Source organism: Terriglobia bacterium (assembly GCA_036496425.1).
GTDB lineage: Bacteria > Acidobacteriota > Terriglobia > 20CM-2-55-15 > 20CM-2-55-15 > 20CM-2-55-15.
This window is the reverse complement of sequence record DASXLG010000198.1, coordinates 1-47,024: the sequence shown is the minus strand read 5'-3', so window position 1 is coordinate 47,024 and position 47,024 is coordinate 1. Positions and strand designations below refer to the sequence as shown.

Here is a 47,024-nt window from a genome sequence, read left to right as displayed (position 1 = left end):
GGGCTCAGGACGACGGCGCGCGCCTCATTGCTGATCTGTTCCACCACATGTTTCAGCACGGCTGACTTGCCGACGCCGGATGCGCCCCTGATCTCGACGTAGCGGCCCATGTCCATCGCTGCTTGGACTTTCGCAACATATGCGGCACGGTCAAGGTGGACGGAACCTACCTGGCTGGATATATCCTGCAAAGCGCCCGAGGACGCTTCCTGAAGTGCGGCGCGGGCGTTGTGAAGCTGCTCTCTCCGGCAAACCCGTAGTGATATTCGTTTACCAGCGTTTCGCGAACCTGCGTCCTTGTCTTTTCGCCGCCTTTCGAGGCGCTTTCTAGAGTCAAACCGACGAGCGTCTGCCAAAAAGCGCCGGCTTTGCCGGCCTCCTCCGGAGCCAACAACACGCCGCAACGCACGCGTACAAGAATTTCCGTTGCTGACCCTTCCTGATTGAAATCGAACACAAGGATTTGGAAACGTCGCAGAATGCGCCAGACGGCTGCGTCGTCGTGCGGCGAGCCTGCCAGTTTCAGGTTCGCGCGGAAATTCTCAACGAACTTGCGCATGTCGCTGTTGGCAAGTCGTTTCTGGTTGAGACGCTTGAAAAACGTCTCTGCTGAACCAAGTTCCCGCACCCATGACAGCACTTCCTGGTAGCTGCGTTCGATCTTCGTTGACGTCCGTTCCGTTGCGACGGCAAGCTCGTAATGCTGCGTGTCAAATTCCGGCTTGGCCGCGGCCCTTGCGACTTGAGCGACAAGTGCCCGGAAGACAGAGTCGCTCGCGGTGAAATCGATGGTTCTCTTGACTTGTACTTCAAGCACGGCTGGATTGGCTTGTGCATCGGTCGCGTGGACGATCACGTCGTCAAGGGGGCGCTCGGAAGCCCGCTGGAATTCGATCCCGGTCACGGTTGTGCCTGGCAACCCTCGCGGCTCCCCCCCGGCAAGCATGGAAAGAAGATAATATGCGCCGACCTGCCCCTCGAAGAGCGGACCGGCCGGCCCTGTGGCAGCGGGACTCGCCTCAACGGAACTATGAATCTCCGAAGCTTGCGGCATTTCGCTCATTACTTCAACATCCTCTATACTTTTTCCCGCGCGCTTGGACGTTGCCGAGTCAAGACGTGCTTCGGTGCGGGCCTGTTCATTCCGTCGAATTACCGCGTGATTTCAGCTTACCGCCGCCACGCATATATTCTGTAATCTCGACCGCCCTAATGAATTCAGGCAGCGTACCTTGCATTTTGTGCGGACGTCAATGTCTGCGGCAGCCAGAGGGCGCGTGGTGGGAAGTAAAAAGCGAAGACCCTAAAGACATCCTCCCTCAAACGTTGGTTGGCGGACCTTCTTCGGTCCTTCTTGCGTTTAGTGTTTCAGGCGAACTGGAGTTAACGTGGGTTGAATGATTATTTCAATAAGATCCGCGATGTCTTTTCTCTGCGACACGCTCGAAAAGGTCAGAGAAGTCTCGGCAACTCATGCAGAATATTTATTCCTTCCGGCTGCAGTACTCCGCGCGCATTATACAGCGTGCAGCGCCCTCAACGCCTGCTTCACCACATCTGCAACCGTGTCCCTGCTAATCCCGCGCCGTTTGCAGTAATTCGAATCAATCCAGAGGGAAAGGTTCTTTCTTCCCTTGCTGGATGAAGTGGACCCCAAAAACTGGACAGGAACCTAAGGTGGATTTCCGCTGCTCTAAGGAGAGAGCATGGGAAGACAGCGGAAGCAGTACACCGGAGCGTTCAAGGCGAAGATCGCGGTGGAGGCGATCAAAGGTCAGCGGACGGTTCAGGAGTTGGCGACGGCTCACGGCGTTCATCCAAATCAAATTACAACTTGGAAGAAACACTTGCAGGAGGCGGCCGAGGATCTTTTTTCTGGAGCTCGCGAACGGCGCGACGTGGCAGATGAACAGGAGAAGGACGAACTCTACCGGCAGATCGGAAAGTTGCAGGTGCAATTTGGTTGCAAAAAAAGTCGGGGATCTTGCGGCGATAGAGGAGAAGCGGCAATGGATCGAACCAAATCACCAGGAATTGAGCATCGTCGAGCAGTGCGATTTGGCGGGGCTGGCGCGATCCAGCTTGTACTACAAATCCTTGGGCGAAAGCGCCGAGGATTTAGAGTTGATGCGGCGGATCGACGAGCAGTATACGAAGACGCGTTCTACGGCAGCCGGCGGATGACGTTCGAACTGGGCAAGCAGGGCGGGATGGTCAATCGCAAGCGAGTGCAACGGCTGATGCGACTCATGGGCTTGGAGGCGATCTATCCGAAGCCGCGGTATCGACAGCACATCCAGGACACCGGATCTATCCGTACCTGTTGCGTGGCGTGAAAATCGAACGGCCCAATCAGGTCTGGAGCACAGACATAACGTATATTCGGCTGCGTGGCGGCTTCGTCTACTTGGTGGCGGTCATCGACTGGTACAGCCGCTACGTGCTGTCCTGGGAAGTTTCGGTGACGGTTCACGCGTGAAATTATCTCACCTTCCTCTACGAATGCTTTTTACTTCCCACCACACGCCTTCCCGCGGCAGACTCTTGGTCAGTATTCCGTTGGAGCACAGCATGAGATGGATTGCGGTGATAGTCGCATTCTTAATGGCCGCTATAGCGGCGGTGGCACAGACGCCAGCGCCCTGGCCGAAGCCGTCATTTGAAGTGGCAAGCATTAAGCCCACCACCGCGCGAGGGCCGGTAAATACGTCCCCTGGCGGCGAGTATGTCGCTGCGGGCCAACCGCTGAAGGCATTGATTGCACTTTCACACCGAATAAGGGGTTTTCAGGTGCTCGGTGGACCGGCCTGGGTCGGCACAGACTTGTGGGAGATTCAAGCAAAAGCGCCCGAGGGCAGAGTTCCGGCCCGCTCCACGCAACGAGACCTGAACAAGCCGGATGTGATGGATCTCATGCTCCAGTCCCTCCTGGAAGACCGTTTCCAACTGAAGTTGCATCAAGAGACAAGACAGCTTCCAGTTTATGAACTTGTAGTGGCCAAGGGCGGCCCAAAGCTCACTCTTTCGGAGAATCAAGGCCCCATTCTTCCACGCGATCCATCAGCCCCAATTCGACGCCAGCCGAATGGCTTACCGGAAATGATAAGGGGCATGTACAGTATTGGCGGTTTTGGTACGGTTCCGGGTGGCAGGAAGTTCGAGGGAAAGGCCATCGCTTTATCCGCCTTGATAAACCAGCTGATCGGCATGATGAATAGACCCATCATTGATAAAACCAATCTTACGGGTCTGTATGACATCAAGCTGGAATGGATACCCGATAACCTGCAAGCCACACCAGGAGGCCCCCCGGCACCGGACAGCGAAGGGCCAACCCTGACGACAGCGATACAGGAACAATTGGGCTTGCGACTGGAATCCACCAAAGGTCCCGTTGAAGTAATCGTGATTGACTCCGTCCAGCGCCCCACGGAGAACTGAACATGCGCTTCACCCCCCTGTTTGTCACGGCCCTTCAAACTTTTTTGCTATTCAAAATCCGCGAGTGCTTCGACCAGGCGCCTGGCTCCGGTTTTTACTGAACTCAGCATACGTTTGCCTTCTGCCGTGATGCTGAAGACCAACTGGGGCTCGTCATAGCCTTCCATTTGCACCGGCCTCGACGAAATCAGCTGTCCGCGCTCCAGACGGTCGAGGGATATAAAGACCGCTCCGGTATCGACGACGTGGGAGGTCAGATCGCTGACCTTCTCGTCAATCCCCAGGCTGGTGCCCTCTCCATGAAACAGATAAACCGCCGTCAGGACGAGTTGATCGACATGCGCGAGCGCTACGAACTTCGTGACGTCGGGCACGAGCTTGGAACTGGTGAAATTATCCAGAGCCTCCTGCAAGGTACGCCGCTGTTTCACCAGCAACAGGAAACGGTCGCGCGCCGCAACGACTTCATCGCTCTTGGAGCGCGGAAAATATCTCCTCAGGATTTCATCGAACTCTCTACTCTTTTTCCAACCGAACATGTTTCTCCTTCCTGCCGCCTCTTAACTTTCTCAACTTGTCCCGCGCCCGGCTCAAAATCATGGCGATCTTCGAACGGGAGCCGCCCACCATGACCGCAATTTCCGCGTCGCTCATACCGCCTTCCGCGTGAAGCCTGACGATATCGGCGACACCTCGATCCAGATTGCCCATCAGATGCTCCACCTCGTGGACCGCATTCTGGTTCGCCTGCTCGCTGCGGGGCTCCCGGATTTCGAGCTGCTCGACTCCCCGGTTTTCCCTGCGGCTTTTCCGCGTCCGTCTCCAGTCATGACACGCATTGATCACGGTCCTGTAGAGGTAGCCCTTCGGGTCCCTCCAGACATCCGGCGGAAGCTTGGAATCGATGAGCTTTAAGTACAAGTTTTGAATCACATCCTGGGCATCTTCCGTGTTCCTGAGAGATTTCCGGGCCGCGCGAAACATGAAATCGTAGTGCTCGACGAACACGTCCTCGGTTGTTCGTCCGCCACGGCCATCCTTTGTTTCCTCTCCATCCATTCCGGTGCTCATCTGCCCTTCATCAGGTACAACGTTTCGGACCCCCCTGTTTGTCACAGGTGGCAAAGATTTTTTTCGAAAGCCGCAAGTGATTGTTAAATATACCTGGCGAGCCGACTTTGGAAGGCAGAAGGGCCAAGCACTTTGTCGCGGGACGACAAAGTCCTGGGACGCGTCCAAGCATTTTGTCGTCCCGCGACAATCTCCTGGGCCGCATCCAAGCACTTTGTCGTCCCGCGACAATCTCCTGGGCCGCGTCCAAGCACTTTGTCGTCCCGCGACAATCTCCTGGGCCGCGTCCAAGCACTTTGTCGTCTCACGACAATCTCCTGGGACGCGTCCAAGCACTTTGTCGTCTCGCGACAATCTCCTGGGCCGCGTCCAAGCACTTTGTCGTCCCGCGACAATCTCCTGGGACGCGTCCAAGCACTTTGTCGTCCCGCGACAATCTCCTTGGACACGTCCAAGCACTTTGTCGCCCCGCGACAATCTCCTGGGACACGTCCAAGCACTTTGTCGTCGCGCGACAATCTCCTGGGACGCGTCCAAGCACCAGTTCTATAACGAATCCTTCAGTATCCGTTCCAACTCCGCATCGGTAAGCGTGATGGGATTGAAATTCATGCTGCCCGCCCGGGAACCGGCAATCACAGCGGAAAACTGATCTTGCGAGAGTCCGAAGGCTGCCAGTGACGGCACGCCGAGGTCGGCGCGGAGGCGGCCCAGATCCGGGACATCCCGCAGCGCTGCAGTAATCTCGTCATAACGGGCCAGCGCGGGACTATCGGGCAACCGCTCGCGGAGCGCCTGGATGTTTGTCCGCATCGTTGCAGTGAGAAGGCACGCGCAACCCATGCCGTGCGGAACGGAAAAGCGGCCGCCAAGCGGAGCCACGAGACCATGTACGGCGCCGAGGCCGGCATTGGCGAGAACGATTCCGCCCCAGAAGCTGGCCAGGGTCATCGCTTCAACATCGGGGTTCCCTCGGGACAGACCGGTGAGCCCCTTCGCTGCCAGCACGATTCCCTGGAGCGCCAGCGCATCGGTGGTCGGCTGCGCGCCGATCGACACATAGGCTTCGATCAAATGGGTCAGTGCGTCCAGCCCGGCTGAAGCAGCCACGGGAAGCGGACAGCTTTCCGAAAGCTGCGGATCGATGAGCGCCACGCGTGGAACCATGTATTCGCTGCGCAGGCTGCGCTTCACCTTCAGGTCCGGAACGCGAAGAACGGCATTGCGAGTCGCTTCGGAACCGCTGCCGGCCGTCGTCGGAACCGCAATGAAAGGCAGCGACGGACGTTCGAGAACGCGGCCGCGCCCGACGCCTTCGAGATAATCCAACGCCTCACCGCCGTTCGCCGCGAGAGCTGCGGCGGCCTTCGCCGTGTCCAGGACACTTCCGCCGCCGATGGCGACCACCACATCGCAACCGGATTCGCGGCAAATCTTCGCGCCTTCGTCGGCGGTCGCAATTTCCGGTTCGCCGTGCACCACCCAGCGAACCGAATCGCCAAGTGCAACAGGCGCCGGCCTGGCTCCCGTCACAACGAATGCGCGCCTGCCGAAACGCGCAACGATCTCCGGCAGTTTGCAGACTTCGCCTTTGCCGAAATGAACCTCTTGCGGAACGCGAAGCGTGAACGCCATCAGGAATAGGGTTCAGGCAGAACGCTGATAAAACGTTCACTCACGCGAGGCGTTACAAGCAATCCTTCGATCTCCGCGCGCCATTTCGCATAGTGCGCCGTGGCCTGATGAGCTTTCACCCCGGCGTCATCCCGATACACCTCATAGAGGCGAAACAGCGTGGGACTGTCGACGGAACGAACAACATCAAACCGCAGATTGCCAGGCTCTTTCCTCGATTCTGCCGCGTTGAACGACACCAGTTTCAGAAACTCGTCGACGCGTTCGGTCTTTACCTCGAGACGAACAATAATCATGTGCATAGATTTTGCAGGATGGTATATTGCCGCGCATGATTTCCAGAAGAAAAATGCTCATGGCTCCACTTGCGATACCGCTGGCGGCACTGGGACAAACCGCGCCCTCCGGCAAAATGCTGCTCTCCATTCACCAGAATACGTCTCGATCGGCGGGATATCGAAAGTCTCTCGAGGGTTGGGCAAAGGCCGGCATCAAGTACGTTGAACTGACGGACACCATGCTCGACGGCTTTCTGAAAACGGACAGCCTCGCTACCGCCAAACAGGTTGTGACGGATCTCGGGCTGACAGCGGTCTCGTCGGCTGCGGTCCTCCCGGACTTATGGGTACCGGGACCCGCGCGAGCGGCTTCTCTGGAAACCTGGAAGAAACGCTGCGAGCAGTTCTCGACGATCGGCTTGCAGAAGATCTACTGCCCGTCTGTGACGAACCGGAAAGTGACCACCGAGGATTTTAAAGCGACCCCGGATTGCATCCGCGAAGCAGGCGAAATCGCGAAACAGTACAACCTCACGGCGATGATCGAGTTTGCCCGCACCTCCACGCACATCGCGACTCTCAGCACGTCGCTGAAGATGATCCGCGAAGCCAATCATCCCAACGTGCGGCCGATGCTGGACTTTTTCCACTTCTGGTCGGGGATGAGCAAGTTCGAAGACCTCGATACCATCCAGCCCGGCGAACTCGCCCACGTCCACTTTCAAGACATTCTGGATACGCCGCGCGAAATCATCGACAACAATGGAAGAGTCATCCCCGGAGACGGCAAGGCTCCCATCGTTGCAATACTCAAGAAGCTTTCGGAAAAGCAGTACCGTGGAGCTTTATCGGTCGAACTCTTCCTCGCAGAGCTGACGCAGGGCGATCCTTTTGACGTAGCGACGCAGATCAAACAGAAGTGTGAAAAGGTAATGCGGCAGGCCGGAGTTCTTTGATCAGCATGCGCCGTCTTATCTCGATCGGAATCGCAATTCTGGGTGCTTGCCTGTCGGCTCAAGCGCAGTGGCCGGACTTTCCCACTCCTGACGCTCCGCGCACTCCAGACGGCAAGGTTAATATGACCGGACCCGCCCCGCGCCTCGATGGAAAGCCAGATCTTTCGGGAATCTGGCAGGTCGAAGCGGAACCCCGCGGTCCCGGACTGTTCGGTTTAGGCGAATCCGCAAACTCAAAATACTTTCGAGATATTCTTTCGGACTTTCAACGCGGCCAGGAGCCGCTCACGCCGGAAGGCGCGGATATGTTGCGGCGGAACACGCAACCGGGAGTGATCGGCCCGAGCCTGAAGTGCATGCCCGATGGGGTACCTCATGCCGATCTGCTCCCCGAGCCGTTCAAGATCGTGCAGACCCCGCGCGAAGTCCTGATGCTGTACGAAGTGGAAACGATCTTCCGCCAGATCTTCATGGACGGCCGCAAACTTCCCGACGATCCCGCCTCTGCCTGGCTCGGCTATTCGATCGGCAAATGGGACGGGGACACTCTCATTGTAGACAGCATGGGCTTCAACGATCATACCTGGCTGGATGCCCGAGGCCACGGACACTCCGAGGACATGCGCGTCCAGGAGCGGTTTCACCGCCGCGATTTCGGTCACCTGGAAGTCACCGTGACGATTACCGATCCGAAAGTATTCACCAAACCATTCACCATCAGCTTTGTCGAACGACTCCTTCCCGATACCGATGTGTTCGAACACATCTGCGCCGAAAACGAAAAGGACGCCGCCCGTATAGGTAAATAGAAAAGAAGGAACACAAGAAGCACAAGAGGCACAAGAAAGAGTCGTTCTTCTTGTGCTTCTTGTGCTTCTTGTGTTCCTTTCTTTTTTTCTTGCATCGTATTGCAATATGCAATATACATATTGCTATCTGACATATGACACTTGGTGAAAAACTTCGCTACCTTCGGCAAATGGAGGGCACCCTTCGCGGCCTGGACCGTGAGATGACGCAGCAGGAAGTCGTTCGGGCGATCAAGCAGGAACGGCGGGGCTCGATCAGCCAGTCGTATCTGTCGCAGATCGAAAGCGGCAGCCGGCGGCATCTGACGAACGACACGAGGCTGCTGTTGTCGGCGTTCTTCAAGGTGCATCCGGGATATCTGGTCGATGATCCGGATGGCTTTCATACGGAGTTGATGTCGGACTTGCGGACCGAGGAGCAGAGCCTGGATCTCTGGCTGATCAACGGAGCGGAAACGTTCCGGGAGGATCCCGAATTGTGCGACGCGATGTTGAAGATCGCGCGTCACGACGATTCGAGGAAGTGCTTCATCCTGCTGGCGGAGATCCTGGACACGCCGGGGCTGGCGGACCGGCTGCTGCAGGTTCTGAAGGAGCAGACAACATGAACTGGGCGGATTTTTATCTTTTCTGTTTCATCGTTGGGTTTGCGTTGAGCGCGATTTCCGTCCTCGGTGGCTTCCTGCACCTGCCGCACGGGCATGGCCATCTGCATATCGGGCACGGCGGCGGAGCAGCTTCGAAGGGAATATCGGCCTTCAACCTCTCGACCATCACTGCATTTCTGGTGTGGTTTGGCGGAGTCGGATACCTGCTGACCAGATTCTCGGGGCTGTGGCTGTGGCTGGCCCTGATGATCGCGGTGGGCTCCGGACTGGCGGCAGGCGCGGTGGTATTTGTTTTTTTCGCGAAAGTACTGCTCGCCGATGAGAAGCCCCTGGATCCGGCGGACTACGACATGATCGGCGTTCTGGGCCGCGTCAGCTTCCGCATCCGCGAAAGCGGGATAGGGGAGATTGCATTTTCGCAGGCGGGCGCCCGCCGCAGTGCGGCAGCCCGAAGCGATGACGGCAGCGCAATCGAAAAAGATGCGGAAGTCATCGTTACCCGCTATGACAAAGGCGTCGCCTACGTCCGCCGCTGGGACGACTTAACTGATTCAAAGGAGAGTTTATGAACGTCACTGCAAACGTGATGGTTATCGGTGTTCTGATGGTGCTGGCCCTGGTATTTGTGATGTCCATGCTGGCGAAGCTTTATCGCAAAGCCGGACCGCATGAAGCGCTCGTTGTCTATGGCTTCGGCGGCACACGAATCATCAAAGGCCACGGAACCGTGATCCTTCCAATGCTCCAGATCTGCCGGGGCCTGTCGTTGGAACTGATGTCCTTTGATGTGGCGCCCCAGCAGGACCTCTATACGAAGCAAGGCGTCGCCGTCACCGTCGAAGCGGTGGCGCAAATCAAGGTGAAATCGGATCCGGAATCGATCCAGACCGCGGCCGAACAGTTTCTGACCAAGGGACCGGCCGAACGCGAAGGATTGATCCGCCTGGTCATGGAAGGACACCTCCGCGGAATCATCGGCCAGTTGACGGTTGAAGAGATCGTCAAACAGCCCGAGATGGTTGGCGAACGGATGCGGTCCACCTGTGCGGAGGACATGAACAAGATGGGCCTGGAAGTCATCTCGTTCACGATCAAGGAAGTCCGCGACAAAAACGAATACATTACAAACATGGGCCGGCCCGATATCGCACGCATCAAACGCGATGCCGACGTCGCGACAGCCGAAGCCGAGCGCGATACAGCAATCAAGCGCGCCGAAGCGCAACGCGCAGCCGCCGTGGCGAAAGCTCAGGCAGACCAGGAACGGGTATTGGCGGAAACGCTTTCGGCCGCGAAACAGGCCGAAGCGCAGCGCGACCTCGACGTCCAGAAAGCCGCATTCAAAGAAATGACCACGAAGCAGCAGGCGCAAGCCGACAAAGCCTACGAACTGCAGACGAACATCATGCAGCAGCGGATCACGGCGGAATCGGTGAAGATCCGGCAGATCGAAAAGGAACAGGAGATCAAGGTTCAGGAAGCCGAAATTCTCCGCCATGAAAAGGAACTGATTGCCCAGGTGTTGAAGGGGGCCGAGGTCGAGAGGCAACGGATCGAGACTCTGGCAGCGGCCGAGAAAATGCGTTTGACCATGGAAGCCGAAGGCCATGCCGCTGCGACGCGCCAGCAGGGTGAAGCGGACGCCGAAATCATCTTCAAGAAAGGTGAAGCCGAAGCGAAAGCGATGAACGTCAAGGCCGAGGCCTATCAGGAATACAACCAGGCGGCTGTTGTCGACAAGTTGATCACCGGTCTGCCCGAGATCGTGAGGGCGCTTGCCGCTCCGCTTTCGAACGTCGACAAGATCACCATTGTTTCCACTGGAAACGGAACTTCGGCCGGAATGAACAAAGTCACCGGCGATATGGTCAGCATGGCGGCGCAGATCCCCGCCCTCTTCGAAACGCTGTCCGGCATGCAGATGTCTGAACTCTTTTCGAAGATTCGCGGAATCGGCGAGGCGCCCAAGCCCGACGGCAACGCCCCAGGGAACGCTGCCGGCGCGGCGGCTGGACAAAGTTAATAAGCAAAGGAGCATGTCATGGCATTACTGGAACGCGTATCTGCATTGATCCGGGCGAATCTGAACGATCTGGTCGATCGCGCGGAAGATCCGCAAAAAATGCTGAAGCAGGTGATTCTCGATATGCAGAATCAAATGCTCCAGGTGAAGACTCAAGTCGCGATTGCAATCGCCGACGAACACCTGCTTCGCAAGAAGCAGAAGGAAAACGACGATAAGCATGGCGAATGGATGCGAAAGGCCGAGCTCGCCATCGACAAGAAGCAGGAAGATCTTGCGCGGGCCGCGCTCGAACGGGCAGTCGGCTATCGCGACCTGGCGCAGAACTTCGCAGAGGAAATCGAGCACCAGAAGGCCCAGGTCGACCACCTGCGGTCGGCAATGAAGAAGCTCGATCAGAAGCTCGGCGAAGCTCAGGCCAAGAGCGAACTGCTGATTGCGAAACACCGCCGCTCACGGGCGTTAACGAAAGCCAGTAAGGCGCGGCTTGCCGCTGCGGATGAAAGCAAGATGGGAACTTTCGATCGGATGAAGAACAAAGTCCACGGCGAAGAGGCCATGGGACAGGCCATGGCGGAAATCGCGAATGACAATCTCGAAGAACGGCTCGCCTCGCTCGGCAAGGACGACGAGATCGAGAAGCTGCTCGCGGACATCAAAGCGAAGCGCGGGGTGGCGTAGGTGCTGGCCTGATAAAGCCGCGCCTACACGTGCCGGACGAATTTGTAGTCTTCGATCGTTGCGGCGATGGTGGGGAGCAGGCCGGCCTGCTGGGGTAAGTCCACACGCAAAACAATTCCGCTGCAGACCAGGTCGCACGGGTCTGCGGCGGGCATTCGAAACACCATTTCGATTTTGCTGTCGGGTTGCACCCACTCGCCGGCGCGGAACAGAACGCCGGCGGAGCCCATGTCTTCGGTGTATCCCATCAGCCATCGCTTCGAGCCAAGGCGGCGGAACTCGACAGGTAACTTCAAAGCAAAGCGCAAATCCACGGCGTAAGGATGCATCTGGAGGCCGGCTTTGAAAATCGCCCGAAAGTTCTATCCGTTTACGGGGGAAACCAATTGATGGTTGATGGCGAACAGCGCAAGCTCCAGCCGGTTTGAAACGCCCACCTTGTCGAAGATGTTGCGCAGATGATGCTTCACGGTCTGTTCGCTGATGGAGAACTTCCCTGCAATTTCGCGGTTCGTAAAGCCGGAGACGATGGCGGCGACGACGTCCAACTCCCTCGCAGTCAGACCAAATGTCTTCTTCGGCGCTTTCGGTTGTTCCTCGGCGGGCATGTAGCTGCGAAGAATTTCGACCAGATCGGTGACCTTGTCCTGTCCCACCCAGAACTGCCCGCTCATGACGGTGCGAATGCCCGATAGCAGAACATCCGTCGGCGCATCCTTTAAAAGAATGCCGCGGGCCCCCAGTTGCAGGGCCTGCGCGATCTGTTCTTTCTCGATCGATGCCGTCAGCAGGATCGTCCGTACCGGTGCCGGTGTTCCGGCAAGTTCGCGCAGCGTCTCGAGACCGGTCAACTGCGGCATCACCAGGTCGAGGAGAAGAATGTCCGGATTCAGCTTCCTCGTCAGTTCGAGGGCCTGGCGGCCGTCGGTGGCTTCGCCGACGACCTTGAACTCGGATTCGTTTCTGAGAATGGCAAGCAGACCCTGGCGGAAAACAGGATGGTCGTCGGCGATCAGAACTCGGATGGCGTGCATACGTCATCGCTCAAAGCTTCGAGCGCGGGCGGCTTCTCTCCAAACAGAGTGTACAAATTCACGTTCCCCAGGGCGGCAGTGATAGAGTCCGAAATCCCGATGTGCCGGGACTTCATCGAGTCGAGAAACGCCCGGATCTCGCGGCGAATACTTTCTTTTTCACTGCAGACGCACGCGATCGGAAGAAAGCCGCGGCTTTTCGCATACTCCGTCGACATATCCTCCGTAACGTATACCAGCGGACGGATCAACCGCACACTTCCCTTCTGAGATTGAGATACAGGAGGCAATGAGGCAATGCGGCCATTGAACAGAATGTTCCGAAGCAACGATTCCGCGCAATCATCCGCGGTATGGCCGAGCGCGAGAGTCGAGCAGCCAAGTTCGGAAACGATCTTATAAAGGTTGTAGCGCCGGTTGCGGCTGCAGACGTTGCAGCCATGCTCGACGCTGTCGGCGATGAGCCGAAGCGTTGCGGCATCTTCACGAACGATCCACTCGACGCCAAGAGCCCGGATCTTCTCTTCCAGGGCAAGAATCGGAAGCTTGAACTTGCCCTGCTCCAGCGTCACTGCGATCACTTCATAAGGAAATGGCGCGCGCTTCCTGTATGCAACCAAGGCATGAAGCAGGGTGAGGCTGTCTTTTCCCCCGGAGACGCCGACGGCGACGCGATCGCCCGGGCGCAACATGGAGAACTTCCCCATCGCCCGTCCCATCGCATCCAGGACTTTGTCTTCGATATGCATCCTTCGAAAATTATACTGCACGAAAGACTTGACGCCCCGGTTTACCGGTATTCCGCCGCCACTCGCCGATATTTAGTGGCCGCTCGAAGGAGTTTCCGCTACATTTCGGTCATTACGTAGAGGTGAGCCATGGCCACAGAAGAAAAGCGACCGGTGCCGCCGAGGAGACGTGAGTTTCGTTCAAGCGAGCCGGTGGTCGGAATCATCATTCTCGCACTGATCGTGTTTTTCTTTGTAAATGGCCCCGGTTCACACGCATCGGAGCGGCACGGCAAAATCACGGATGCGAACTTTGATGAAACGGCGGTTCTCGGCGCCGTCGATCGTCAGAACGATTCGCAGAACTTTCGCAGCGGCGAAGCGAACGCCTTCCTCGGCGCGGTAAAGCTGGACCTGCGGGATGCGGTGATGCAAGGCAGCGAAGCCACAATCGACATCACCACTGTCATGGGCGCGGTCGAACTTCATGTTCCCGCGAACTGGACCGTCGTCAACCATGTCACTCCGGTGCTCGGCGGCGTCGACGACCATACGCGGGCCGGTGACAGCAGCAAGCGGCTGATCGTCGAGGGCACCGTACTTATGGGCGGGCTGCAGATCGGGAACTAGGTTCGGGAACGGAACGAACTACACCCCGCCCGCGCTGCCCTTGCGGTCGAAATCCAGATTCTCCGTGATTCTGGTTCCATCCTTGCGAAACGCGTCCGCGAGCAGGCGGATGCGGCGTTTCGCCTCGGTCAAATCGTAGTTGTTCAGATTGATATTCAGCAGATCCACAAACCACGGCAGCTTGACGTCATCCAGGACATAGGTTTCGGCAATTGCGCGCGCGATCGGCAGGGTCGTGTTCTTGGAATCGTCGTGCACGTCGCGATTGGTGGCCTTTCGCAGCTTCTCGTACTCTTCAGCCAGAAGGCGCTTACACAAGTCTGCCGTAAATTGATCGCCCGCCTTGACTCCGGTTTCGGGATCGTCCGCGGTGAACGTCGCATTCTTGTGGAGCCATTCCCAGAGAATACTGAGGCGAATCTCACCCGTAGCCATGTCTTCCATCAGATACAGCACGTCTTCATTTCCGAAGAAGTCCGCCGGCTTCAACGCCGCGGCCTGCAAGCCCTGGCCGAAGGCGTTACCGTACTGCACCGCAACGCTCAGCAGATCGCGCGCGCCGCGAACGGTGCGCGGCGCCGGCTCAAGCAGAATGAGACCGTCCGCGTCGGCACTGGTATAGGTGAGCGGCGGGAACTTGCGTCCCATCTGATTGGCTTCTCCGGCCTTTTCCCAGACCGGGCGGATGATGTGCACCATCTTCCAGTGCGCCACCCACTTTCCGCAGGCCCCTTCGCGCTGCTCGCGCTCCGCACCCGCGACGGCCTTCTTCATGGCGGCGGAGACGCCGGCCTCCGAGCCCACTGGAATATTCGGTTCCATGCCTCCCTGCCATAAAGCGAATTGGCCCAGTTTGTCCGGAGTGCTGCAGGCGCGGCGGACGCGATCTTCGTAGATCCGCATGTAGCCGTACGTCATGATGATTGCGTCGATATTGGGATTCACGAAGTCCTTATCCCAGGCCAGCGCATCCGACACGCTATTGATGTAGTCCCAGCGGCCGGTATTGAATCCGATGAAGTGTTTTCCCAGCGCCGCTCGAATTTCCATCAACTGGAATGTGGCTTCGATTTGCTCGACAAGGACATAGACCTTCACAGCGCCGTCGGGCAGTCCGAGATGCTGCTCGAGCGCAGACAGAATGTCGCTCCACAGTGCCGCTTCTTCGGCGGTCTGGATTTTCGGAAGGTAAAGCGCAAGCGAGCAGCCGTCCTGCCGGAGACGTTTGTGGTTGTTCACAAGAAACAGCGTCGCATCGACGATCGAGGCCGAAAATCCGCCGCCTTTTGTGGAGCGGATGTGTCGGTCCTCCAGGTGCAGGCCGCGCGCACGAAAGATCTTGGTGGTGAAATCGAGTTGCTTAACCCAGTCGCTGATAATCGGTTTTCCAAAGAAACCTTTGGCCCATTGGTTCATCTCCGCGGCAACCAGCTCTGCCGGTTTCATGAATGCGGCATCGCGATGGATTGCCAGCTTGAGGTTCCGCTGGTTGTCGAGCGACATCGTGTTGGTCTGCCCGAGCGCGTCTTCGCCGTCGAACATCCAGCCATCGGCGCCGGAAAGCAGAGCGTAAGCGATATTGCGGATGCTCTTGTCGAGCGGAGTGTTCGGCTTCGCGGCCGGGCCTGTACCCTGGGTCCACTGGCGTTGCAGGTCTTTTGGAATCTCGCTGCCGATGAAATTCCCGGCCCGCGCATCCTGCACCTTTATCTTCGTGCGCCCGATGGTGGCTGAGGGATCGAGGAACGCGATGCGCTCCTTGTTCCGAAATCGTGCCGCACGGCGGGCGGTGCGGGTGGCCAGAACGGATTTCCGTTCATCGTCGAATTTGGCCAGAGCGTCCAGAGCCACCAAAGCCTCCGGCGTAAAAACGTCGCTGTACTCGTGCTCGAGATTCGCCCTGATTTCGAACATCCGGCTTCCCATGTGTCACCTCGCAAAAATGTGAGGGGAATATTAGCATTGGTCGGAAACGAGGGCGTCTGCCTATTTCGATTTCTGGGGTATGATCTGCCTCGCGGGAGTTCAAGATGAATCGATGGGTACGGTTGTGGTCCGCCTTCGTCGGGATGGTGATGATCGGCAACCTTCAGTATGCCTGGACGCTGTTTGCCCAGCCGATGGTCAAGGCGCATGCGCAACAGCACTGGCACTTATCCGATGTCCAGTGGGGTTTTGGTCTGTTCATCGCCGCAGGCACCTGGACCATGCCGTTCCTGGCGTCGTTCATCGATAAAACCGGTCCGCGGATTCTGATGGTCTTCTCGGGGGTCGTTTGTGCCATCGGTTGGGGTTCGCTGGGACACGTCGAGACTCTGACTTCGTTTTACGCCTTCTACGCAATGGCGGGCATCGGCGTGGCCTGCGTTTACGCCTGTGGAGTGGCGATGGCGGTGAAATGGTTTCCGGACCGGCGCGGGATGGCTTCGGGCCTCATCACTGCCGGATATGGAATGGGCGCGGCGGCCTTCAATCCGCTGTTCGAACGGCTGATCCGGACCATCGGCTATTCCGACACGTTCTTCTGGACCGGTATTACGCACGGAGTCGTGATCGCGCTGGCCGGCATCGTGATGGTGAACCCTCCTTCGACGTATAAAGTCGCGGCGGCGGCCGTGAAGCCCAAAGTCCGGCGTCACGATCTCGAATTCACTTCGTCGGAGATGCTGCGCACGCCGCAGTTCTATTTTCTTTTCGTGGCGATGCTTTCGATCGGAATTGGCGGGCTGATGGTGACTGCGCAACTCAAGCCGGTAGCCACCGACTTCAAGATTAGCGCGGGAGCGGTGCTGGTGGCGCTGGTACTGACGCCGCTCGCCAATGGCTTCAGCCGCATCCTGTGGGGCTGGGTATCGGATCATCTCGGCCGTGAGCGCACCATGTTCACGGCGTTCCTGCTCCAGGCCTTCTTTCTGGTTGCCGCCACAACGCTGGGGCGCACCAGCGACGTGATGTTCGTCGTGCTGATGGTACTCGTGTTTCTCACCTGGGGAGAACTCTACGTGCTGTTCCCTGCCGTCTCGGGCGATTTCTACGGCAGCAAAAACTCCGCCCAGAATTACAGTTTTCTGTATAGCGCGAAGGGCTTTGCAGCCTTGCTCGGCAGCGGCATCGCCGCCACGCTGTTAGAAAAGACCGGCACCTGGAACTATGCCTTTTACGGCAGCGCCGCCCTCGCTCTTGTATCCGCCATGATGGCGCTGCTCGTCCGCAGGATTCCTCTGCCTCAAAAAAGCGCTCCACACGCCCTCAGCGTCCAGTCGACTACGGCGAGCTAGGGCTACGGCACCGAAAAACCCTCCCCTGTTTGTCTTCGCGTCCCATTCTGAGCCGCGAATGACCTACCTCACGCACGTCCCTCTCAAAGTTTTTGTTTGGATCTCCAGCGAATTTTTGTATAGTCGCCCCAACTTTACTGTTTGAACAAAATTGGGTCCGGCGCAGGACGCGCTTTCAAGTGGGTCTTCGTATCCACATGGGAGTCGCCTATGAAACGTCTATTTATGGCAGCAGCCCTGCTGTTTTGCCTTGGTATGTCGTCGACCAACATATTTGCGCAATTCGGTAATGCAACGGTTGAGGGATTCGTGCAGGATGCCAGCGGCGCCTACATTCCCGGCGTGATGGTGACGGCGGCAAACACACAAACCGGTGTTGCGATACCAGTCATCACCAATGAATCCGGGGCTTACACCATTCCCAGCCTTCTGCCGGGAACTTACAAGTTGACTGCAGAGCTGCCGGGCTTCAAGACGCGAGTCTTGAACGACCTTCAACTCGGCGCCAACACCACGGGGCGTTACAACTTCACGCTCGATGTGGGCGCGGCGGCGGAAACGGTTGAAGTCACCGCGCAGGCAACGGCGCTGATTGCCGAGTCATCTCCGACGATAGGCCAGGTTCTGACGCAGAAGACGGTCACTGACCTCCCCCTGGTGAGCACCAATGTGCTCAACCTCATCAACACGATGCCGGGCGTCCAGGGCGGTATCTATTCATCAACAGCAACCTTCGCCGGCATCCCCGCAGGTGAAAGCGGCGTCAACACGACGCGAGACGGCCTCAGCGTCCAGGAAGGACGCTACGCCTATGGAGTGGGTTCGACGACTCTCCTGAACCCGGACATGGTCGGCGAGTTCCGTGTCATCCTCGCGCCCGTCGACGCGGAAACAGGGCGCGGCAACGGACAGGTTCAGATCAGCACACGTTCGGGAACCAACCAGTTCCATGGCGCCGGCGTGTGGAATCTTACCAACTCCGCGCTCAATGCCAACACGTGGACGAACAACAAACAAGTCGTTCGGGGCGTGTGGACCCCGGGCCAGCCGAATTGGCAGAACGAGAACGAATACACGTTCGATCTTGGCGGACCGATCAAGAAAAATAAAACATTCTTCTTCTTCCTGTTCGACCAGCAATTGGAGCGCGACCGCACGCAGATGCGGCCTGTCGTGCTGACCGACTGCGCAAGGAACGGGATTTTCCGGTACTGGGACTCATACCAGAACGGAAACATTAACACCTTGCAAAGCGCCCTCGGTACCGCCAATCCGGTCTACGGTCCCTCCGTGGATTCTTTCGGCGCTCCTCTGATGCCGGCCATCAATCCTAACGGCACTCCATATACAGGACAGCTTCGATACTTCAGCGTCTTCGGCCCGCTGTTGAACACGCCGGCCAGGCCGGACTGCTCCGACGCCGTTGTCCAACCGGGCGTTTCGTGGGATCCCAACCGGAAGGCTATGGATCCGGCCGGATTCAGCAAGCGATATCTGCAATACATGCCGCATGCCAATGTTTTTGACGGCGGTGATGGTCTCAACACCGCGATATATCAATGGCAATATGCCCTGGATGGGACGGGAGACCTGAATACGGCTTACGGAGTCAGCTTCGTTGCCAACAACCATCAAGAGAACCTTAAGCTCGACCACAACTTCAATTCACGCAACAAAGTTGCGATCAACGGCAGTTATCAGACGATACCGAATGACTACATCCCGGTTTCGGGTCCAACCGTGCAGTGGCCCGGTGGATATCTTTCGAAGACGCTTCGGAAGCCTCGTGTTTTGACGGTCAACCTGACATCGACGCTGTCATCGGCGCTGCTCAATGAAGGCCGCTTCGGTTACCGGGCAAACTGGCATTATGTCTGGGCGCCCTGGGAAGTTCCCGATGTCAGTGCGCGGCAGGTCCCGCTCTCATTGATGCTGAACGGACAGGGAGGCATCCCGATCACCTACTCTCCCGCCGGTGTCAACGGACTGACCACGGTCAGTTTTACCTGCTCGACCGGTTGCGCCCAGCAAGGCAATTACACGCCGCTGTTCCAATGGGCGGACACGCTCAGTTGGACGAAGGGTAAGCACGCGTTCAAGGTAGGCGTGGACCTGCGTTATACCTATACCTACGGCTATGAAACGCCTGCGGCGCCCATCCCCAAAGCTTTGGGCGGCGCGGGAAATAATCCCAATACGAAATTCACGGCCAACGCGGCTATACCGAATTTCGCAGCCAACAACGCGACCAATGCGAACAGCCTGTTGTATTTCCTTTCAGGGTCCCTCAACAGCGCGCAAATGTACTACTACGTTTCCAGCCCGACTAATCCGCAGTGGCAGGACTTTTCGGTCCACGCCAGGAAGCTCAGCTACGTGAATCAGAACGACTGGGCCACGTTCGTGAAAGACGATTGGAAAGTGCGCCCGGACTTCACACTCAACATTGGCCTGCGGTACGAGCATTACGGAACCCCCTACTCCCATAATGGATTGACACCACAGCCGGTCGGCGGAGGGCTCGCCCTGCTCGGAGTGACGGGCCGAAGCTTCAGCGATTGGTTGAAGCCGGGCGTGGGCCCCGTGAATCTCGCCAATCAGACGCAAATCGAACTGGTAGGACCAAACAGTGCGAATCCAAGCCGTGGATTGTACAAGAACGATTGGAAGACTCTTGGGCCGGCCGTCGGCTTTTCCTGGCAGCCCCCCTGGGAGGGAAAGGGAAAGACCAACATTCGCGGCGGTTATCAAATCAGCTACGTCAAACCCGGAAATCTTGGCAACCTCGTCAACGATAATTTGCTGAATCCGGGCTTCAGCACTCTCGCTATGACCAGCGGGCCACTGGATGGCAGTTACTTCGATCTGACAAATCTCCCCAGCATGGTCCCCATAGCCCCAACGGTGCAGCCGCTGGCGCCGTTTCCGATTACGAAACCGACTCAGAACCTCTACGCTTTTCAAACCAACACACCGAATCCCTACATCCAGAACCTGACGCTTTCGGTCACTCGAGAAATTACACGGAAGCTGAGTCTCGATGTCCGTTACATCGGAACGCGCGGCCTGAAGCTGGACGGTATATGGGACCTCAACATTCCGAATGTGTTTTACAACGCTCCACTGTTCAATGCCTTCGAGACGGTGCGCAAGGGTGGAAACGATCCGCTGTTCGACCAGATTTTTATGGGGTTGAATCTCAATCCCGGCGTGGCGGGATGTGATCCTTCCAACCCGGCTGCCTTATGTGGCGCCGTCAATGGCACGACGCAGACGGGATCTCAGGCTCTTCGGTTGAGTTCAACATTCAGGACCGCCCTGGCCAACGGCGATTACAATAGCCTTGCCAGCGCCCTCAATGTTTTCAACGGCACCGGAACCGGAGCTAGCGGAACGGTCAATTTCGGTACTTCCGGGGAACGCGGCACCGTGCTCAAGCGCGCGAACCTGGGATTCAACGTGGCGGGGGGAAACAGTGGAAGCACTATCCCCTCGAATTATGTAGCCCCCGCCGGGTTATTCCCCGCAAATTGGATCAACGCCAATCCCCAGGTTAATAGCGCGTTTTATGAAACCAACACCGGCAAGTCCAATTACAACTCGCTGCAGGTTCAAACCAACATTCGGGCCGCGCAAGGCCTGACTTTTCAGGGCACCTATATCTGGTCGCGGTCGCTGGCGCTTTCCCCCAGCAGCTACACCAATCCTGCGAACAGAGACCCTGACTATAACCTTGCCCCGACTCACGTGACGCAGGATTTGCGCGCAAACTACACTTACGCACTGCCGATTGGAACGGGTCGCACGCTGTTGGGCAATACCGGCAAATGGATCGATCGCGTCGTCGGGGGATGGCAAACCAGCGGGCTTATCCAGGCCAGCAGCGGGAACCCCGTCAGCATCACTGCGAGCAATACGCTGTATGGCAACGGTGTGCCGGACGTCGTCGGGCCCTTTTCGGCAAAGCCCTTCGGGCACGTTCAGTGGAGCGGCAACGCCGGAAATGTCTTCGGCGGCAGGTACACCGCAAATACCGCCGATCCTCAATGCGCCCAGATCGCTGCAGTGCTCCAACCCTATTGCACGCTGCTGGCGGTCACGGATTCCACTACCGGCCACATCGTACTTCAGCAACCTCAGCCGGGACATCGAGGTACTCTCGGTCAAAAGACGCTGGAACTTCCTGGAACCTGGGACTTCGACGCGGCGCTGACGAAGGTCATCCGGCTCTCGGAGTCGAAGAGCTTCCAAATCCGCATGGATTCGACCGACGTCTTTAACCATCCCCTCATGGGAGCCCCGAACCTGTCCACCAACACCAGTACTTCACCCTTCGGGAGCATCCAGACGAAGAATAACAGCCATCGGATGTTTAAGGCGCAACTCCGGTTGAACTTCTGAAAAGCCGCAGATGACGCGGATGACGCAGATAGAGGGCAAACAGGCTCTGGGCCATCTGCGTCATCCGCGTCATCTGCGGCTGAAATCGTTTACCATCCTCGCCTGCCTGGCCTGGCTTTCAGTGCGCACGTCTGCCGGGAATTCGCTCACGGAGTACACCGATGTACAGCAGGTGTTGGCGTTTGTGAGCGAGCTTCTGCCGCCTGAGTTGAAGACTTCCGACGTATCCGCTCAACGCAAAGCCTGGCCGGAGTGGGTGATCGGGCACGACCGTGACATTCGTGCACGGCTCTTGCGCGGAGACGAGGACACCGTAGTCAACTGGCTGTTGTTCGGAACTTCATTTACCCGGCAGCCGGGAGTCCCGTTTGATGTGTCCGCAATTTCGGGGGACTTGCCGCGGCTCATCTCGAAGCGGACCAAAGACCTGATTTCTGTGCTTGGGTCGGCGGATCCGGATGAACGCAGTGCTTTTGCCCGCCGGCTGCTTCAGAGCCAGGGATACGGATTCAAGACCGCTGAGGAGCGCGCGCGGCTCGAACGGCACCTTCAAGCCGAGGTCGAACGCGTTGTGGCTGAGCGGCGGAAATACAAGCGTCGCGGGGAGGAATTCCGGGCGGGCGATGTCGCGGGCCAGGTCATGGTCGAATCTACGCTGTTTCGGGACCGGGGCCTGTCACTCGACACATCCATCCTGCCGGGCTATGCAATTGAACAAGCGCTGCGGATGATGAAGAATCAAGGACTACTTCCGCCGAATGACATTCACCGCGTGGCTGTAATCGGGCCTGGACTCGACTTCTCCGACAAGAATACCGGGTATGACTTTTATCCCGTTCAGACGCTGCAACCTTTCACGTCGATCGATTCGCTCGTGCGGCTTGGACTGGCGGCGGGGCCGTCCGGGATTGAACTCACCACCTTCGACATCAGTCCGCGGGTCAATGATCACATCCTTGCAATGCGGAATCGCGCCAATGCCGGAGCTTCGTATCTGCTCCGATTGCCGCTCGATCCCGGCCCGCATTGGACACCTGCCCTCCTCACCTATTGGAGAAACCTCGGAGATCGAATCGGCGCGGAAACGCCGCTCCCCCGGCCGTCAGAGAACGGCAAGGAACTCGAACTTCGTACGATTGCGGTGCGGCCCGAAGTCGCCGCCCGCGTCACGCCGGTCGATTTTAACGTGGTGACCGACAAATGGACGGGACCGCCCTTCGACCTTGTCATTGCGACCAATGTCTTTGTCTATTACGACAGGCTCGACCAGTCGCTCGCACTTGCAGGTATTAAAGCAATGTTGCGGCCGGGAGGCTTCTTCATTACAAACAACGCCATCGTGGAATTGCCGGTTTCGCGCTTGCGAGCGGTAGGTTTCATGACCGTGCAACATTCGCCCGAGAAAATCGATCACGTCTTCTGGTATCGCCGCAACGAACCGTGAGGATGCGCTCGCGCTATCCGGTGCCGAAGCGTTCCATGAAAGAATTCATGATGATCGCGTCATACGCTTTGAACATGCAGAGCGCAAGCAGGTCGGCGTGGCGAGCATCCTCGGGAATGACGCGCTTGCAGCGGGCGATGACGGCATCGTAGCAAGCCAGGAACAACACCTTTTCATAACCGTAGGCATCGGCGGCGCGGCGCATGCTCTTTTTGCTTTCCGAAAGTTCGGCCGCGAAGTCCCGCGTGAAATAGAACGTGCGGCCCTGCCGGTACCCGATCCCGGCCCGCTCCGCATACGGATATATCGTTTCGAACAGAACCACCTCGACTTTCACGAAAAATGAAGTCGATTCGCCCCTCGCCTCGCTCGTGGCAACCAGTTTCATCCTGCCCAGGCCGCGGTTGATCACATTGTCCAGCAGTTCGCTGCCGTCAATCCGCTTGCCGTTCAACTGCCGCCGCGCAGCGGCCGACATGTACTCGAGGAGTTTATCCGAGAGCACGACATCGGAGCCGCGCAGTTGAAGCATATGGTGGGTCAGACCAAATTTGATTCCCGCGGGATGCATGCAGATATTTTGTCACGAAAACGGTTCAGAGTGAGGATCTACCATTCGATAGACTCCAAAATCTATCCAAAGGTCAATAGTTTCTGTTAAGAGAGAAGACCTATTCTCTGGCGCGGAGGATGGAAAATGACGAACACGATAATCCAGAAATTCAAAGACTGGCAGGAACGGCGGCAAATACCCGCCGCGCCGCTGAGGGCTGAATTGTTCCGCGAAGTCCTTATCGTTGCTGCGGTGACGCTGTTTGCTCAAGGAACATTTCTCAAGTTGGCCGGCATTCCGTGGATCGGACATGGTCCCCGCGGCCTGCTGTTTATGACACTGCAGCCGGCAGCCTGGTTGTTGGGAGCGATGCTTTGCCATCGGGCGGCCAGAAACCCCAAATTGATGGGTGCTGCCCGGGCTTACCTTTTTGTCGGAGTCGTCGAGACCGTTACACTGGCAACGGTGGGATTTCCCTATGCCCAGTACGGCGCCGTTATGGTCCTGACTATTGTTCTTGCGGGCCTCTTCATCAGCAGGGAGTATGTGATCGCATGGACGCTGGCTGCCTGCGGCGTGCAGCTTTCGCAGATGGACTATGTGAATTGGAATTGGAATCAATACGCGGCATGGTGTGTCGTCTACCTGACGGCCGGCTGGCTGGTGACGCTGTTCGCCAAACATCTGGAATCGCTTTTCGAGTCCAATCGCATTGCAGAAGAACGGCAACGGAGCGCGATCGTTGCGGAACGCACACGGTTTGCCCGAGATATCCATGACACGCTGGCTCAGGGTCTCACCGGCATCATGATGCAGTTGAACGCCGCCGAACAGCGCATGGAAGAGAGTTCCGGATCGGTTCGCAGCTGTATCGAAAAGGCACGGCAACTCGCAACCGAAAGCCTGGAGGAAGCCCGGCGCTCGGTCTCGGCATTGCGCGCAGGCGCCCTTGGAAATGGAACACTGTTGGATGCCATTGCGCAGATCGGCAACAAGCTGCTTGCGGATTCGAGCGTCAAACTGGAAACGAGGCTCGAAGGTCAGCCGTATTCCCTAGCGGAATCCTGTGAAAACAATCTTCTACGGATCGCACAGGAAGCCCTTACGAATGCCGTGCGGCATGCGGAGGCTTCGAGTATTTTTATTTTCCTGGCATACCGTACCGGCTCGGTTCATCTGGAGATCGGCGACAGCGGCCGGGGCATGAGCGGCGGTGAGCCTGCGGGCTTTGGAGTGGACGGCATGCGCGAGCGGGCCCGCCAGATGGGCGGCGAAATCAAAATCCTGAGTGACCCGGGACGCGGCACTCGTATCCTGGTGACCGTTCCCAATGCCTGAAGCTATTCGCATTCTCATCACTGAAGATCACGCCGTCGTGCGCGACGGCCTGGCTTCGGTACTCGAGTTCGAACGCGACATGAAGGTCATCGCGCATGCCAGGAACGGCCGCGAAGCGATCGAGCGCTTTCGCGAGTTCAGACCGGATGTGACTCTGATGGACCTGGCCATGCCGGAAGTCGACGGCGTTCAAGCCATCTCCGCAATCCGGGGAGAGTTCCCCGAAGCCCGCATCCTTGTGTTAACCACTTATGACGGGGACGAAAACGTGTTTCGCGCCTTGGAAGCCGGAGCGAAGGGATACCTACTGAAAGACTGCTCGACTGCCGACCTGCTGACTGCCGTCCGGAAGATACATGCCGGCGGAACGCATGTATCCGAGCGCGCAGCAGCCCAACTGGCAGAACGGACGATGAAGGGCGCTGTTCTGTCGCCACGGGAACTTGAAGTCCTGAAACTGATCGCCGGCGGCAGGAGCAATAAGGAGATCGCATCGCTCCTCTTCATCAGTGAAGGCACCGTGAAAACACACGTCATCAGCATTCATGAAAAACTCGGCGTCAGCGGCCGCACCGAATCGGTTGTGGCGGCCATCAAACGGGGAATTCTGAGGATTTAAGCCCGAAAATCTACGGCAGGGCAAAGACGTAGACCGCGTTGTGTTTGGGGGTATGGAGTTCGGGAACCTCTTTTGACAATTCCGGAACCTTCGGGTTGTCGCCCGTCATGACGGCAACGTATTGTTTTTCTTTTACCGCATAAGTGATGGTGCTGACGGAAATGTTGCCGACCAGCTTCGTTTGCCAAAGTTCCTTTCCGGTTTCGGCGTCAAAAGCCTTGAACTTCTCACTGAGGTCTCCGTGGAAAATCAGTCCGCCCGCCGTCGCCAGCATCGCACCATTGCCGGGAGCCCGGCCGACGTCAAACTTCAGGATCTTGCCTGTCGTGAGATCGATTTTCGCGAGACCGGTGAGTTCATCAGGGTTGGAACCCGGCCTGGGGATGACGTTCAATTGTCCGCCGCGCGCCGCGGGTCCGCCGACGGTCAGGTCACGGCAGTTGTCGATATACGACGTGTAGAGCGAGTTCGTTGCCGGGCTGTACGCCGTGGGCCAGTAGCTGCGCGTGTTCCAGAAACAGATGATGTGGTTTTCACCGGGTTTCTTAAAGACGTTATCCCAGTTGATGGACGTCTTACCGGTCTTCACATCGATGCCGGAGAGGACAAACTTCGGATCGTCTGCCGGAAATGGCGTGGCCCAGAGGAATTTTCCGTCGTTGCGATCAAGCATGAAGATTCCGCCGGCTTCACCAATAGCGACGACAACATCGTGCTGCTGGCCGGACGTGACTGTGGGATTGATCCACTTCACGTACTTCGGATCGGGGGCGACGCGTGTGCGCAACAGGGTGCGCTCATGCGTGAAGTCGGAGTCCCAGTCGTCGCCGGGCAAATGCTGGTAGTACCAGGCCAGTTTCCCCGTCTCCGGATTCAGCGCGATGGTCGAATTGCTGTAAAGATCTGCAGGGGCGGACCGGGAAACGGCGTCAGGGTTGCCGTCGTGCCGTGCCGTGCGCTGGTCGGGCATCGGGTTGGCGACGCCCCAGTAGAGCATCTTGCGGACGGGATCGTAGGTGCCGGGCAATCCCCAGGTCGAAGCCTGCCGGTTTTTTACATCCGCGCCTCCCCAGCTTTCATCCCCGGGTTCGCCCGGCGCGGGAGTGGTGTAAAACCGCCACAGTTCCTTGCCGCTCATCGCGTCGTGCGCCGAGATGAAGCAGTTGTTGCGATTCCCGCTGCAGGAACCGCCGGAGATCACCTTGCCGTCGACCACGAGCGGCCCGGACGAATTGCCGCGCGTTTCAACCTTCGACTGCCAGCGCATCTCACCGGTGCGCGCGTCAATGCCGACAACATAACTGTCGGGCGCGGTGTATAAAATCAAATCCTGAAAGATCCCGAGAGTCTTGGAACGCCCGCCGTTCCCCGGCCGCTTGTATTCCCAGATCGTGGTGCCCGTTGCCGCGTCAAGTGCGCGCACGGCGCCCGACGGGAGAGTGAGGTACATCACGCCGTCGTGAACGAGCGGAATCGTTTCCGTTGTTCCAGCGGGCAGGTCGAAAGTAAAGCTGATCTTGAGCTGCCCGACATTCTGTTTGTTGATTTGCTTCAGCGGGCTGTAGCGCTGCGCATCGTAGGTGCGGCTGAACATCAGCCAATCATCCGGACTGGGGTTCTCCAGCATCTTCTGGGTTACCGGAGTGAATGGCCGCTGGGCCGCCGGTCGTGGCGTCTGCGCAAAAATAACCAAAGACACGAGAAACAACATCAAGACTAAGAAGAGCTTTGTTGGGTTCTTCATAATAACGGAGAAGTTATCCCCTTCCTCGAACGCTGTGAAGCAAAAAGGTGCGTGGAAAAGGCCACGGATGGACGGAACTGCGAGCCGTCGACTCCCTGACGCGGACGATAACGGACAATCGCAACCGCGCGACGGAGCGCACTGTTCTCAAAAAGCTCCCATAAAGGTTAGAATTGTCGCGTCTTTGACATAAGGCGCAGCGCGAGCTAACGGCGCCGATGCCTTTATCGAGAAGTAGAAAGGTGACCATGGGAAAAGCTTTGGAAGGTGTTCGGATCCTGGATATGACCCACGTGCAGTCGGGACCGACGTGCACCCAGATTCTTGCCTGGTTCGGCGCGGATGTGATCAAAGTCGAAAGGCCCGGCGAAGGCGATCCGACGCGCGGACAGTTGCGCGACAAGCCCGGCGTCGACAGTCTCTATTTCACGATGTTGAACGCCAACAAGCGTGGCATCACTTTGAATCCAAAGACGGAAGCGGGCAAAAAGATCTTCACCAGGCTGATCGAGAAATGCGACGTCATGGTCGAAAACTACGCTCCCGGCGCCATCGACCGCATGGGTTTTCCCTGGGAGAAGATCCAGCAGATCAATCCGCGGATGATTTATGCCTCCGTGAAAGGGTTCGGTCCGGGTCCCTACGAAGACTGCAAGGTCTACGAAAACGTGGCCCAGTGTACGGGCGGATCGGCCTCGACCACCGGTGAAATCGACCGCGTTCCGCTGGTGACCGGCGCGCAGATCGGCGATTCGGGAACCGGTATCCATCTGGCGACCGGCATTCTCGCCGCTTTACTCCATCGCGAGAAGAGTGGAAAAGGCCAGCGCGTTACCGTTGCCATGCAGGACGCCGTGCTCAATCTCTGCCGCGTCAAATTGCGCGACCAGCAGCGGCTCGCCGCCGGTCCATTGAAGGAATACCCGCAGTACCCCAACGGCACGTTCGGCGCGGCCGTGCCGCGCGCCGGCAATGCTTCGGGGGGCGGTCATCCGGGCTGGATTGTGAAGTGTAAAGGCTGGGAGAGCGATCCCGACGCTTACATCTATGTGATCACGCAGGCTCAGGCCTTCCCTGCTCTCGCGAAAGTCATCGGCCATGCCGATTGGCTCGAGGATCCGGAATTCAACACCCCGGAAGCGCGTCTTCCGAAACTCGATTTTGTCTTCTCCGAAATTGAAAAGTGGACGATGACGATGGCCAAAATGGAGGTCATGGACACCCTCAATCCGCTGAACGTGCCCTGCGGACCCGTGCTCTCGATGAAGGAATTGGCGGAAGAGAAATCGCTGCGGGCGACGGGCACCGTGGTTGAGGTGGATCATCCCAAACGCGGAAAGTATCTGACGGTCGGCAACCCGATCAAGCTGTCGGATTCGCCTTCGGACGTGCGGCGCTCTCCCCTGCTGGGCGAGCATACCGACGAAGTGCTCAAGTCCGTCCTCGAGATGAACGACGACGAGATCAGCGCGGCGCGCGCGCAGGGTGCGATCTAGTGAAATATAACGTACTCATCCTGGGAGCCTCTTATGGCTCCTTGTTCGGCACAAAATTGTTGATGGCGGGACACCAGGTGTCCCTGGTTTGCACTAAACCCACGGCCGACCTGATCAATCGCGAAGGTACGGTGGTGCGGTTCCCGATCAAGGGCCGCGAGTCGCTGCTCGATATCCGGTCGAAGAAACTGCCGGGAACGCTTTCCGCTAAAACTCCAGACGATATCGATCCGTCCAAGTTCGATCTCGTCGTACTGGGAATGCAGGAAGCGCAGTACGGATCACCGGGAGTCAAGGAATTGATGGGCCGTATCGCACAGGCGCGTGTGCCCTGCCTGGCGATCATGAACATGCCGCCGTTGCCGTACCTCAAGCGGATCCCCGGACTCTCGACGGATTCGCTGGTGGAATGCTACGCGGACCCGGCCGTGTGGGATGGTTTCGATCCGGCATTGACGACTCTTGCCAGCCCTGATCCCCAGGCATTTCGTCCGCCGGATCAGCCGAAGAACATTCTGCAGGTCGGCCTGCCGACGAACTTCAAAGCCGCACGATTCGATGGAGAAGCGCCGACGCAGATGCTGCGCAATCTCGAAGCGGATATCGAAGCGGCGAAGTTCGATCCGGGCGATGGGGGCGATGGGGCCAATGGCCCGATCGAGATTCCGGTGAAGCTCAAGGTGCACGATTCGATTTTCGTTCCGCTGGCAAAATGGCCGATGCTGATGGCCGGCAACTATCGGTGCATTCGCGCGGAGGACATGGTCTCCATCAAAGACGCGGTGCACTCGGAAATAGACAGGTCGAGGGAAGTCTACAACTGGGTCTGGAAGCTCTGTAACGGCCTGGGCGCGGACGACTCCGACATGGTGCCGTTCGAAAAGTACGCCAAGGCAGCCGAAGGCCTCGGCAAACCGTCTTCGGCCGCGCGCGCTCTTTTTGGAGGCGCGGCGCACATCGAGCGCGTCGATTGCCTCGTTAGGCGGATCGCCCGGCAGCAGGGGCTGCAGTTGGAGACACTGAACGAGATCGTGACGCTCGTCGACCAGCGGCTGAAGACGAATCGTAACCTTGCTTGATTACAAAGTCAGCGCTTCGCCAAGCTGTATTGACCAAGGGGGTCGACTGTCCCCCTGATACAGGGGGACAGCCGACGCGAAGCTCCGGCAGGGGGTCGTTCACACACCATATTGAAATCGTGTTTTGTGTGCGAAGCCGGCGCTACAGCACTCCCACGGCGGCCATCGCAACCTGCTCGTCCTGCGCCGACGTCACGCCGCTTACACCGACCGCTCCAATCACCTTTCCATCCGCAATGACCGGTACAGCGCCCTGCAGCGGCACAATGCCTTCCACCGAGAGAAATGCGGTCTTTCCTCCTGTGATCATCTCCTCGAGCACTCTTGACGGCCGCTTGAAGAGCGCCGCAGCGCGGGCCTTGCCCTGCGAGACCGCAATGCTTCCGTTCTGCGTGTCGTCGAGTTTCTGAAACATGATGAGAGCGCCGTTCGCGTCGACGATCGTGATGGCGACGTTCCAGCCGCTTTTGCGTGCTTCCGCTTCTCCGGCGGCCATCATCGCTTTCGCAGCTTCCAATGTGATGTACTTCGTTGTTCCTAACATGACAGTTTCCTCCAACGGTGTGCGACAATCATTTAAATGCGAGCATGGATTATCGACCGCTTTGAAGGCATTAACAAGATGCAGCTCACCGAAGTTGCCGATCCGGTTCCCGCTCCGGGCGAGGTCCTGCTCCGGGTTCGGTATGCGGCGCTGAATCCTGCCGACCGCTACCTTGCGGAAGGACAATATCCGGCCAAACCATCGTTGCCGCACATCCTGGGCCGCGATGGGACCGGTACTGTTGCAGGTATCACGGATGGAGTGAAAGACCATCCCATGGGTGCGACGCGCGCGATCCTGCGCGGCGAAACGGGTGTGACGAGGTGGGGAACGTTCGCAGAACTCGTCGCCGTTCCGGCCGAATCCGTGATCGAAATTCCGGAAGGCTGGACCGACGTCCAGGCCGGATGCGCACCACTTGTCTACGTAACGGCGTTCCAGGCTCTGACGATGTGGGAAAACCTGCCGAAGCAGGCGGTGGTGCTGATCAGCGGCGCTTCCGGCGGCGTCGGTGTGGCCAGCGCTCAGCTTGGAATTGCGATGGGACATACGGTCATAGGCCTCTCCCGTGGCGTGGAGAAGCGGGCGACGCTCGAGTCCATGGGAATGCAGCTGGCGCTCGACCCGGCCGACGCTCAATGGCGGAAGAAGCTCGCCGATTTCCTTGGCAAGCGCAAGGTCGATCTCGCGGTCGACAGCGTTGGCGGCACGCTGTTCCAACAACTGGTCGCCACACTTGGTGATCACGGGAGAATCAGCGTTGTCGGACGGCTGGCGGGTGAAGTACCGCAATTCAATACGGCCAGTCTGTTTTTCCGGCGGCTGCGTATTGGTGGCGTTGCAGTCGGCGCCTACACGAACGAAGAGAGCCGGCACGCATGGACGGCGTGCGTTGACTTGCTCAACAAGACCGAAGCCCGCCCCCTGGTTGATGAGATTTTTCCGTTCGAGAAGCTGCCGGCAGCTTTTGAAAAGCTCGCCAAGGGCCCGATGGGAAAAGTATTGATCTCGGCGCTGTAGGTGCGGCTACAGGTTTGATTTATCCGTTACCTTCGCGGACAACCGGCCTTCGTGGAGCCGTACTTCGATTTCCGAGTTGATCTCCACCGATTCCGCAGATCGCACAACGCGGCTGTCCGGCGTTAAGCAGATCGCATAGCCGCGCTCCAGCACGGCAAGCGGACTCAGGGCATCCAGCGTGTGCGCAGCACCGGCGAATGCCTGGCGCCATTTCTTCAATCGCTGATGGATCGCCGCCGACAGCCGCTGCTCCGAGAGCTCGACACGGTGGGCACGGGCGTGCAGAAATGAGCCGGGACGCCCAGCCTGTTCCAGACGAAACGCAAGATCATCGACACGCTGCGACAAGCGCCGGATCCGAGTCTCAGCGACCACAAAGCCGCGGCTTCCCACCTTGGAAGCGAGAAAGTTTCGCAGCCTGCTCAAGCGATACTTCACAATCGATTCCAGCTTGCCTTCCAGTTGCCGGACGCGCTCCACAATCTCCGCCTTCGACTTGATCACGATCTCAGCCGCCGCGCTCGGTGTGGGAGCGCGGAGATCGGCAACAAAGTCGCAAATCGTGAAATCCACTTCGTGCCCCACAGCCGAAATCACCGGCTTCCGGGATCGGACGATCGCACGGGCGATGCGCTCTTCGTTGAAGGGCCAGAGGTCTTCCATAGATCCTCCGCCGCGGGCCACGATGATGATGTCCACATCCGTCGACCGGCTCAGGTAGTCGATTCCTTCCATGACCTGAATCGAAGCACCGTCTCCCTGCACTTCGGCGGGAAAAATCAGAACGTCGACCGCGTTATGCCGGCGCTTCAATACTGCGAGAATGTCCCGCAGCGCCGCGCTCTTGGGCGACGTGACGATGCCGAGCTTACGTGGAAACGCGGGAAGCGGACGCTTCCGTTCGGGCTTGAACAGCCCTTCATTCCCGAGCTTCTCCTTGAGCTGCTCGAAAGCGAGCTGCAACGCGCCGAGCCCCGCCGGCTCCAGCACTTCAACAATCAATTGGTAGTCACCACGCCCCTCATAAGTGCTGACGCGGCCGCGCGCACGAAAGAGCTTCCCGTTTTCAGGGCGGAACCGCAGCAATCGTGCAGCATTACGGAAACAGACTGCAGGTAATTGAGCGCGGTCGTCTTTCAGCGTGAAGTAAAGGTGACCTGCCGTGGACGTCTTGCAGTTGGAAAGTTCGCCCTCGACCCAGACATCGGTGAAGCGCCGTTCCAACAAGTCCCGGATCTCGGAACTGAGTTCGGAAACCGAATAGATCTTTCTCTGGAATTCGGTGTTTCGCATTTCGGGAGTATAGTCTATCCCCGTCATGGATCAACCGCTCAAGTGGCTGCCGGAGGACGGCGGACTGCCTGTTCCGCCTGGATTTATTGTGTACCGATCAACTCCCGAAGCGAACGTGCGCTCGGCTTACGAAGAATTAAAAATTCGCGAGAAGACACACTTTGTCGCCGTTCGCGGACCCACGCACGCCGTATTGAACGTTATCGGCCCGGACCCGCTCGTTCACACACTACGCCGGCTATGTTCCGAGTCTCCCGATGCGCCGGTCCTGGTCCAGCGGATGGTTCACTCGATGTGGTGCGGAAAAGCACAATGGCACGGAAGCAGCCTGACGATCACCGCAAACGAAGGCATGATGCTCCTGGACCCGGATACGTATTCGAATGGTGTTGCCGTTCTCGCTCCCAAACAACGAAAGATGATTCGTCATGTGGACGGCACGGCCAGAATTATCGAACGCGAGCAACCGCTAGAACTAATCCCGGGCGAACTGCTGACGAAGATCACTACACTCGCGGAGAAAACAGGCACAGATATCGGCTGGGCGATTGACGACCTGGAGAAGATATGGCTCCTGGCCGGGGGAAAAACATCAGCTACAAATGGGATCTAGGCTACGGTGATTTCTTTAGTGAGGTACACATCCTGGATCGCATTCAACAAGCCCACGCCTTCCTGCATCGGCCGTTGGAACGCTTTGCGCCCCGAGATCAATCCGGTGCCGCCCGCGCGCTTATTGATGACCGCCGTTTTGACGGCCTCCTTCATGTCGCTTTCGCCTGATGCCGCGCCGCCAGAGTTAATCAGGCCTGCACGGCCCATGTAGCAGTTCGCGACCTGGTATCTCGTGAGGTCGATCGGGTGATCCGTCGTCAATTCCGAATAGACTCTTTTGTCCGTTTTGCCGAAGTTCAGTGCAGTGAATCCGCCATTATTTTCCGGCATCTTCTGTTTGATGATGTCGGCCTGGATCGTCACTCCAAGGTGATTGGCCTGGCCGGTGAGATCCGCAGAGACGTGATAATCCTTCTCTTTTGTCTTGAAAGCCGGATTCCGGAGGTAGCACCACAGCACCGTGTACATGCCGAGATCGTGCGCCTGGTTGAACATCTCCGTGACTTCCTGCAGCTGCCGCTTCGATTCTTCCGAACCAAAATAAATCGTGGCGCCGACTCCGGTGCAGCCCATATCGAAGGCCTGCTTGATGTTGGCAAACAGGATCTGGTCGTAGCTGTTCGGATACGACAGAAATTCGTTGTGATTGAACTTCAGGAGGAACGGAATCCTGTGGGCATACTTGCGCGCCACTGAACCGAGAACACCCAGCGTCGAAGCAACGGCATTGCAGCCGCCTTCGATCGCAAGCTTCACAATGTTTTCCGAATCGAAGTAGATGGGATTCGGCGCAAACGATGCGCCCGCGGAGTGTTCAATACCCTGGTCGACTGGAAGGATGGACACATAGCCGGTATTGGCCAGCCGCCCGGAACCGAAGAGCTGTTGCAGGCTGACGAGCACTCGCGTGGGCCGGTCCGAGCCCACGAAGATGCGGTCGATGAAATCCGGTCCCGGCAGATGCAGTTTGTCTTTCGATATGGTTTTGCATTGATGCGAAAGCAGCCCCTGGGCATCCGGCCCGAGTATTTCCTGAATTCTGCCGATCATGATTCCTCCTTACCTGCGATGCAACAAACCGAAAATCAAACTGAGCACCACGCTGACGAGAATCGACGTGCCCAGCGGAAAATAAAATGAAAAATTGTCACGCTGATAGTGGATATCGAGTGGAAGACGCCCGAGCCGGAACGGCAGCCGCGGACCGAGCATAAAAGCCACCCCCAGCAGCGCCAGCACGCCGCCCGTCACCACGAGCAACCGGCCTAATTGCTCCATGGCATCATTATAGGTGATCCTAAACGATTTCCAGTTGATTGAAAAAGTAGCCGATCTCGAAAGCCGCCGTGTCCGGGCCGTCGGAGCCGTGGATGGCGTTCCGCTCAATATCCGTGCCGAATTGTTTGCGAATGGTACCGGATTCGGCTTTACCGGGATCGGTCGCGCCCATCACCTTGCGCAGCTTCTCGATGGCGTTGTCCGCCTCGAGCACCATCGCGACAATCGGCCCTTCCGTCATGAATTTCACGAGGCTGCCGAAAAACGGCCTCTCTTTGTGGACGTGATAGAACCCCTTGGCCTGGGCTTCGCTGAGCTGAAGCATTTTCACGGCGCGGACGCGGAAGCCCGCCTTTTCGAGTTCGCTGATGACGGCGCCGGCTTTTCCGGCCTTGACGGTATCTGGTTTCAAGATCGTAAATGTTTTCTGCATAGTTAAATTATTTAAGACTCGCCTGCATCGCGTCGCCGATATCCGCCGGACTTTTGACGACGCGAATTCCCGCGGCTTCCATGGCCGCCATTTTCTCCTTCGCGGTGCCCTTGCCGCCCGCCACGATGGCGCCGGCATGGCCCATCCGGCGGCCCGGAGGCGCCGTCTGGCCGCAGATGAAGCCGACCACCGGCTTCTTGACATTTGCTTTGATATAAGCGGCGGCGTCTTCCTCGGCGTTCCCGCCGATTTCACCGATCATCACGATCCCCTTGGTTTCCGGATCTTCATTGAAGAGCTTGATCGCATCGATGAAGTTGGTTCCGATGATGGGATCGCCGCCGATGCCGATGCAGGTCGATTGGCCGATTTTCCGCTTCGTCAGTTGTCCGACCGCCTCATAGGTCAAGGTCCCACTGCGTGAGACGACACCGACGGGACCTTCGAGATGGATATGACCCGGCATAATTCCAATCTTGCACTTGCCCGGCGAAATGATTCCCGGACAGTTCGGTCCGATGAGGCGCGTCTTCTTTCCTGTGAGGAAGGTGCTGGCGCGAATCATGTCGAAGGTCGGAATGCCTTCGGTGATGCACACCACGAGTTCGATTCCGGCTGCCGCCGCTTCCATGATCGCGTCCGCTGCGAACGGCGGAGGCACGAAAATGACGGAAGCATTCGCGCCGGTCTTGCGGCGTGCTTCCTCGACGGTGTTGAAAACGTCGAGGCCTTCATGTTTCGTTCCGCCTTTGCCGGGGGTGACGCCGCCCACAACCTGGGTGCCGTATTTGATCGCCTGAAGCGCATGGAACGTTCCCTCGCGCCCGGTAAAACCCTGCACAATCAACCGCGTGTTTTTATCTACCAGTACACTCATTTTCTTGTAGCCGCCACGACCTTTTCAGCCGCGTCCTTCATTCCATCCGCAACAATAAAATTCAAACCGGAGGTCCGGAGAATCTCCTGACCCTGTTCGACATTGGTTCCTTCGAGCCGAACCACGATGGGCACTTTGACTCCGATGGCCTTGGCCGCGTCGACCACGCCCGCCGCGACGACATCGCAGCGCATGATACCGCCGAAGATATTAATCAGGACGGCCTTCACATTCTTGTCGGACAGAAGAATCCGGAAGGCATTCTTCACTTGTTCGGCCGAGGCGCCGCCTCCGACATCGAGGAAGTTGGCGGGGCTGCCGCCGGCCAGTTTGATGATGTCCATGGTGCCCATCGCGAGACCGGCGCCATTCACCATGCACGCAACTGTGCCGTCGAGCTTGATGTAGTTCAGGCCGAATTTGCTGGCCTCGATTTCAAGCGGATCTTCTTCATTCAGATCGCGGAGCTCTTTGATGTCCTTGTGACGATAGAGGGCGTTGTCATCGAAATTCATTTTCGCATCGAGCGCATAGACCTTGTTGTCACCGGTCACCAGGAAGGGATTGATTTCGGCAAGCGATGCGTCCGTGTCTTCAAACGCCTTGTAAAGCGCGATCATGAACTGGACGGCGTCGTTGATCAGCTCCGGCGCCATACCGAGGCCGAATGCCAGCCGGCGGGCCTGGAATGCCTGCAACCCGAGGCCGGGCTCGATGTACTCGCGCAAGATGAGCTCAGGGGTCTTTGCCGCAACTTCTTCGATGTCCATGCCGCCGGATGCGGACGCCATGAAGACGGGCTTCCCGGTCTGCCGGTCGATCACGATGCCGAGATAGAGTTCCTTCCGGATGTCCAGGCCCTCTTCGATCAGGACCTTCTGAACGCGGCGGCCTTCCGGGCCCGTCTGCGCCGTGACCAGGTTCATTCCGATCATGCGGCCGGCGACTTCAACCGCTTCATCCGCGGATTTCACAACCTTTACGCCGCCACCCTTGCCGCGGCCGCCGGCATGAATCTGGGCCTTTACAACGACCGTTCCACCGATACGCTCGGCAATTTCCCGCGCTTCTTCCTTTGTATAGGCAACTTCTCCGCGGGGAATCCGCACGTTGTATCGGGCGAGAATCTGCTTCGCCTGGTACTCATGTATCTTCATCTTTTCCTCAACAATGATAAATCCTTCAATGAGTGCAAACCTGAGACTTTACAAGGTGCCCGGAGAGTGTGTCAATCGGGGTAGTATGATTGTCCGCCAAGGAGTTATTTATGGCCACGATTGTCGGCGCAGTCGCCAGTTCACACACGCCAACCATTGGGTTTGCACTCGACACAAAAAAACAGTCGGATCCGAATTGGGCGCCGATCTTCGAAGGTTACGAGCCTGTACGGCAGTGGCTTGCCGCGAAGAAGCCGGATGTTCTCTTCTTCATATTCAACGACCACATGACGTCGTTTTTCTTCGACCACTACTCCCACTTCGCTCTCGGCGTCGGGGATTCGTATCCGGTCGCGGACGAAGGCGGGGGAGCCCGAAGACTTCCTCCGGTAAAAGGCCATCCGAAGCTCGCCGCGCACATCGCATCCGGGCTTGTGGCCGATGAATTCGATTTGTCGTTCTTTCAGGGCAAGGGGCTCGATCATGGCTGCTTCTCGCCGTTATCGGTGCTCTGGCCCCACGAGCCGGAGTGGCCGGGCGCCATCGTTCCGCTTCAGATCGGTGTGCTGCTGACGCCGACTCCAACGGCGCGCCGCTGTTACAAACTCGGCAAGTCGTTGCGGAAAGCGATCTTGACGTATCCGGAGAATCTGAAGGTCGCAATCGTGGCGACCGGCGGGCTGTCGCATCAGGTACACGGTGAGCGCGCCGGCTTCAACAATACCGAATGGGACATGAAGTTCATGGACCTGCTCGAAAAGGATCCCGAGAGCCTCACCAACATTACCGCGGCCGAATACGCGCGTCTCGGCGGGTGGGAAGGCGGCGAAATCATCATGTGGCTGGTGATGCGCGGCGCGATGGGACCTAAAGTCCGCAAGCTCCATCAATCATATTACCTGCCTTCGATGACGGCGATCGGCACGGCGATCTACGAGGAAGACAACAGCGACGTGCTCGACGAGACGCCTTCGGCATACCTCGAACGGATCCACCACGAAACGAAAGGCGTTGAAACGATCGAAGGAACCTACCCGTTCACGCTCGAGACCAGCGTTCGCGCCTACCGGCTCAATCGTTTTCTCCACGACCTGATCATTCCTGAACACCGCCGCAAGTTTCTTGCGGATCCGGAAGCCACGTTCGAAGAGGCCGGACTGGCGGAAAAAGAGCGCGCGATGGTGCGAAACCGCGAGTGGCGGGAGATGATCCATTACGGCGTCATCTTTTTCATGCTCGAAAAACTTGGCGCTGTCGTTGGAACATCGAACCTGCACATCTATGCCGCAATGCGGGGTCAGTCACTGGAAGATTTCCAGAAGACGCGCAATGCGCAGGTCCTCTACTCCGTCGCGGGCCGGGACGAAGGCAGGACCAACTGGGATCAGAAGCGCTGAAGTTGCTCCGTATCTGAGGGGAACACAAGAGCCGGCTGGCTCCTGTGTTCCCCTTTATTTACTTCTGCTCGTAGGCAGGAGCCGGTGGAGCGTTGCCACGCGGAGCGTTTTGCGTGAGAGTGCGGCCGTCCGGCAGAGTAACCGACATGAAGATTCCGCCCGGATCTCCATTCTTGAAAGGATGCGCGCTGAATTTGATCTTATCGCCGGGTTTGATCGTCGTGGACTTCCAGCCGGCGCGAACCAGATAGGTCGGCGGATTCATTTCGAGGTTCCAGATTTCGTTATCGCCCTTGGCATTTTTGACCTCGAGTTCAATCCAGGAATGGGGATTCGCCCACTTGAACTCCTTGACGAGCCCTTCCAGCGATACGGTTTTGGTCTGATCGATTCCGGCGGCGGAATGGTGCGCATAGGCCGAGGCGGCGACGCAGCAAGTGGCGATCACCAGTAGGATTCCAATCCGCAAACTCTTCATTTCTCTGCCTCCTGTATTTTGTAATTCCCTAACGGATGTTGTCGGACGAGTGCACGGTCGGCATGTGCTCGTTCAGATCGGGCAGGCACTCGACTTCTGCGATGTCGCGATCATCGGCTCGGTCCCAATGTTTCGTCATTTTCCAGTCGCCGACCCACATCTTCGGATCGCTCAACGTGAATTCAATTTCAAGCGTCTTTCCGCCTTTGATCATTTTGTAACGTTCGACAATGTGAAGCTCATCGCTGGCCGGAATTCCGAGCTTGTCGTGAAGCCAATGATGGTCCGGCACGAAGTTGGTCGTATCGACAACGAGCGTGTCGCCTTCCCAGTGTCCGATGGATTCGCCGTTGAAGCTGCGCACGGCGATGTCGGGATCGGTGTGCTGCCGTCCGTCGAGGTAGACCACGCGCATGCTGTTCATCAGCTCACTGATCATATAGATGGCCGTCGGCAGCTGGATCATGGCGACCGGCCAAACGCGCGTCATCATGATCGGCATGCCGGCCGGCCAGCACAGGCCGATGTCGTTTTTGTAGAGCTTGCCTTCTTTCGTCGCCAGAGCCGCGCCATCGAAATCCTTTTGAGCCAGCGGCGTGAGCTTGAAGCCTGCGGGAGGATCGAAGCGTTCGGTTTCACCCCCGGTCCGGGCGTTTCCGTTGTGCAGCCAGGCCCCCGTCAGATCGAAGGGAGGCTTCGGCCGCGGCTTGGCGATGTTCGCAGGCGCCAGCGCGGCGAGCGATCCTGGAGGCTGGAACTGCGCCAGCAGATCCGATGCGGCAATCAACATGCTTAAAACAACCAGCGCCGCCATTCCAGTTCGACCGTTTCGTGCCTTGATCATCGTAATCCTCCAAGGTGTTTCCGGGAATCGTAGTTGCGTGAGACATTTAAGTCAACATTACTCGGGAGGGTTTGTGACGGAGAGGGAAAAGGACAGTGCCAGAAAGCTGCTGACCGGCTCGCGGATCTTTGCCGCGAATTCGCGGGACGGGTTTATGGCTCAATACCCGGCGCTGGCGTCGGTTTCGGTGGATGAGTGGGATTCTCTTCTCGCCGTCGCCGGTTCGGGAACCGCACTTCTGATGATGCCCAAGCGCTATGACGCCGAAGAACAGAAGCAACTGACGGCCGAGGTTCTCCTCAGCCTCCAGGAATGGGACGTGGATGCGGTTCAACGGCTGGCCGAATTCATCAACTTCGTCACATCGAGAGCGGCGGGGGCGACGGACATGGCGGATCTGATCGGCGAATGGATCGTGAGGAACGTGCAGTTATCCGAAGGCGAACAGTCGGCGCCGCACGTGCTGGGTGTCATGATGATCAATACGTTTGGGCCATGGTGGGAGCAGTGAAGGTGGAGAATTTCCAGCCGCAGATGCCGCAGATGCCGCAGATGCCGCAGATGCCGCTGCTGACTTGCAAACAAAAATCTGCGTCATCCGCCTAATCTGCGGCTAACCCGACTCACCCGTGCGTCATAACCGATGACGTCAACCATGCGAGGTCCGGCTGAGGGCCTGACGCAACGGCTCATCCACGACGCGCGCGCTGAAGAAGTTCGGATAGACCTGCGCGGGAGCCGTCATCTCATCGAGCGCCGCCAGATCTTCCTTCGCAATCCTCAGATCCGCGGCGCCGAGGTTCTCCTCCAGTTGCGAGAACTTGTTCGCTCCAAGCAGGATCGAACTCACGAACGGCTTGCCGAGAACCCAGGCCAGCGCCACCTGCGCCGGACTGGAGTTGTGAGCCTTGCCGATGGACCGCAGGCGATCGACAATCTGGTAGCCCTTCTCCTTGTCGTACGGAAGCATGTCGAAAGCCGTCAGCCGGCCGCCGTCGCCCTTCGGATTCTCCCTGGTGTATTTCCCGCTGAGAAAGCCGCCCGCAAGCGGACTCCATACAAAAACGCCGATCCCGGAATCCTGAACAAACGCAGCCAGTTCGTGTTCCAGATCGCGGCCGACGAGCGAGTAATACAGTTCCGCTGCCTTGAACTCCGCCCAGCCGTGTTGACGTTGGATCCCGAGCCCTTTTCCCGCGATCCAGGCATTCCAATTGGAGAAACCGACATACCGGACCTTGCCGGATCTCACGAGGCTATCGAGCGCATCCACCGTCTCCTCGACCGGGGTGTAAGGATCAAGCCGATGCACGAGGTACACATCAATGTAATCCGTATTCAACCGCTTCAGGCTGCCTTCGGCGGACTCGAGAATATGATGGCGCGACAACCCCTGATGAACCAGGGCGTCGCCGCTTCGAAAGCCCACTTTCGTGGAGATCACGACGTCTTTGCGGCGGGCGCCGAGGGCTTTACCGAGAAACTCTTCCGACTGGCCTGCCGTATAGACATCCGCCGTATTGAAATGATTGATACCCGCATCGAGCGCCTTCGCCACAAGCTCACTCGCCAGAGGCTGGTCGACCTTAGATATAGCTTCGAACATCGTGCCCTTGCCCGAGCCGAAAGTCATGGCCCCGAACGCCAGGCGCGAAACCACTAATCCCGTATTCCCAAGGCGTGTATATTGCATTGCATCTTCTCCTCGTATGAGATGTAGCCAATTTTTATAGAATAACTGTTACGATTCACGTTAAAAGGCAAAAAGGAAGCGTTTGATGTCATCTGATGTCGGTGGAATAAACGGAATACCGGTCGGAAAGGAAAACCTGGACCGGGTGGGCATTGTCAATGAAAACGCTCACCTTGCAGGGTTCAGGCCGTTCATTCCCGCAGAAGCGCATTTGCGGGAACTGGGTATTCTGCCTCTGATCATGGGAACGATTCTCGGAGTGGTCTTCGGCGCTTCGTCGCTCTATCTTGTCCTGAAGGTGGGGCTCACGGTCAGCGCCTCGATCCCGGTCGCCGTCATCTCGATCACGATATTCCGTGTTCTTTCCAAACTCGGCCTCCGCGATGCGACCATTTTAGAAAATAACATCGTTCAGACCGCGGGTTCCGCAGGCGAATCCATTGCGTTCGGCATCGGCGTGACGATGCCGGCCATCCTCATCCTCGGTTTCGATCTCGAATTGACGCGCGTGATGCTGGTCGCGATTCTAGGCGGCCTGCTTGGAATTCTGATGATGATTCCTTTGCGGCGCGCCCTGATAGTGGCGCAGCATGGGGTTTTGAAATATCCCGAAGGCACGGCCTGCGCCGAAGTTCTGAAGGCCGGCGCTTCCGCCGAGTCGCGGGCGGCAGCGGCTGAAGGCGCACGGCACACAGGAATTATCGACGAAGCGACAACGGGCGGAAAGACCATCATGGCTGGCTTCGGTATCGGATTCCTGTATTACGGCATCCAGGAAATCTGGAAGACCTGGAAGGAATACCCGACGAAGGTTTTCGGCAAACCCTTCGAGGCGGCGTCGATTTCGATCGAAAACAACCCGGCCCTCCTCGGCGTCGGATACATCATCGGTCCGCGCATTTCCTGCATCATGACCGCCGGCGGCGTGCTGTCGTATCTCGTACTGATTCCGGCCATCAAATTCTTCGGCAGCGGCTGGAACATACCGCTGGCGCCGGAAACCGCGCACCTGATCAAAGACATGTCAGTTTCGCAGATCCAGAAAGCCTACGTGCTCTACATCGGAGCCGGCGCCGTGGCTGCCGGCGGAATTATCAGCCTGATCCGCTCGCTGCCGGTGATCTGGAGCGGACTCATGGGCGGGCTCGCGGATCTCAGACGGACAAGATCGGCTGCGGCGGCCGGCGCGCCGCGCACGGACCACGATCTTTCGATGAAGTTCGTTCTAGGCGGCATCATCGCGCTGCTGCTCGCCATCATGATTGCGCCGCAACTCAATCTGCGCGGCAACCTGGTCGGCGCCCTGCTCATCGTGGCTTTCGGGTTCCTGTTTGTGACTGTATCGTCGCGGCTGACCGGGGAAATCGGTTCTTCATCGAATCCCATTTCCGGCATGACGGTCGCGACGCTGCTGCTGACATGTCTGGTGTTCCTGATCATCGGCTGGACCGCGCCCCCCTATTTCGTTACGGCGCTCTCGATCGGCGGCATCGTCTGCATCGCGGCCTCGAACGGCGGAACGACATCGCAGGACTTGAAAACAGGATTCCTGGTCGGCTCGACACCGAAATTCCAGCAGATCGCCATCCTGGTCGGAGCGCTTGCCTCCGCCGTGGTGCTGGGACCGATCCTGCTTGCAATGAATCAATCCGGCACGGTCTACGTGCCGGTCTCACAAAACAGAGACTTCACGTTTCCTGCAGGCTTCCACTTCAATCCAGACCAATACCTGAAGAATGGGGACCAGCCGAAGCGGGACACAGTCAAAGGGTCGCAAGCCAGGGCCGACGGTAATTCATACTACGTGGTTCATAAAACCACGCCGGAATATGGTCCCTCCGGCCGTTACCTCGTCAACGATCAAGGTGTTCCGGTTTATCTCGCCGATCCGGGCATCAACGGAATCTACGACAAGCTTCCGGGCAGCAATCAAAGCGTTCCCAAATTCACGGCGCCCAAAGCGACCCTGATGTCTTACATCATCAAGGGCATCCTGAGCGGCGAACTGCCATGGGGACTGGTATTGCTGGGAGTGATGACGTCGGTTGTCCTCGAATTGAGCGGGATACCTTCGCTGGCATTTGCAGTGGGCATGTATCTGCCGCTCTCCACCTCGACGCCGATCTTCGTCGGCGGCATGGTCCGCTGGGGCGTGGACCGGTATCTGCGCAAGAAACCTGAGAATCTGGCGCTGACCGAAGAGGAAATGGCCGCGAAGACCGACCAGAGTCCGGGTGTGCTCCTTGCTTCCGGATATATCGCCGGCGCGACGCTCGCCGGTGTCATTTACAGCTTTCTGAACCTCAGTGAAGGCGTCACTGTAAGGCTGAACGGCTTCGAAGACTGGGCGACGAAGAATAATCCGTTTTTTGAAGGACGCTACTCGGATCTCCTGGGTCTCGTTCCGCTCGTGATCCTGACCGTCGTGCTTTACATCGTCGGACGGGAACTTCTCCTCAAACCGAAGCCCTACGTTCAAGGTACACAGTGAGCGAATCCCCTTCTCTTATCGGAAGGCTGTGGAGCCGTCCGCAAAATATATGGGCGCGGCGCGCTTTATTCCAGATTCATTTATGGAGCGGTATAGCTGTCGGTATCTATCTTCTGGTCAGCAGCGTCAGCGGCAGCCTGCTTGTATTCCGCATCGAACTGCACAACATGTTCAACCATCCGCAGGCGCCTGTGACTATCGCCGGCGAGAGAATGACCGACGATCAGTTGAAGCAAGCGGCGATGCGATTCTTTCCCGGGTATTCGGTTTCGCACGTCTGGCCGCAGAAGGATCCGAAACTCGCGGTCGAAATCTGGCTGGAGCGCGACGGCGTACCGGGTTCGTTGCACCGCATCTTCGATCCGTACACCGGCAAGTACCTCGGGTATCCGGACCCGGCCATGGTGCGTTTCATTGTATGGCTCGCATCGTTGCATGATGAACTTTTGTACGGCGACACAGGCCGGAGCGCAAATGGAATCGGCGCGATCGCACTTGCCTTGCTGTGTGTAACGGGGATGATCATCTGGTGGCCCGGTATCGCGAGCTGGCGCCGCAGCCTGACGGTGGATTTGCAGTCGAACTGGAAATTGTTCAACTGGCATCTGCATAGTGCCGCCGGTTTCTGGACTTTCCTTTTGGTCTTCATGTGGGCGGTATCCGGAATCTATCTCGCTTTTCCGAATCCGTTTCAAAACGTTGTCGATCACTTTCAACCTATCGATGAGTCCAGACCCGCGGCAACCCGCTCGGGGGATGCCGTCCTGCAGTGGCTGGCGCGGCTCCATTTCGGCCGCTTCGGCGGATGGCCGATCAAAGCCCTCTGGACAGTGCTCGGCCTGATACCGCTGCTGCTTTTCATTACCGGCGCCGTAATGTGGTGGAATCGCGTACTCCGGCCCCGGTTCCTGCAGAACCACGAAACCGATTACCTCGACAGGCTCACGACATCTTAGCCTTCGGCGCGAACCTCGCTGTCTATGCCTGAACTGCCGGATGTGCTGCTTTATATCGACGCCCTGAAGCCTCGAATACTCCATCAGACGCTGGAAGGCGTCCGGCTGGCCAGTCCCTTCGTGGTGAGGTCTGTCACGCCGCCGATTTCCGTTCTACACAACAGGACTGTCGCGGGCATCCGCCGCCTGGGAAAACAGATTGTCCTGGAGTTCGATGGAAATCTGTTCCTTGTGATTCACCTCATGATCGCGGGGCGATTTCAATGGAAAGATCGCGGCGCGAAGATCCCTGGGAAACTGGGACTGGCGTCATTCGACTTCCCTTCCGGTACCCTTCTGCTGACGGAGGCCGGATCGAAGAAAAGAGCGTCGCTTTATCTCGTCGAAGGCGAAAAGCACCTCGATGCGTTCAATCGCGGCGCTCTCGAGGTGCTCGGTTCCCCACTCGAGGCTTTCCAGGAGCCGCTGACTCGCGAGAACCATACATTGAAGCGGGCTCTGACCGATCCGCGCCTGTTCTCCGGTATCGGCAATGCATACTCCGACGAAATCCTGCATCGCGCCCGCCTCTCGCCCATGAAGCTGACACAGAAATTGAGCGGCGAGGAAATCACGCGGCTGCACAGTGCGGTGCAAACGACACTATCGGAATGGATCGAAAGACTGAGGCTTGAGGCCGGCAACGGATTTCCAGCCAAAGTCACGGCGTTCCGGCCGGAAATGGCCGTCCACGGGCGCTACGGAAAGCCGTGCCCCGTGTGCGGCTCCCCCATCCAGCGCATCGTCTACGCAGAAAACGAATGCAACTACTGCGCCACCTGCCAGACTGAAGGCCGCCTTCTCGCCGACCGCGCACTCTCCCGCCTGTTGAAGGAAGACTGGCCGCGCAGCCTGGATGAATGGGACAGCCACTTTGAAAAAAGGAAATAACGTCCGTTTGCTACAATGCCCCTGAATGAAGGCGCAGGACCGCGAGCTGCTTTTTCGCACGTTTTTCGAGAGTTCTCCCGACGCCATCTTTATCGAGGACATGGCCGGGAATGTGCTCGACTGTAATCCGGCCGCGGCCGCGCTGCACGGAATAACGCGCGAAGACATCATCGGGAAAAACGTCTCCGAATTAGTCCCTCCCGAGCGGCGCAACGAAATCATCACGCTCAGCACCCAGCCGAAGGCCGACTTCGAAGGATTCAGTTTCACGGTCGACGGCCGGTCTGTTCCGGTTTCGATCCGCACCAGCCGCATTGAGTATCTTGGCCAACCGGCGATGCTCCTGCACGTCCGGGACATCACCGAGCGCAAGAGGTTCGAAGAAGAGCTCCGCCGCTCCAATGACGAACTCGAACTGCGGGTACAAAACCGGACGGCGGCGCTGGCCCGGGCCAACGACATCCTGCGCGACGAAATTGCCGAACGAAACCGCTCTGAAGACGCGCGCAGGCGCCTTGAAGAAGAAGTCCAGGCGGTGTACAAAATGGAAGCCGTGGGACGGCTGGCCGGTGGCGTAGCGCACGATTTCAACAACCTTCTGACGGTCATCAGCGGTCGCTGCGAGGTCTTGCTCGGCCGCGTCAGTAACACCCATCCGATGCGGCCGGACCTGCTGTTGATCTATGATGCGGCGCAAAAAGCCGCATCGGTCACCCGACAACTCCTGGCCTTCGGACGCAAACAGGTACTGCAGCCGAAAATCCTCAATCTCAACCGCGTTGTCAAGAACATGGACCAGATGCTTCGATCTCTCATCAGCGATAACATCGAACTGAAGTGGGATCTTGCGGATGACCTGTGGAGCGTCGAGGCCGATAAAGGACAAATCGAACAGGTCCTGATGAATCTTGTCGTCAATGCGCTCGACGCCATGACGGGTGGCGGCACGCTTCGCATAGAAACGGCAAACATCAATCTTACGACACCGCCTGGGAGCAGCGCAGAGTTCGAAGGCGGCAACTATGTAATGCTTGCGGTCCAGGATACGGGGCGTGGAATGGACGCGGAGACTCTGTCTCACATTTTCGAACCGTTCTTCACAACGAAAGACAGGTCGAAAGGCACCGGGCTGGGGCTATCCACGGCTTACGGGATCATTCAGCAGAGCGGCG

46 protein-coding genes are annotated in these 47,024 nt (G+C 57.9%); 25 read left to right on the top strand and 21 right to left on the bottom strand.

Features of this window, described 5'->3' with window-relative positions:
- Window positions 1–166 precede the first annotated feature (166 nt).
- Window positions 167–1,063, bottom strand: coding sequence for a hypothetical protein (locus VGK48_14180; protein ID HEY2382322.1), 897 nt, complete (start codon window positions 1,061–1,063; stop codon window positions 167–169).
- 643 nt (window positions 1,064–1,706) lie between these two features.
- On the opposite strand from VGK48_14180, the gene VGK48_14175 reads away from it, so the two are divergent.
- The 3 genes from VGK48_14175 to VGK48_14165 all read left to right on the top strand — a co-directional run bounded on the left by VGK48_14175 (window position 1,707) and on the right by VGK48_14165 (window position 3,441).
- Window positions 1,707–2,336 (top strand): IS3 family transposase, encoded by a 630-nt coding sequence (locus VGK48_14175; GenBank protein ID HEY2382321.1) that lies wholly within the window; start codon window positions 1,707–1,709, stop codon window positions 2,334–2,336.
- Complete coding sequence (locus tag VGK48_14170) at window positions 2,333–2,479, top strand: DDE-type integrase/transposase/recombinase (GenBank protein ID HEY2382320.1); 147 nt, start codon at window positions 2,333–2,335, stop codon at window positions 2,477–2,479. The genes VGK48_14175 and VGK48_14170 overlap by 4 nt, the downstream gene beginning before the upstream one ends.
- Before the next feature lie 92 nt (window positions 2,480–2,571).
- The gene (locus tag VGK48_14165) at window positions 2,572–3,441 is read left to right on the top strand and encodes a TIGR03435 family protein (protein ID HEY2382319.1); all 870 of its coding nucleotides are present in this window, start codon (window positions 2,572–2,574) and stop codon (window positions 3,439–3,441) included.
- 47 nt (window positions 3,442–3,488) lie between these two features.
- Here the strand turns inward: VGK48_14165 and VGK48_14160 are convergent, their stop codons facing one another.
- From VGK48_14160 to VGK48_14145, 4 genes are all read right to left on the bottom strand, one after another.
- The gene (locus tag VGK48_14160; GenBank protein HEY2382318.1) at window positions 3,489–3,980 is read right to left on the bottom strand and encodes a hypothetical protein; all 492 of its coding nucleotides are present in this window, start codon (window positions 3,978–3,980) and stop codon (window positions 3,489–3,491) included.
- Window positions 3,958–4,512 carry a sigma-70 family RNA polymerase sigma factor gene (locus tag VGK48_14155; GenBank protein HEY2382317.1) on the bottom strand — a complete coding sequence of 185 codons (555 nt, stop codon included), beginning with the start codon at window positions 4,510–4,512 and terminating at the stop codon, window positions 3,958–3,960. The genes VGK48_14160 and VGK48_14155 overlap by 23 nt, the downstream gene beginning before the upstream one ends.
- A 546-nt stretch (window positions 4,513–5,058) precedes the next feature.
- Complete coding sequence (locus VGK48_14150) at window positions 5,059–6,147, bottom strand: iron-containing alcohol dehydrogenase (protein ID HEY2382316.1); 1,089 nt, start codon at window positions 6,145–6,147, stop codon at window positions 5,059–5,061.
- Window positions 6,147–6,443 (bottom strand): putative quinol monooxygenase, encoded by a 297-nt coding sequence (locus VGK48_14145; protein ID HEY2382315.1) that lies wholly within the window; start codon window positions 6,441–6,443, stop codon window positions 6,147–6,149. The genes VGK48_14150 and VGK48_14145 overlap by 1 nt, the downstream gene beginning before the upstream one ends.
- 35 nt (window positions 6,444–6,478) lie before the next feature.
- On the opposite strand from VGK48_14145, the gene VGK48_14140 reads away from it, so the two are divergent.
- The 6 genes from VGK48_14140 (at window position 6,479) to VGK48_14115 (ending at window position 11,502) form a co-directional block, all read left to right on the top strand.
- The gene (locus tag VGK48_14140) at window positions 6,479–7,381 is read left to right on the top strand and encodes a sugar phosphate isomerase/epimerase (protein ID HEY2382314.1); all 903 of its coding nucleotides are present in this window, start codon (window positions 6,479–6,481) and stop codon (window positions 7,379–7,381) included.
- A 5-nt stretch (window positions 7,382–7,386) separates the two neighbouring features.
- Window positions 7,387–8,190 (top strand): hypothetical protein, encoded by an 804-nt coding sequence (locus VGK48_14135; GenBank protein ID HEY2382313.1) that lies wholly within the window; start codon window positions 7,387–7,389, stop codon window positions 8,188–8,190.
- A 134-nt stretch (window positions 8,191–8,324) separates the two neighbouring features.
- Window positions 8,325–8,798, top strand: a complete 474-nt coding sequence (locus tag VGK48_14130) for a helix-turn-helix transcriptional regulator (protein ID HEY2382312.1) — start codon at window positions 8,325–8,327, stop codon at window positions 8,796–8,798.
- Window positions 8,795–9,367 (top strand): hypothetical protein, encoded by a 573-nt coding sequence (locus tag VGK48_14125; GenBank protein HEY2382311.1) that lies wholly within the window; start codon window positions 8,795–8,797, stop codon window positions 9,365–9,367. Before VGK48_14130 ends, VGK48_14125 begins: the two co-directional genes overlap by 4 nt.
- Window positions 9,364–10,821, top strand: coding sequence for an SPFH domain-containing protein (locus VGK48_14120; GenBank protein ID HEY2382310.1), 1,458 nt, complete (start codon window positions 9,364–9,366; stop codon window positions 10,819–10,821). Before VGK48_14125 ends, VGK48_14120 begins: the two co-directional genes overlap by 4 nt.
- An 18-nt stretch (window positions 10,822–10,839) precedes the next feature.
- A complete protein-coding gene (locus VGK48_14115) occupies window positions 10,840–11,502 on the top strand; it encodes a PspA/IM30 family protein (GenBank protein ID HEY2382309.1) in 663 nt (220 codons plus the stop codon).
- Window positions 11,503–11,525: 23 nt separating this feature from the next.
- On the opposite strand, the gene VGK48_14110 is transcribed toward VGK48_14115, so the two are convergent.
- Genes VGK48_14110 through VGK48_14100 form a run of 3 tightly spaced genes read right to left on the bottom strand, consistent with a single transcriptional unit; the run spans window position 11,526 to window position 13,285 of the window.
- Window positions 11,526–11,816 carry a hypothetical protein gene (locus tag VGK48_14110; GenBank protein HEY2382308.1) on the bottom strand — a complete coding sequence of 97 codons (291 nt, stop codon included), beginning with the start codon at window positions 11,814–11,816 and terminating at the stop codon, window positions 11,526–11,528.
- Window positions 11,817–11,864: 48 nt separating this feature from the next.
- A complete protein-coding gene (locus VGK48_14105; GenBank protein ID HEY2382307.1) occupies window positions 11,865–12,536 on the bottom strand; it encodes a response regulator transcription factor in 672 nt (223 codons plus the stop codon).
- Complete coding sequence (locus tag VGK48_14100) at window positions 12,515–13,285, bottom strand: ATP-binding protein (protein HEY2382306.1); 771 nt, start codon at window positions 13,283–13,285, stop codon at window positions 12,515–12,517. The genes VGK48_14105 and VGK48_14100 overlap by 22 nt, the downstream gene beginning before the upstream one ends.
- A gap of 129 nt (window positions 13,286–13,414) precedes the next feature.
- On the opposite strand from VGK48_14100, the gene VGK48_14095 reads away from it, so the two are divergent.
- Complete coding sequence (locus VGK48_14095; protein ID HEY2382305.1) at window positions 13,415–13,894, top strand: LiaF domain-containing protein; 480 nt, start codon at window positions 13,415–13,417, stop codon at window positions 13,892–13,894.
- Window positions 13,895–13,912: 18 nt separating this feature from the next.
- Here the strand turns inward: VGK48_14095 and VGK48_14090 are convergent, their stop codons facing one another.
- The gene (locus VGK48_14090; protein ID HEY2382304.1) at window positions 13,913–15,808 is read right to left on the bottom strand and encodes a malate synthase; all 1,896 of its coding nucleotides are present in this window, start codon (window positions 15,806–15,808) and stop codon (window positions 13,913–13,915) included.
- A gap of 116 nt (window positions 15,809–15,924) precedes the next feature.
- On the opposite strand from VGK48_14090, the gene oxlT reads away from it, so the two are divergent.
- The 3 genes from oxlT to VGK48_14075 all read left to right on the top strand — a co-directional run bounded on the left by oxlT (window position 15,925) and on the right by VGK48_14075 (window position 23,017).
- Window positions 15,925–17,172, top strand: a complete 1,248-nt coding sequence (gene oxlT, locus VGK48_14085; protein ID HEY2382303.1) for an oxalate/formate MFS antiporter — start codon at window positions 15,925–15,927, stop codon at window positions 17,170–17,172.
- A gap of 210 nt (window positions 17,173–17,382) precedes the next feature.
- Complete coding sequence (locus VGK48_14080; protein HEY2382302.1) at window positions 17,383–21,573, top strand: carboxypeptidase regulatory-like domain-containing protein; 4,191 nt, start codon at window positions 17,383–17,385, stop codon at window positions 21,571–21,573.
- A 19-nt stretch (window positions 21,574–21,592) separates the two neighbouring features.
- On the top strand, window positions 21,593–23,017 hold the full coding sequence (locus VGK48_14075; GenBank protein ID HEY2382301.1) for a hypothetical protein: 1,425 nt from the start codon (window positions 21,593–21,595) through the stop codon (window positions 23,015–23,017).
- Window positions 23,018–23,030: 13 nt separating this feature from the next.
- Here the strand turns inward: VGK48_14075 and VGK48_14070 are convergent, their stop codons facing one another.
- Window positions 23,031–23,588, bottom strand: coding sequence for a hypothetical protein (locus VGK48_14070; protein ID HEY2382300.1), 558 nt, complete (start codon window positions 23,586–23,588; stop codon window positions 23,031–23,033).
- A gap of 126 nt (window positions 23,589–23,714) precedes the next feature.
- Between VGK48_14070 and VGK48_14065 the strand changes: the two genes are divergently transcribed.
- Window positions 23,715–24,908 (top strand): sensor histidine kinase, encoded by a 1,194-nt coding sequence (locus VGK48_14065; GenBank protein HEY2382299.1) that lies wholly within the window; start codon window positions 23,715–23,717, stop codon window positions 24,906–24,908.
- Window positions 24,901–25,527, top strand: a complete 627-nt coding sequence (locus VGK48_14060; protein ID HEY2382298.1) for a response regulator transcription factor — start codon at window positions 24,901–24,903, stop codon at window positions 25,525–25,527. Before VGK48_14065 ends, VGK48_14060 begins: the two co-directional genes overlap by 8 nt.
- A 10-nt stretch (window positions 25,528–25,537) precedes the next feature.
- On the opposite strand, the gene VGK48_14055 is transcribed toward VGK48_14060, so the two are convergent.
- Complete coding sequence (locus tag VGK48_14055) at window positions 25,538–27,226, bottom strand: PQQ-binding-like beta-propeller repeat protein (GenBank protein HEY2382297.1); 1,689 nt, start codon at window positions 27,224–27,226, stop codon at window positions 25,538–25,540.
- A 293-nt stretch (window positions 27,227–27,519) separates the two neighbouring features.
- On the opposite strand from VGK48_14055, the gene frc reads away from it, so the two are divergent.
- Both frc and VGK48_14045 read left to right on the top strand, forming a co-directional pair.
- The gene (gene frc, locus VGK48_14050) at window positions 27,520–28,767 is read left to right on the top strand and encodes a formyl-CoA transferase (protein ID HEY2382296.1); all 1,248 of its coding nucleotides are present in this window, start codon (window positions 27,520–27,522) and stop codon (window positions 28,765–28,767) included.
- Complete coding sequence (locus VGK48_14045; GenBank protein ID HEY2382295.1) at window positions 28,767–29,846, top strand: hypothetical protein; 1,080 nt, start codon at window positions 28,767–28,769, stop codon at window positions 29,844–29,846. The genes frc and VGK48_14045 overlap by 1 nt, the downstream gene beginning before the upstream one ends.
- A 142-nt stretch (window positions 29,847–29,988) precedes the next feature.
- Here VGK48_14045 and VGK48_14040 read toward each other — a convergent pair whose 3' ends face one another.
- A complete protein-coding gene (locus VGK48_14040; GenBank protein HEY2382294.1) occupies window positions 29,989–30,390 on the bottom strand; it encodes a heme-binding protein in 402 nt (133 codons plus the stop codon).
- A 36-nt stretch (window positions 30,391–30,426) separates the two neighbouring features.
- Here VGK48_14040 and VGK48_14035 point away from each other — a divergent pair, with 36 nt between their 5' ends.
- A complete protein-coding gene (locus VGK48_14035) occupies window positions 30,427–31,410 on the top strand; it encodes a zinc-binding alcohol dehydrogenase family protein (GenBank protein ID HEY2382293.1) in 984 nt (327 codons plus the stop codon).
- A gap of 6 nt (window positions 31,411–31,416) precedes the next feature.
- Here VGK48_14035 and xseA read toward each other — a convergent pair whose 3' ends face one another.
- On the bottom strand, window positions 31,417–32,703 hold the full coding sequence (gene xseA / locus VGK48_14030) for an exodeoxyribonuclease VII large subunit (protein HEY2382292.1): 1,287 nt from the start codon (window positions 32,701–32,703) through the stop codon (window positions 31,417–31,419).
- Between the two features lie 25 nt (window positions 32,704–32,728).
- Here xseA and VGK48_14025 point away from each other — a divergent pair, with 25 nt between their 5' ends.
- Entirely contained in the window at window positions 32,729–33,316 is a 588-nt protein-coding gene (locus tag VGK48_14025; protein ID HEY2382291.1) for a hypothetical protein, read from the top strand.
- Here the strand turns inward: VGK48_14025 and VGK48_14020 are convergent.
- Genes VGK48_14020 through sucC form a run of 5 tightly spaced genes read right to left on the bottom strand, consistent with a single transcriptional unit; the run spans window position 33,313 to window position 37,063 of the window.
- Window positions 33,313–34,368 carry a class I fructose-bisphosphate aldolase gene (locus VGK48_14020; GenBank protein HEY2382290.1) on the bottom strand — a complete coding sequence of 352 codons (1,056 nt, stop codon included), beginning with the start codon at window positions 34,366–34,368 and terminating at the stop codon, window positions 33,313–33,315. The two genes, VGK48_14025 and VGK48_14020, sit on opposite strands and share 4 nt — an antisense overlap.
- Before the next feature lie 9 nt (window positions 34,369–34,377).
- Complete coding sequence (locus VGK48_14015) at window positions 34,378–34,596, bottom strand: DUF2905 domain-containing protein (GenBank protein ID HEY2382289.1); 219 nt, start codon at window positions 34,594–34,596, stop codon at window positions 34,378–34,380.
- A 19-nt stretch (window positions 34,597–34,615) separates the two neighbouring features.
- The gene (ndk, locus tag VGK48_14010; GenBank protein HEY2382288.1) at window positions 34,616–35,029 is read right to left on the bottom strand and encodes a nucleoside-diphosphate kinase; all 414 of its coding nucleotides are present in this window, start codon (window positions 35,027–35,029) and stop codon (window positions 34,616–34,618) included.
- Window positions 35,030–35,036: 7 nt separating this feature from the next.
- Window positions 35,037–35,906 (bottom strand): succinate--CoA ligase subunit alpha, encoded by an 870-nt coding sequence (gene sucD / locus VGK48_14005; protein HEY2382287.1) that lies wholly within the window; start codon window positions 35,904–35,906, stop codon window positions 35,037–35,039.
- Window positions 35,903–37,063 (bottom strand): ADP-forming succinate--CoA ligase subunit beta, encoded by a 1,161-nt coding sequence (sucC, locus tag VGK48_14000; GenBank protein ID HEY2382286.1) that lies wholly within the window; start codon window positions 37,061–37,063, stop codon window positions 35,903–35,905. The genes sucD and sucC overlap by 4 nt, the downstream gene beginning before the upstream one ends.
- 110 nt (window positions 37,064–37,173) lie before the next feature.
- Between sucC and VGK48_13995 the strand changes: the two genes are divergently transcribed.
- On the top strand, window positions 37,174–38,460 hold the full coding sequence (locus tag VGK48_13995; protein HEY2382285.1) for a gallate dioxygenase: 1,287 nt from the start codon (window positions 37,174–37,176) through the stop codon (window positions 38,458–38,460).
- A gap of 58 nt (window positions 38,461–38,518) precedes the next feature.
- On the opposite strand, the gene VGK48_13990 is transcribed toward VGK48_13995, so the two are convergent.
- Window positions 38,519–38,938 carry a DUF6152 family protein gene (locus tag VGK48_13990; protein ID HEY2382284.1) on the bottom strand — a complete coding sequence of 140 codons (420 nt, stop codon included), beginning with the start codon at window positions 38,936–38,938 and terminating at the stop codon, window positions 38,519–38,521.
- A 28-nt stretch (window positions 38,939–38,966) separates the two neighbouring features.
- On the bottom strand, window positions 38,967–39,782 hold the full coding sequence (locus VGK48_13985; protein HEY2382283.1) for a hypothetical protein: 816 nt from the start codon (window positions 39,780–39,782) through the stop codon (window positions 38,967–38,969).
- A gap of 73 nt (window positions 39,783–39,855) precedes the next feature.
- Here VGK48_13985 and VGK48_13980 point away from each other — a divergent pair, with 73 nt between their 5' ends.
- The gene (locus tag VGK48_13980; GenBank protein ID HEY2382282.1) at window positions 39,856–40,293 is read left to right on the top strand and encodes a hypothetical protein; all 438 of its coding nucleotides are present in this window, start codon (window positions 39,856–39,858) and stop codon (window positions 40,291–40,293) included.
- Window positions 40,294–40,431: 138 nt separating this feature from the next.
- Here VGK48_13980 and VGK48_13975 read toward each other — a convergent pair whose 3' ends face one another.
- Complete coding sequence (locus tag VGK48_13975; protein HEY2382281.1) at window positions 40,432–41,475, bottom strand: aldo/keto reductase; 1,044 nt, start codon at window positions 41,473–41,475, stop codon at window positions 40,432–40,434.
- 85 nt (window positions 41,476–41,560) lie between these two features.
- Between VGK48_13975 and VGK48_13970 the strand changes: the two genes are divergently transcribed.
- From VGK48_13970 to VGK48_13955, 4 genes are all read left to right on the top strand, one after another.
- Window positions 41,561–43,966, top strand: a complete 2,406-nt coding sequence (locus VGK48_13970; protein HEY2382280.1) for an oligopeptide transporter, OPT family — start codon at window positions 41,561–41,563, stop codon at window positions 43,964–43,966.
- Complete coding sequence (locus VGK48_13965) at window positions 43,963–44,922, top strand: PepSY-associated TM helix domain-containing protein (GenBank protein HEY2382279.1); 960 nt, start codon at window positions 43,963–43,965, stop codon at window positions 44,920–44,922. Before VGK48_13970 ends, VGK48_13965 begins: the two co-directional genes overlap by 4 nt.
- Before the next feature lie 24 nt (window positions 44,923–44,946).
- Window positions 44,947–45,852, top strand: coding sequence for a DNA-formamidopyrimidine glycosylase family protein (locus tag VGK48_13960; GenBank protein HEY2382278.1), 906 nt, complete (start codon window positions 44,947–44,949; stop codon window positions 45,850–45,852).
- Between the two features lie 25 nt (window positions 45,853–45,877).
- Window positions 45,878–47,024 (top strand): PAS domain S-box protein (locus tag VGK48_13955; GenBank protein ID HEY2382277.1); only part of this gene is annotated, 1,147 nt, incomplete at its 3' end.

Coding starts and splice junctions, on each gene's coding strand:
- VGK48_14180 (HEY2382322.1), bottom strand. CDS start 1,063: ATGAGCGAAATGCCGCAAGCTTCGGAGATTCATAGTTCCGTTGAGGCG.
- VGK48_14175 (HEY2382321.1), top strand. CDS start 1,707: ATGGGAAGACAGCGGAAGCAGTACACCGGAGCGTTCAAGGCGAAGATC.
- VGK48_14165 (HEY2382319.1), top strand. CDS start 2,572: ATGAGATGGATTGCGGTGATAGTCGCATTCTTAATGGCCGCTATAGCG.
- VGK48_14160 (HEY2382318.1), bottom strand. CDS start 3,980: ATGTTCGGTTGGAAAAAGAGTAGAGAGTTCGATGAAATCCTGAGGAGA.
- VGK48_14155 (HEY2382317.1), bottom strand. CDS start 4,512: ATGAGCACCGGAATGGATGGAGAGGAAACAAAGGATGGCCGTGGCGGA.
- VGK48_14150 (HEY2382316.1), bottom strand. CDS start 6,147: ATGGCGTTCACGCTTCGCGTTCCGCAAGAGGTTCATTTCGGCAAAGGC.
- VGK48_14145 (HEY2382315.1), bottom strand. CDS start 6,443: ATGATTATTGTTCGTCTCGAGGTAAAGACCGAACGCGTCGACGAGTTT.
- VGK48_14140 (HEY2382314.1), top strand. CDS start 6,479: ATGATTTCCAGAAGAAAAATGCTCATGGCTCCACTTGCGATACCGCTG.
- VGK48_14135 (HEY2382313.1), top strand. CDS start 7,387: ATGCGCCGTCTTATCTCGATCGGAATCGCAATTCTGGGTGCTTGCCTG.
- VGK48_14130 (HEY2382312.1), top strand. CDS start 8,325: ATGACACTTGGTGAAAAACTTCGCTACCTTCGGCAAATGGAGGGCACC.
- VGK48_14125 (HEY2382311.1), top strand. CDS start 8,795: ATGAACTGGGCGGATTTTTATCTTTTCTGTTTCATCGTTGGGTTTGCG.
- VGK48_14120 (HEY2382310.1), top strand. CDS start 9,364: ATGAACGTCACTGCAAACGTGATGGTTATCGGTGTTCTGATGGTGCTG.
- VGK48_14115 (HEY2382309.1), top strand. CDS start 10,840: ATGGCATTACTGGAACGCGTATCTGCATTGATCCGGGCGAATCTGAAC.
- VGK48_14105 (HEY2382307.1), bottom strand. CDS start 12,536: ATGCACGCCATCCGAGTTCTGATCGCCGACGACCATCCTGTTTTCCGC.
- VGK48_14100 (HEY2382306.1), bottom strand. CDS start 13,285: ATGCATATCGAAGACAAAGTCCTGGATGCGATGGGACGGGCGATGGGG.
- VGK48_14095 (HEY2382305.1), top strand. CDS start 13,415: ATGGCCACAGAAGAAAAGCGACCGGTGCCGCCGAGGAGACGTGAGTTT.
- VGK48_14090 (HEY2382304.1), bottom strand. CDS start 15,808: ATGTTCGAAATCAGGGCGAATCTCGAGCACGAGTACAGCGACGTTTTT.
- oxlT (HEY2382303.1), top strand. CDS start 15,925: ATGAATCGATGGGTACGGTTGTGGTCCGCCTTCGTCGGGATGGTGATG.
- VGK48_14080 (HEY2382302.1), top strand. CDS start 17,383: ATGAAACGTCTATTTATGGCAGCAGCCCTGCTGTTTTGCCTTGGTATG.
- VGK48_14075 (HEY2382301.1), top strand. CDS start 21,593: ATGACGCAGATAGAGGGCAAACAGGCTCTGGGCCATCTGCGTCATCCG.
- VGK48_14070 (HEY2382300.1), bottom strand. CDS start 23,588: ATGCATCCCGCGGGAATCAAATTTGGTCTGACCCACCATATGCTTCAA.
- VGK48_14065 (HEY2382299.1), top strand. CDS start 23,715: ATGACGAACACGATAATCCAGAAATTCAAAGACTGGCAGGAACGGCGG.
- VGK48_14060 (HEY2382298.1), top strand. CDS start 24,901: ATGCCTGAAGCTATTCGCATTCTCATCACTGAAGATCACGCCGTCGTG.
- frc (HEY2382296.1), top strand. CDS start 27,520: ATGGGAAAAGCTTTGGAAGGTGTTCGGATCCTGGATATGACCCACGTG.
- VGK48_14040 (HEY2382294.1), bottom strand. CDS start 30,390: ATGTTAGGAACAACGAAGTACATCACATTGGAAGCTGCGAAAGCGATG.
- VGK48_14035 (HEY2382293.1), top strand. CDS start 30,427: ATGCGAGCATGGATTATCGACCGCTTTGAAGGCATTAACAAGATGCAG.
- xseA (HEY2382292.1), bottom strand. CDS start 32,703: ATGCGAAACACCGAATTCCAGAGAAAGATCTATTCGGTTTCCGAACTC.
- VGK48_14025 (HEY2382291.1), top strand. CDS start 32,729: ATGGATCAACCGCTCAAGTGGCTGCCGGAGGACGGCGGACTGCCTGTT.
- VGK48_14020 (HEY2382290.1), bottom strand. CDS start 34,368: ATGATCGGCAGAATTCAGGAAATACTCGGGCCGGATGCCCAGGGGCTG.
- VGK48_14015 (HEY2382289.1), bottom strand. CDS start 34,596: ATGGAGCAATTAGGCCGGTTGCTCGTGGTGACGGGCGGCGTGCTGGCG.
- ndk (HEY2382288.1), bottom strand. CDS start 35,029: ATGCAGAAAACATTTACGATCTTGAAACCAGATACCGTCAAGGCCGGA.
- sucD (HEY2382287.1), bottom strand. CDS start 35,906: ATGAGTGTACTGGTAGATAAAAACACGCGGTTGATTGTGCAGGGTTTT.
- sucC (HEY2382286.1), bottom strand. CDS start 37,063: ATGAAGATACATGAGTACCAGGCGAAGCAGATTCTCGCCCGATACAAC.
- VGK48_13995 (HEY2382285.1), top strand. CDS start 37,174: ATGGCCACGATTGTCGGCGCAGTCGCCAGTTCACACACGCCAACCATT.
- VGK48_13990 (HEY2382284.1), bottom strand. CDS start 38,938: ATGAAGAGTTTGCGGATTGGAATCCTACTGGTGATCGCCACTTGCTGC.
- VGK48_13985 (HEY2382283.1), bottom strand. CDS start 39,782: ATGATCAAGGCACGAAACGGTCGAACTGGAATGGCGGCGCTGGTTGTT.
- VGK48_13975 (HEY2382281.1), bottom strand. CDS start 41,475: ATGCAATATACACGCCTTGGGAATACGGGATTAGTGGTTTCGCGCCTG.
- VGK48_13970 (HEY2382280.1), top strand. CDS start 41,561: ATGTCATCTGATGTCGGTGGAATAAACGGAATACCGGTCGGAAAGGAA.
- VGK48_13960 (HEY2382278.1), top strand. CDS start 44,947: ATGCCTGAACTGCCGGATGTGCTGCTTTATATCGACGCCCTGAAGCCT.